The 56,687-nt window shown below is 70.8% G+C and carries 48 protein-coding genes and 2 tRNA genes (1 of these 50 running past the window's edge); 26 read left to right on the top strand and 24 right to left on the bottom strand.

Annotated elements, in window-relative coordinates; translation table 11 throughout:
* Positions 1-74 precede the first annotated feature (74 nt).
* On the top strand, positions 75-923 hold the full coding sequence (locus tag ACFQ6X_RS09010; protein ID WP_383178192.1) for a siderophore-interacting protein: 849 nt from the start codon (positions 75-77) through the stop codon (positions 921-923).
* 79 nt (positions 924-1,002) lie between these two features.
* On the opposite strand, the gene ACFQ6X_RS09015 is transcribed toward ACFQ6X_RS09010, so the two are convergent.
* Positions 1,003-2,598 (bottom strand): beta-N-acetylhexosaminidase, encoded by a 1,596-nt coding sequence (locus tag ACFQ6X_RS09015; protein ID WP_383178808.1) that lies wholly within the window; start codon positions 2,596-2,598, stop codon positions 1,003-1,005.
* A gap of 151 nt (positions 2,599-2,749) precedes the next feature.
* Between ACFQ6X_RS09015 and ACFQ6X_RS09020 the strand changes: the two genes are divergently transcribed.
* The 3 genes from ACFQ6X_RS09020 to glmS all read left to right on the top strand — a co-directional run bounded on the left by ACFQ6X_RS09020 (position 2,750) and on the right by glmS (position 5,867).
* Positions 2,750-3,616, top strand: coding sequence for a DUF4429 domain-containing protein (locus tag ACFQ6X_RS09020; protein WP_383178195.1), 867 nt, complete (start codon positions 2,750-2,752; stop codon positions 3,614-3,616).
* A gap of 87 nt (positions 3,617-3,703) precedes the next feature.
* Complete coding sequence (locus tag ACFQ6X_RS09025) at positions 3,704-3,979, top strand: hypothetical protein (RefSeq protein WP_329210835.1); 276 nt, start codon at positions 3,704-3,706, stop codon at positions 3,977-3,979.
* Between the two features lie 58 nt (positions 3,980-4,037).
* Positions 4,038-5,867, top strand: a complete 1,830-nt coding sequence (gene glmS, locus ACFQ6X_RS09030) for a glutamine--fructose-6-phosphate transaminase (isomerizing) (protein ID WP_383178198.1) — start codon at positions 4,038-4,040, stop codon at positions 5,865-5,867.
* Between the two features lie 133 nt (positions 5,868-6,000).
* Here glmS and ACFQ6X_RS09035 read toward each other — a convergent pair whose 3' ends face one another.
* Together ACFQ6X_RS09035 and ACFQ6X_RS09040 are read right to left on the bottom strand one after the other, a co-directional pair.
* Positions 6,001-6,573: an acetate uptake transporter gene (locus tag ACFQ6X_RS09035; RefSeq protein ID WP_383178201.1), complete on the bottom strand. Its 573-nt coding sequence runs from the start codon at positions 6,571-6,573 to the stop codon at positions 6,001-6,003.
* Positions 6,574-6,767: 194 nt separating this feature from the next.
* Positions 6,768-7,289: a universal stress protein gene (locus ACFQ6X_RS09040; RefSeq protein ID WP_329215334.1), complete on the bottom strand. Its 522-nt coding sequence runs from the start codon at positions 7,287-7,289 to the stop codon at positions 6,768-6,770.
* Between the two features lie 823 nt (positions 7,290-8,112).
* On the opposite strand from ACFQ6X_RS09040, the gene ACFQ6X_RS09045 reads away from it, so the two are divergent.
* The 4 genes from ACFQ6X_RS09045 to ACFQ6X_RS09060 all read left to right on the top strand — a co-directional run bounded on the left by ACFQ6X_RS09045 (position 8,113) and on the right by ACFQ6X_RS09060 (position 11,502).
* On the top strand, positions 8,113-9,345 hold the full coding sequence (locus ACFQ6X_RS09045) for a helix-turn-helix domain-containing protein (RefSeq protein WP_383178204.1): 1,233 nt from the start codon (positions 8,113-8,115) through the stop codon (positions 9,343-9,345).
* Between the two features lie 9 nt (positions 9,346-9,354).
* Positions 9,355-9,960, top strand: a complete 606-nt coding sequence (gene orn, locus ACFQ6X_RS09050; RefSeq protein WP_383178207.1) for an oligoribonuclease — start codon at positions 9,355-9,357, stop codon at positions 9,958-9,960.
* A gap of 123 nt (positions 9,961-10,083) precedes the next feature.
* Positions 10,084-10,156 (top strand) — tRNA-His (locus ACFQ6X_RS09055).
* 197 nt (positions 10,157-10,353) lie between these two features.
* Positions 10,354-11,502: a winged helix DNA-binding domain-containing protein gene (locus ACFQ6X_RS09060; protein WP_383178210.1), complete on the top strand. Its 1,149-nt coding sequence runs from the start codon at positions 10,354-10,356 to the stop codon at positions 11,500-11,502.
* Between the two features lie 135 nt (positions 11,503-11,637).
* Here ACFQ6X_RS09060 and ACFQ6X_RS09065 read toward each other — a convergent pair whose 3' ends face one another.
* Positions 11,638-12,906: a sugar efflux transporter gene (locus ACFQ6X_RS09065; protein WP_383178213.1), complete on the bottom strand. Its 1,269-nt coding sequence runs from the start codon at positions 12,904-12,906 to the stop codon at positions 11,638-11,640.
* Between the two features lie 566 nt (positions 12,907-13,472).
* Between ACFQ6X_RS09065 and ACFQ6X_RS09070 the strand changes: the two genes are divergently transcribed.
* Positions 13,473-14,009: an ArsR/SmtB family transcription factor gene (locus ACFQ6X_RS09070; RefSeq protein WP_383178216.1), complete on the top strand. Its 537-nt coding sequence runs from the start codon at positions 13,473-13,475 to the stop codon at positions 14,007-14,009.
* Positions 14,006-15,301 carry an MFS transporter gene (locus ACFQ6X_RS09075; RefSeq protein WP_383178219.1) on the top strand — a complete coding sequence of 432 codons (1,296 nt, stop codon included), beginning with the start codon at positions 14,006-14,008 and terminating at the stop codon, positions 15,299-15,301. Before ACFQ6X_RS09070 ends, ACFQ6X_RS09075 begins: the two co-directional genes overlap by 4 nt.
* Before the next feature lie 204 nt (positions 15,302-15,505).
* On the opposite strand, the gene ACFQ6X_RS09080 is transcribed toward ACFQ6X_RS09075, so the two are convergent.
* From ACFQ6X_RS09080 to ACFQ6X_RS09115, 8 genes are all read right to left on the bottom strand, one after another.
* Complete coding sequence (locus tag ACFQ6X_RS09080; RefSeq protein ID WP_383178222.1) at positions 15,506-16,549, bottom strand: LacI family DNA-binding transcriptional regulator; 1,044 nt, start codon at positions 16,547-16,549, stop codon at positions 15,506-15,508.
* 216 nt (positions 16,550-16,765) lie between these two features.
* Positions 16,766-18,229: a GH1 family beta-glucosidase gene (locus ACFQ6X_RS09085; protein ID WP_383178225.1), complete on the bottom strand. Its 1,464-nt coding sequence runs from the start codon at positions 18,227-18,229 to the stop codon at positions 16,766-16,768.
* Positions 18,230-18,350: 121 nt separating this feature from the next.
* Complete coding sequence (locus ACFQ6X_RS09090; RefSeq protein ID WP_383178228.1) at positions 18,351-19,274, bottom strand: carbohydrate ABC transporter permease; 924 nt, start codon at positions 19,272-19,274, stop codon at positions 18,351-18,353.
* A 15-nt stretch (positions 19,275-19,289) separates the two neighbouring features.
* Positions 19,290-20,288 carry a carbohydrate ABC transporter permease gene (locus ACFQ6X_RS09095; RefSeq protein WP_383178231.1) on the bottom strand — a complete coding sequence of 333 codons (999 nt, stop codon included), beginning with the start codon at positions 20,286-20,288 and terminating at the stop codon, positions 19,290-19,292.
* Positions 20,289-20,456: 168 nt separating this feature from the next.
* Positions 20,457-21,779, bottom strand: coding sequence for an ABC transporter substrate-binding protein (locus ACFQ6X_RS09100; protein ID WP_383178234.1), 1,323 nt, complete (start codon positions 21,777-21,779; stop codon positions 20,457-20,459).
* Positions 21,780-22,532: 753 nt separating this feature from the next.
* The gene (locus ACFQ6X_RS09105; protein WP_383178237.1) at positions 22,533-24,017 is read right to left on the bottom strand and encodes a cellulose binding domain-containing protein; all 1,485 of its coding nucleotides are present in this window, start codon (positions 24,015-24,017) and stop codon (positions 22,533-22,535) included.
* A gap of 132 nt (positions 24,018-24,149) precedes the next feature.
* Positions 24,150-25,628 (bottom strand): ATP-binding protein, encoded by a 1,479-nt coding sequence (locus ACFQ6X_RS09110; protein ID WP_383178240.1) that lies wholly within the window; start codon positions 25,626-25,628, stop codon positions 24,150-24,152.
* The gene (locus ACFQ6X_RS09115; protein ID WP_329210800.1) at positions 25,625-26,347 is read right to left on the bottom strand and encodes a response regulator transcription factor; all 723 of its coding nucleotides are present in this window, start codon (positions 26,345-26,347) and stop codon (positions 25,625-25,627) included. Before ACFQ6X_RS09115 ends, ACFQ6X_RS09110 begins: the two co-directional genes overlap by 4 nt.
* 78 nt (positions 26,348-26,425) lie before the next feature.
* Here ACFQ6X_RS09115 and ACFQ6X_RS09120 point away from each other — a divergent pair, with 78 nt between their 5' ends.
* Positions 26,426-26,974 carry a hypothetical protein gene (locus tag ACFQ6X_RS09120; RefSeq protein ID WP_383178245.1) on the top strand — a complete coding sequence of 183 codons (549 nt, stop codon included), beginning with the start codon at positions 26,426-26,428 and terminating at the stop codon, positions 26,972-26,974.
* A gap of 7 nt (positions 26,975-26,981) precedes the next feature.
* On the opposite strand, the gene ACFQ6X_RS09125 is transcribed toward ACFQ6X_RS09120, so the two are convergent.
* Together ACFQ6X_RS09125 and ACFQ6X_RS09130 are read right to left on the bottom strand one after the other, a co-directional pair.
* Entirely contained in the window at positions 26,982-27,878 is an 897-nt protein-coding gene (locus ACFQ6X_RS09125) for a spermidine synthase (protein ID WP_383178248.1), read from the bottom strand.
* Between the two features lie 88 nt (positions 27,879-27,966).
* Positions 27,967-28,338 carry a hypothetical protein gene (locus tag ACFQ6X_RS09130; protein WP_383178250.1) on the bottom strand — a complete coding sequence of 124 codons (372 nt, stop codon included), beginning with the start codon at positions 28,336-28,338 and terminating at the stop codon, positions 27,967-27,969.
* Between the two features lie 242 nt (positions 28,339-28,580).
* Here ACFQ6X_RS09130 and ACFQ6X_RS09135 point away from each other — a divergent pair, with 242 nt between their 5' ends.
* Positions 28,581-29,957, top strand: a complete 1,377-nt coding sequence (locus ACFQ6X_RS09135) for a tetratricopeptide repeat protein (RefSeq protein WP_383178253.1) — start codon at positions 28,581-28,583, stop codon at positions 29,955-29,957.
* 140 nt (positions 29,958-30,097) lie between these two features.
* Here the strand turns inward: ACFQ6X_RS09135 and ACFQ6X_RS09140 are convergent, their stop codons facing one another.
* A complete protein-coding gene (locus ACFQ6X_RS09140; RefSeq protein WP_383178256.1) occupies positions 30,098-30,694 on the bottom strand; it encodes a histidine phosphatase family protein in 597 nt (198 codons plus the stop codon).
* Positions 30,695-30,998: 304 nt separating this feature from the next.
* On the opposite strand from ACFQ6X_RS09140, the gene ACFQ6X_RS09145 reads away from it, so the two are divergent.
* The 7 genes from ACFQ6X_RS09145 to ACFQ6X_RS09175 all read left to right on the top strand — a co-directional run bounded on the left by ACFQ6X_RS09145 (position 30,999) and on the right by ACFQ6X_RS09175 (position 37,384).
* The gene (locus ACFQ6X_RS09145; RefSeq protein ID WP_383178259.1) at positions 30,999-31,949 is read left to right on the top strand and encodes a phosphatase PAP2 family protein; all 951 of its coding nucleotides are present in this window, start codon (positions 30,999-31,001) and stop codon (positions 31,947-31,949) included.
* Positions 31,843-33,030, top strand: coding sequence for a hypothetical protein (locus tag ACFQ6X_RS09150; protein WP_383178262.1), 1,188 nt, complete (start codon positions 31,843-31,845; stop codon positions 33,028-33,030). Before ACFQ6X_RS09145 ends, ACFQ6X_RS09150 begins: the two co-directional genes overlap by 107 nt.
* Positions 33,021-34,691: a hypothetical protein gene (locus tag ACFQ6X_RS09155; RefSeq protein WP_383178265.1), complete on the top strand. Its 1,671-nt coding sequence runs from the start codon at positions 33,021-33,023 to the stop codon at positions 34,689-34,691. Before ACFQ6X_RS09150 ends, ACFQ6X_RS09155 begins: the two co-directional genes overlap by 10 nt.
* Complete coding sequence (locus ACFQ6X_RS09160; protein WP_383178268.1) at positions 34,688-36,022, top strand: AAA domain-containing protein; 1,335 nt, start codon at positions 34,688-34,690, stop codon at positions 36,020-36,022. The genes ACFQ6X_RS09155 and ACFQ6X_RS09160 overlap by 4 nt, the downstream gene beginning before the upstream one ends.
* Before the next feature lie 107 nt (positions 36,023-36,129).
* Entirely contained in the window at positions 36,130-36,471 is a 342-nt protein-coding gene (locus tag ACFQ6X_RS09165) for a hypothetical protein (protein WP_383178271.1), read from the top strand.
* A gap of 138 nt (positions 36,472-36,609) precedes the next feature.
* Entirely contained in the window at positions 36,610-37,320 is a 711-nt protein-coding gene (locus ACFQ6X_RS09170) for a hypothetical protein (RefSeq protein ID WP_383178274.1), read from the top strand.
* Positions 37,311-37,384: transfer RNA gene (locus tag ACFQ6X_RS09175), tRNA-Lys, on the top strand. Before ACFQ6X_RS09170 ends, ACFQ6X_RS09175 begins: the two co-directional genes overlap by 10 nt.
* Before the next feature lie 91 nt (positions 37,385-37,475).
* Here ACFQ6X_RS09175 and ACFQ6X_RS09180 read toward each other — a convergent pair.
* Positions 37,476-38,747 (bottom strand): M6 family metalloprotease domain-containing protein, encoded by a 1,272-nt coding sequence (locus ACFQ6X_RS09180; protein WP_383178277.1) that lies wholly within the window; start codon positions 38,745-38,747, stop codon positions 37,476-37,478.
* Between the two features lie 372 nt (positions 38,748-39,119).
* On the opposite strand from ACFQ6X_RS09180, the gene ACFQ6X_RS09185 reads away from it, so the two are divergent.
* Positions 39,120-40,967 carry a putative bifunctional diguanylate cyclase/phosphodiesterase gene (locus tag ACFQ6X_RS09185; RefSeq protein WP_383178280.1) on the top strand — a complete coding sequence of 616 codons (1,848 nt, stop codon included), beginning with the start codon at positions 39,120-39,122 and terminating at the stop codon, positions 40,965-40,967.
* Positions 40,968-40,992: 25 nt separating this feature from the next.
* Here the strand turns inward: ACFQ6X_RS09185 and ACFQ6X_RS09190 are convergent, their stop codons facing one another.
* Together ACFQ6X_RS09190 and ACFQ6X_RS09195 are read right to left on the bottom strand one after the other, a co-directional pair.
* Positions 40,993-42,093, bottom strand: a complete 1,101-nt coding sequence (locus ACFQ6X_RS09190; RefSeq protein WP_383178283.1) for an LLM class flavin-dependent oxidoreductase — start codon at positions 42,091-42,093, stop codon at positions 40,993-40,995.
* Positions 42,094-42,209: 116 nt separating this feature from the next.
* Complete coding sequence (locus ACFQ6X_RS09195) at positions 42,210-42,974, bottom strand: decarboxylase (RefSeq protein ID WP_383178286.1); 765 nt, start codon at positions 42,972-42,974, stop codon at positions 42,210-42,212.
* Positions 42,975-43,159: 185 nt separating this feature from the next.
* Here ACFQ6X_RS09195 and ACFQ6X_RS09200 point away from each other — a divergent pair, with 185 nt between their 5' ends.
* From ACFQ6X_RS09200 to ACFQ6X_RS09225, 6 genes are all read left to right on the top strand, one after another.
* Positions 43,160-44,119, top strand: coding sequence for a D-2-hydroxyacid dehydrogenase (locus ACFQ6X_RS09200; RefSeq protein ID WP_383178289.1), 960 nt, complete (start codon positions 43,160-43,162; stop codon positions 44,117-44,119).
* Positions 44,120-44,316: 197 nt separating this feature from the next.
* Positions 44,317-45,219 (top strand): ectoine/hydroxyectoine ABC transporter substrate-binding protein EhuB, encoded by a 903-nt coding sequence (gene ehuB, locus ACFQ6X_RS09205; RefSeq protein ID WP_383178292.1) that lies wholly within the window; start codon positions 44,317-44,319, stop codon positions 45,217-45,219.
* A gap of 18 nt (positions 45,220-45,237) precedes the next feature.
* The gene (gene ehuC / locus ACFQ6X_RS09210; RefSeq protein WP_383178295.1) at positions 45,238-45,972 is read left to right on the top strand and encodes an ectoine/hydroxyectoine ABC transporter permease subunit EhuC; all 735 of its coding nucleotides are present in this window, start codon (positions 45,238-45,240) and stop codon (positions 45,970-45,972) included.
* The gene (gene ehuD, locus ACFQ6X_RS09215) at positions 45,969-46,610 is read left to right on the top strand and encodes an ectoine/hydroxyectoine ABC transporter permease subunit EhuD (RefSeq protein ID WP_383178298.1); all 642 of its coding nucleotides are present in this window, start codon (positions 45,969-45,971) and stop codon (positions 46,608-46,610) included. Before ehuC ends, ehuD begins: the two co-directional genes overlap by 4 nt.
* Complete coding sequence (gene ehuA / locus ACFQ6X_RS09220) at positions 46,600-47,433, top strand: ectoine/hydroxyectoine ABC transporter ATP-binding protein EhuA (protein ID WP_383178301.1); 834 nt, start codon at positions 46,600-46,602, stop codon at positions 47,431-47,433. The genes ehuD and ehuA overlap by 11 nt, the downstream gene beginning before the upstream one ends.
* A gap of 167 nt (positions 47,434-47,600) precedes the next feature.
* The gene (locus tag ACFQ6X_RS09225) at positions 47,601-48,362 is read left to right on the top strand and encodes an IclR family transcriptional regulator (RefSeq protein WP_383178304.1); all 762 of its coding nucleotides are present in this window, start codon (positions 47,601-47,603) and stop codon (positions 48,360-48,362) included.
* 117 nt (positions 48,363-48,479) lie between these two features.
* Here ACFQ6X_RS09225 and ACFQ6X_RS09230 read toward each other — a convergent pair whose 3' ends face one another.
* The 6 genes from ACFQ6X_RS09230 to ACFQ6X_RS09255 form a co-directional block, all read right to left on the bottom strand.
* Positions 48,480-50,096, bottom strand: a complete 1,617-nt coding sequence (locus ACFQ6X_RS09230) for a glycoside hydrolase family 13 protein (RefSeq protein WP_383178307.1) — start codon at positions 50,094-50,096, stop codon at positions 48,480-48,482.
* 71 nt (positions 50,097-50,167) lie between these two features.
* Entirely contained in the window at positions 50,168-52,687 is a 2,520-nt protein-coding gene (locus ACFQ6X_RS09235; RefSeq protein WP_383178310.1) for a CBM35 domain-containing protein, read from the bottom strand.
* A gap of 35 nt (positions 52,688-52,722) precedes the next feature.
* On the bottom strand, positions 52,723-53,610 hold the full coding sequence (locus tag ACFQ6X_RS09240) for a carbohydrate ABC transporter permease (protein WP_383178313.1): 888 nt from the start codon (positions 53,608-53,610) through the stop codon (positions 52,723-52,725).
* A 13-nt stretch (positions 53,611-53,623) separates the two neighbouring features.
* Positions 53,624-54,607, bottom strand: coding sequence for a carbohydrate ABC transporter permease (locus tag ACFQ6X_RS09245; protein ID WP_383178316.1), 984 nt, complete (start codon positions 54,605-54,607; stop codon positions 53,624-53,626).
* Between the two features lie 2 nt (positions 54,608-54,609).
* Entirely contained in the window at positions 54,610-55,983 is a 1,374-nt protein-coding gene (locus tag ACFQ6X_RS09250) for an extracellular solute-binding protein (RefSeq protein WP_383178319.1), read from the bottom strand.
* A gap of 170 nt (positions 55,984-56,153) precedes the next feature.
* Positions 56,154-56,687, bottom strand: the 3' portion of a protein-coding gene (locus ACFQ6X_RS09255; protein WP_383178322.1) for a LacI family DNA-binding transcriptional regulator. It continues 477 nt past the right edge of the window; the window shows 534 of its 1,011 coding nt (coding positions 478-1,011); the start codon falls outside the window, past its right edge; the stop codon is at positions 56,154-56,156.

The following is a 56,687-nucleotide window of genomic DNA, read 5'->3' on the forward strand; positions in this document are numbered from 1 at the left end:
GGCCCGGAGCGAGTCGCTCCGGGCCGGGCCGTCGCCGTTGCCGCCCGGTTCCCGGTTCCTTGGAGGAGCCTCGTATGACGACTGCCGCCGCACCCGTAGAACCCTTCCGGTTCTTCGGCCTGACGGTCCTGCGGACCCGTCGGCTGAGCCCCTCCATGTGCCGGGTCACCTTCGGCGGTCCGGGGCTCGACGGCTTCGCCGCCGGGGGCCGGGACCAGAGCCTCTCGCTGTTCCTGCCGCACCCGGGCCAGAGCGAGCCCCTGGTGCCCGTCGACGGGCACGGCGAGTGGTTCACCGCGTGGCGTGCCCTCCCCGAGGACGTACGGGCGGTGATGCGCTCGTACACGGTGCGGGCACAGCGCCGTACCGATGACGGTTCGACCGAGGTCGACATCGACTTCGCGCTGCACGAGGACGGCGGGCCCGCCTGCCGCTGGGCGGCCGCGGCCGCACCGGGGCAGCTCCTCAAGGCGCTCGGTCCGGCCGTCGAGGACAACACAGCGGTCCGCTTCCGGCCGCCGCAGGACACCGACTGGGTGCTGATCTGGGCCGACGAGACGGCCCTGCCCGCCGCGTCGGCCGCCCTGGAGTGGCTGCCGGCCGGGACGAAGGCCAGGGTCTGGCTGGAGATCCCGCACGCCCAGGACCGCCAGGCCCTCCGCACGGCGGCCGATGCCCGCATCAGCTGGCTCGTACGGGCCGAGGGCGCGCCCTCGGCCGTGGAGGCCGTGCGTGCCGCCGAGCTGCCCGAGGGCACCCCGTACGTCTGGATCGCGGGCGAGTCCTCCGGCGTCCGGGCCCTGCGCCGCCATCTCGTGCAGGACCGGAAGTTCGACCGCAAGCGGGTGACGTTCGTCGGTTACTGGCGGCGCGGACTCAGCGAGGAAGAGCTGAGGGCGGAAGCGGCTTCCCAGGACGCGTAGCCCCGGTCGGTTTCCGCCGCACGGGTTCCTGACCCGCGTCCTGGGCGGGCGGTCGGACCGCCCGCCCAGGACCGCTAGCTCACTCCGTGCGCCAGGGGACCTGCGGCGACCGGTAGAAGTCGATCCCCAGCGCCGACAGCCGCGGACCCTGCGCCGCGAGGCGCACCTTGTAGGTGTCCCAGTCGTGCGTGGCCGCGGGTGACCACCCCAGTTCGGCGACCCCCGGAAGCCGCGGGAACGCCATCTGCTCGATGTCCGCGCTGTCGGTCAGGGTCTCGGTCCAGATCGGCGCCTCCACCCCGAGCACGGCCTCCTCGGGGACGCCCTCCAGATAGGCCGCCGGGTTCCAGTCGTAGGACCGCTGGACCTCGACGTAGCCGGCCCAGGCCAGACCGAGCTTCGTGTCCTTGGTGTACTTCATGTCCAGGTACGTACGGTCCGCCGGGGACAGCACCAGCTTCGTGCCGTTCTTCGCGGCGTCCGCCACCTGCTGCCGTTCGGCCGCGCCCGTCCGGTCGTAGCCCCAGTACTGGGCGACGGCGCCCTTCACCGGGACGGCTCCGGTCAGCTGGTGCCAGCCGACGACGGTCTTGCCGTACTTGGCGACGACGGCCTGCGCCTTCCCCATGAACGCCACATAGTCCTCATGGCTCGTGGAGTGCGCCTCGTCGCCGCCGATGTGGAGGTACCTGCCGGGCGTGAGAGCGGCCAGCTCGCGGATCACGTCGTCCACGAAGTCGTACGTCACCGCCTTGGGCACGCACAGCGAGCTGAAGCCGACCGAGGTGCCCGTGTAGAGCGGCGGGGCGACGCCGTCGCAGTTCAGCTCGGCGTAGGAGGCGAGTGCCGCGTTCGTGTGGCCGGGCATGTCGATCTCGGGGACGACCTCCAGGTAGCGGGAGGCCGCGTACCGGAGGATCTCCCTGTAGTCGCTCTTCGTGTAGTGGCCGCCGGGGCCGCCCCCGACCTCGGTGGAGCCGCCGTACTCGGCGAGCCGGGGCCAGGAGTCGATGGCGATGCGCCAGCCCTGGTCGTCGGAGAGGTGCAGGTGCAGCTTGTTGATCTTGTAGAGGGCGAGCTGGTCGATGTACCGCTTCACCTCGGCTACCGAGAAGAAGTGCCGTGACACGTCGAGCATCGCGCTGCGGTACGCATAGCGCGGGGAGTCCGTGAGCGTGCCGCCCGCGATCTCCCAGGGCCCCTTCTGCCGGCTGTCCTCCTCCACGGCGGCCGGGAGCAGCTGCCGCAGGGTCTGGACGCCGTGGAAGAGCCCTGCGGGGGCGCGTGCGGTGATGGTGACGGAGCCGCGGGAGGACTTCAGGCGGTAGCCCTCGGCGCCCAGGCCGCTGTCCCGGGAGCCGAGTTCGAGGCGTATGCCGTCGTGCCCGGCCCGTTCGGTGACCGGCAGCGCGTACCCGGTGGAGGGCCGCAGCGCGGCCGCCAGGTACTCACCGATGTGCCGGGCCTCGCGGGAGCGGCCGTCGACCCGTATGCGTGTGCCCGCCGTGATGGCGTACGCGGGTCCGCCCGGCTTCACCGATGCGGGGGCGGGCACGATCTCGCCGAGCGGCCGGGGTGACGCGGCCGGCGCCGGGCCGGCGCCGCCCGGGGCCGCTGCGACGCTGGAGATGCCGGCCGCCACGACGAGCAGCAGCGAGCCGAACAAGCGGGAAATCGTTCCGTGTTGTCTCACAAGCCGGTCCCTTTCGACGGGTTCACACCTGTGGATCTCCTGAGCAACCGAACGGTCACCATGCGTACCGCGCGCCACACGGACCGTCAAGGACTAGACCACTTCTCGTCGTCCGGCTGGCAGAATCTGCGGCATGGCGGAAATCATCCAGCGCGACGGCACCTGGACGTTCGACGGGGACACGGTGCGCATAGTGCCGGGCAGCAAGGCGCATCCGGTCCGGCAGGACCTGGGCGAACTCGCCATCCCCGTACAGGCGTTGGCAGGAGTCTCGTTCGAGCCCGACCGGAAGGGCGGCCGGCTGCGGCTGCGCCTGCGCACCGGCGCGTGCCCGGTGCTGCGGGCCGCGGACGGCAGGCTCAAGGACGCTTCCGACCCCTATCAGCTCACGGTGGAGAAGGACCGCACGGGCGTCGCGGAGTACTTCGTCGACGAGGTGCGCAACGCCCTGGTCATCGAGCAGGTGCCCGATACGCCCGCGGAGGGCTTCCTGCTGCCGGGCCCCTCACTGCCGGTCTCCGGCGGCGGCGGGGACGGCACGGCCTCCTTCGACGGGGAGACGGTGCGGCTCACCTGGAACTGGAAGGCCGCGGAGTCGAAGACCGCGGGCGGCCCGGTCACGTTCCCGGTGTCGGAGGTGACGGGCGTGCGCTGGCTGCCGGCGATCGGGCTGGAGAACGGCTGCCTGCGCTTCGAGAGGGGCCCGGGCAGCTCCTCGGCGCCGCCCAAGTTCGACCCGTACTCGCTGGAGCTGTGGGGGCTCTCCAGGAAGGAGTACTCGGCCGTCCTGGTCGCGGCGGCCGTCCTGACGCGGCTGCCCGGCCCCAGGACTGCGCCGGAGCTGCCGGCGGCGGACCTCACGAAGGCCGCCGCCCCACCCGCCGACGATCACGACGTACTCCTGCGCAGACTGCGCGAGCTCGGCGAGCTGCATCAGGCCGGGATCCTCACCGATGACGAGTTCAGCACCGCAAAACAAGCGGTTCTGAAGCGCCTCTGACCCGGCCGCCGACGTATTCCTGTGTGACGCTGCCCGATATCGGGCAGATTTCTTGCACATTGCGGCCGGGGCAAGCAATATCGACGGGTGCTCGAACGCCGCCCGTCGCATGACGACCTCATCGACCACCTCGTACGCTCCACCGCGCTCCAGCGCGGCGAGGCCGCCAGGGTGATCCTCGACGTGCTGGCGTACTTCGACGAGACGACCGAGGACTACGTCCGCCGCCGCCACCGCGAACTGCAGTCCGGCGGCCTGGTGAACACGGACATCTTCGAACGGATCGCGGCCGAGCTGCCTCACCGGGCGGTGGCGCCGCAGGAGCTCTCGCTCCGCCAGCTGCGCCGCATCGTCTACGGCTGAGCCGGACCGGCAGGGCCGGGCACACACCTTTGTACGTCGATGGAGGGGCAGAGACTCTATGTGCGGGATCGTCGGTTATATCGGAAAGCGTGACGTGGCTCCGCTGCTGCTGGAGGGCCTGCAGCGGCTGGAGTACCGGGGGTACGACTCCGCGGGCATCGTCATCACGGGCAAGGCCGCCGCGGGCAAGCCCGGCACCCTGAAGATGGTCAAGGCCAAGGGCCGGGTCCGCGAGCTGGAGGCCCGCGTACCCAAGCGGTTCGCCGGCACCACCGGTATCGCCCACACCCGCTGGGCCACCCACGGCGCCCCGAGCGACGAGAACGCGCACCCGCACCTGGACGCGGAGAACAAGGTCGCCGTCGTCCACAACGGCATCATCGACAACGCCTCCGAGATCCGCGCGAAGCTCGTCGCGGACGGCGTCGTCTTCCTCTCCGAGACCGACACCGAGGTCCTGGTCCACCTGATCGCCCGGGCACAGGCCTCCACCCTCGAGGAGAAGGTCCGCGAGGCGCTGAAGTCCGTCGAGGGCACGTACGGCATCGCCGTCCTGCACGCCGACTTCAACGACCGCATCGTCGTCGCCCGCAACGGCTCCCCCGTCGTGCTCGGCATCGGCGAGAAGGAGATGTTCGTCGCCTCGGACGTCGCCGCGCTCGTCGCCCACACCCGCCAGATCGTCACCCTGGACGACGGCGAGATGGCCACCCTCAAGGCCGACGACTTCCGTACGTACACGACGGAGGGCTCGACCACGACGGCCACGCCCACCACCGTGGAGTGGGAGGCCGAGTCGTACGACATGGGCGGCCACGACACGTACATGCACAAGGAGATCTCCGAGCAGGCCGACGCCGTGGACCGCGTGCTGCGCGGCCGGATCGACGACCGCTTCTCCACCGTGCACCTGGGCGGCCTGAACCTGGACGCCCGCGAGGCCCGCGGGGTCCGCCGGATCAAGATCCTCGGCTGCGGCACCTCGTACCACGCGGGCATGATCGGCGCCGGCCTCATCGAGGAGCTGGCCCGCATCCCCGCGGACGCCGAGCCCGCCTCCGAGTTCCGCTACCGCAACCCCGTCGTGGACCCCGACACGCTGTACGTCGCCGTCTCGCAGTCCGGTGAGACCTACGACGTGCTGGCCGCGGTCCAGGAGCTCAAGCGCAAGGGCGCACGCGTCCTCGGAGTGGTGAACGTCGTCGGCTCGGCGATCGCCCGTGAGGCCGACGGCGGCATGTACGTCCACGCGGGCCCGGAGGTCTGCGTCGTCTCCACCAAGTGCTTCACCAACACCGTCGTCGCCTTCGCGCTGCTCGCCCTGCACCTGGGCCGCATCCGCGACCTGTCGGTCTCCGACGGCAAGCGGATCATCGAGGGCCTGCGCAAGCTGCCCGAGCAGATCGGTCAGATCCTCGAGTCCGAGGAGGAGATCAAGAAGCTGGCCGAGGAGTACGCGGGCGCCCAGTCGATGATGTTCATCGGCCGTGTGCGGGGCTACCCCGTCGCGCTGGAGGCCTCCCTGAAGCTCAAGGAGATCTCGTACATCCACGCCGAGGCCTACCCCGCCTCGGAGCTGAAGCACGGCCCCCTCGCCCTCATCGAGCCGGCCCTCCCCACCGTCGCGATCGTCCCGGACGACGACCTGCTGGAGAAGAACCGCGCCGCGCTGGAGGAGATCAAGGCCCGCAGCGGCCGGATCCTCGCCGTCGCCCACCGCGAGCAGGAGAAGGCCGACCACACGATCATCGTCCCGAAGAACGAGAACGAGCTGGACCCGATCCTGATGGGCATCCCGCTGCAGCTGCTCGCGTACCACACGGCGCTGGCCATGGGCCGTGACATCGACAAGCCGCGCAACCTGGCGAAGTCCGTCACCGTCGAGTAGGACACCGTCGGGTCCGGCTCCCTCCGGGAGGGCCGCCCGTACGCACAGAGCGGCCCCCGCACCGCGCCACCAAGGGTGCGGGGGCCGCTCTCTCCCGTTGGACGGGGGCCGCCCGAGGCGCCCCGCCCGGCTGCTAGCCGGTGGCCGTCACGCCCCGGCCGGCAGCGCGCTTGGGTACCGCGGTCGGCCACTTGGCCAGCGCCGCCGTCGCCCCGTACCAGGCGGCGAGCCCGGCGACGGCGGCCACCCAGCCGCCGACCTTGCCGAGCCCGTCACTGCCGGCGAACTGCCCGACGCCCAGGAGCAGCAGCCCCAGGCAGAGCAGCCCGTAGGTTCCCTGGGTGAGCAGGCCTCCACCGGCCGCCCCCAGGGTCAGACTCAGCGCGAAGAGGGCCCAGAGCAGCAGGAAGAGTCCTGCCGCATGGTCCGAGACGGACGAACCGGCACCGGTGCCCCAGGTGAACCAGAAGGCGCCGAGGCCGGCGAAGGCCGTACCGGCGAAGGCGTTGCCCGCGCGGAACTCCAGGAGTCCCGCGACGAACAGCGCGATGCCGCCGACATAGAGCGCGAGCGACACGGCGTCGGCCGCGGTGACACCGTCGATGACCCCGGTGTGACCGATGCCGAACGCCAACAGAGTGAGACCCAGGGCGAGATGGCCGAGAGTGGTGGTACTGGCACTTCCCGCAGAGACGTCGTTGTCCACGGCGGGCTCCCTTCAACTGCCGTGCTGCTGCTACCTGATGAAGTACAGATACCCTTCACAAGCGCACAATCCACCTCTGCGCACGGGCGAATTCACCGCGCGCCGAATAAGATTGACGCTCAGTCAGGGGAAGCATCGGGAGCGGAGGAGCACTTCAGCCGCCCAGGGAGCGGAGCTGCGTTCCGGGAAGCGCCTCAGGGGATGACGATGACCGGGCGCTGGGCGCGCCGCGCGAGACGGCCGGCCACCGAGCCGAAGATCCGTCCCACGATGCCGTGCGTGGAGCCGACGACGATCGCGTCGGCCGAGTACTCCCGGCCGACCTCCTCCAGCTCGTGGCAGATGTCACCACCGCGCTCCACGAGCACCCACGGCACCTCGGCGAGGTAGTCCGCGCAGGCCAGCTCGAGCCCCAGGACCTCCGTGCGGTGGTCGGGCACGTCGACGAAGACGGGCGGCTCGCAGCCTGCCCAGACGGTGGTCGGCAGCCGATTGGCGACGTGGACGATGATCAGCCCGGATCCGAGCCTGTTCGCCATGCCGATGGCGTACGCGAGGGCTCGTTCGCTGGACGTGGAGCCGTCGAAACCGACCACGACTCCATGCCGGAAGGCCGGATCGCAGGAGGGGCGCGACTCGGGGACCGTCTGCGGTTCCGACCGTGGGTCGGCTACCTGCTTGCGGTCTGCGGGTTCAGGGATTTCGTGACCGGCCATCGGTGTCTCGGCGAAGAGAGTCCTCGTGAGGAGAGAGCGGTTCGGAGGTTCGTTTATGGATGAAGCTGTGTCCGGGAATCATCTTCCCAACCCCCTACCCCCAAGGGTACGGCGCCACTCCTTCACCGCCCAGAACCTCGCAAAGCGCTTGCGGCGATGGAGGGAGCATGCCCGAGCCGGCCCCGTATGGCAATGCCGGTTGTGTCGTACATCCAGCTCGCGCGGCGCGGAGGAGTTCCGACCCCCTGTTCCTTCCGGCCGCGACGGCCGGAACGACCGCAGACGGCCGGATGCGACGCACACCGCGCCGACCGGGCCGTCACGCCGTGCCACCGGGCGGCTCCGCCTCGTCCCCGTTCGGGGGGCAGAACGGCCCACGGGGGCCTCCGGGGCGCACGGAAGCTGGTGATGCATGAGGGGGTGCGCCGGTCGCATGACTTGAATCCGCGCACGCAACCACTACTTTTCAGCCAACTTCACATTGCCCTCACTTCCTTGGCGTTTTGGCCGACCAACCCACGTGCCAGCAGGCAGGAATAGACCGCGCGGTACGCTTTGACCCAACGGGGACGGGCCATGATCGCTATGCGCACTTCCCTGAGGGGCTCGTGAGTGAAACGCTTCGTGATCGAATGCTTCGGGCCAAGTTGCCTTGTCGACATAGTGCCGGTGGGGAAACGTGTCACGTCGGCACCGCGGAACGCAGTAGATTCGATCATGAGTGTCGAGGACTGGGGACGCGTGCGAGACCGAGGGGAAACGTGCAGGAGCGACAGGCCCGTAGGGACCAGGGAGACGCGAACACCGAGGGGGGCTTAGCGTCATGAGCCAGGACTCCGCCGCCGCAACGGAGGCCGCACGGAAGCTGACCGGGCGGCGACGCCGGGAAGTTGTAGCCGTACTGCTTTTCAGTGGTGGCCCTATCTTCGAGAGCTCGATCCCGCTCTCCGTCTTCGGAATCGACCGGCAGGACGCGGGCGTTCCGCGCTACCGCCTGCTGGTCTGCGGGGGCGAGGAGGGACCGCTGCGCACCACGGGCGGGCTCGAACTCAGCGCGCCGTACGGCCTGGAGGCGATCAGCAGGGCAGGCACCGTCGTGGTGCCCGCCTGGCGGTCCATCACATCGCCGCCGCCCGCCGAGGCGTTGGACGCGCTGCGGCGCGCCCACGAGGAGGGCGCACGCATCGTCGGACTGTGCACGGGGGCCTTCGTCCTCGCCGCAGCCGGCCTGCTGGACGGCCGCCCGGCCACCACACACTGGATGTACGCACCGACGCTGGCCAAGCGCTATCCGTCGGTGCACGTCGATCCGCGTGAGCTGTTCGTCGACGACGGAGATGTGCTCACCTCCGCCGGAACGGCGGCCGGAATCGATCTATGCCTTCACATAGTCCGTACCGACCATGGCACAGAAGCAGCCGGGGCCCTGGCCCGTCGGCTCGTCGTACCGCCGCGGCGCAGTGGCGGTCAGGAGCGCTATCTCGACAGGTCTTTACCTGAAGAGATCGGCTCCGACCCGCTCGCCGAGGTCGTGGCCTGGGCGCTGGAGCATCTCCACGAGCAGTTCGACGTGGAGACGCTGGCCGCGCGTGCCTACATGAGCAGGCGGACCTTCGACCGCAGGTTCCGTTCGCTCACGGGCAGCGCACCGCTCCAGTGGCTCATCACCCAGCGCGTGCTGCAGGCGCAGCGGCTGCTCGAGACCTCCGACTACTCGGTCGACGAGGTTGCGGGCCGCTGCGGCTTCCGCTCGCCGGTTGCGCTGCGCGGGCACTTCCGCCGCCAGCTGGGCTCCTCCCCCGCCGCGTACCGGGCCGCCTACCGGGCCCGTCGTCCGCAGGGCGGGGCGCTGGAGAGCGTCGCCACGGTGCTGGAGACGTCCGTGCCCGCCCAGGGCTCGGCACCGGGCCGGCGGACCGCTGCGGCGGCCTCCCCCGGCCCGTCTCCCGTCACCGCGGCTGCGACCTCCGGCGGTCCCGCGGAGCAGCTGAAACCGGGACCCGAGTCCTACGTTCCGGGGCGCCCGACCCTGCCGGGGCAGCGGAGTGCCCCGTAGGGTGGGTCCATGAACGATCGCATGGTGTGGATCGACTGCGAGATGACCGGGCTCTCGCTGACGGACGACGCACTCATCGAGGTGGCCGCACTGGTCACCGACTCGGAACTGAACGTGCTCGGCGAAGGGGTCGACATCGTGATCCGCCCGCCGGACGCGGCCCTGGAGACCATGCCCGAGGTGGTGCGGCAGATGCACACCACCTCGGGCCTCCTCGACGAGCTCGCCGGGGGCACGACCCTGGCGGACGCCGAGGAGCGTGTCCTCGCCTACGTACGCGAACATGTGAAGGAGCCCGGCAAGGCCCCGCTGTGCGGGAATTCGGTCGGCACCGACCGCGGCTTCCTGTCGCGGGACATGCCGTCACTGGAGGGATACCTCCACTACCGGATCGTCGATGTGTCCTCGGTCAAGGAACTGGCACGCCGCTGGTACCCGAGGGCGTACTTCAACAGTCCGGACAAGAACGGCAACCACCGGGCACTTGCGGACATCCGTGATTCGATCACGGAGCTCCGCTACTACCGGGACGCGGTCTTCGTCCCGCAGCCCGGCCCGGACTCGGCGCACGCCAAGGAGATCGCGGCGCGCCACGCACTGCCCGCCGGGCAGTAGGAAAACGCCCCTGGTCACGGGCCCTGCGGGGCCCGTGATCCGGTCCGGAAGAACTCGGGCGCGAGCACCCTCCCGGACCCTGTACACTTTTTCTCGGCCGGTCGGAAACGACCGGACGACATGGTGGGTATAGCTCAGCTGGCAGAGCACCTGGTTGTGGTCCAGGATGTCGCGGGTTCAAGTCCCGTTACTCACCCTGATTGATCAAGGGCCGGTCTGTGAAAACAGACCGGCCCTTCTTCATGCCCGCGCGGCCTCCGGCCCGCCGGGCCTCCTCCCGACCGGGAGTGACCGTCCGCACAGGACCGGTCACGCCCGACCCCGGGCGTACGGAGTCACAGCCACCGGTCGGTCCGGGTTCCGTACGGCGCGGCCGGACGAGAGAATCCCGGCATGGCGATCACTGCTCGTGCCCTCAACCGCTCCACGCTCGCCCGGCAGTTGCTGCTCGGCCGCGAGTCGCTCGACGTCGTCGACGCGGTGCGCAGGGTCGTCGCCCTGCAGGCACAGCACCCCGCCTCGCCGTACCTCGCGCTGTGGAACCGGATCGACGGCTTCGACCCGGCCGGACTGGACGCCGCCGTGGACGGCTTCCGGGCGGTGAAGTCGACGTTGATGCGGATCACTCTGCACATGGTCCCGGCGGAGGACTACCGGGCCTTCCGCGAGGCCATGGAGCCGACGCTGCGCGCCTCCAGGCTCGGCTCCCGCTTCACGGCGTCCGGGCTCACCCTCGACGACGCCGACGCCCTGGTCCCGGATCTGCTGAAGTACGCCGACCGGCCCCGGACCTCCGCCGAGATCCGGGGGTGGCTCGATGAGCGGGTGGGCGCGCCGAGGGAGCCGGTGACCTGGCGGCTGCTGCGGCAGTACGCGCCGCTGTGGCACGCGCCCGTCGGAGGGCCCTGGGCGTTCGGTACCCAGCAGTCGTTCGTCGCGGCAGCAGGCACGCAGCCGGTGCTGAGCGGTCCTGACGCTGCCGCCCAGGGTCTGCAGACCCTGATCCGCCGCTACCTGGAGGGCTTCGGGCCGGCGTCGGTGGCGGACATGGCGCAGTTCGCGCTGGTCCAGCGGGCCCGGGTCAGGGCGGCGGTGCTGGCGCTCGCCGACGAGCTCGAACAGCTGGAGGGCCCCGACGGCACGGTGATGTACGACATCCCCGGTGCTCCACGGCCGGCCGAGGACACTCCGGCCCCACCCCGGCTGATGGCGATGTGGGACAGCATCCTGCTGGCGTACGCCGACCGCGGCCGCGTCGTCCCGCCCGCATACCGCAAGCATGTGACGCGCGTGAACGGAGACGTGCTGCCCACCCTGCTGGTCGACGGCTACGTCGCCGGAGTCTGGCGTCCCGTGGACGGAGGGATCGAGGCCGGCGCCTTCCATCCCCTCCCCCGCCATGTCTGGCAGGGGCTCGCGGCGGAGGCCGAGTCGCTCACGACGCTCCTCGCCGATCGCGACCCCAGGGTCTACAGCCGATACGGCCACTGGTGGACCAAGGGCCTGCCGGCCGCCGAAACCCGCCTGCTCCCCGGCCCCTGAGCCGATCTGCTCCGCTCCGACCGATGCGCCGGACGCCGCGTTTCCGACCGCAGGACCGGAATGGGGAGTACTCATGCGCAGAAGCTCGGGCTTCGGGTCGGGTATGACCTGCCAATGACGACTCCCGAAATCGGGCTACATGGGGCGGTGCTGGGGGTCGGGCGGGGTGCGGGTGGCCAGTCGGGAGAGGAGAAGCACGAGGGCGAGCGCGACGAGACCGGCGCAGAACCAGAACACGTTTCGGAATCCCGCCTGTGCGGCGACCACTCCGGTGATGGCCCCGGCCAGCAGTTGGGCCACCGGAAACGTGGACGAGTGGAGCGCGGATGCGGTGCCGGCTCCCCCGGGCACCTCTTGCTGCACCACCACCATCGGGATGCTCATCAGCACCGCGATCCACACGGCGTTCGGCAACTGCAGGGCGATCAGGACCGGCGTCGAGCCGGCCACCGGCAGCACGCAGAAGAACATGACGGCGACGACCAGGGCGGCGGCCACGAGGCGCATCTTCCCGATGCGGTCGGCCAGGCGGCCCACCGCGATCATCAGAGGAATCTCGAAGGCCGCGCAGGTCCCGGCCATCAGCCCGACCAGAGCCGCTGACAGGTGCAGCTCCCTGGTGACGTACAGGGCAATGTTGATCAGGTAAATCTGATTCGCCACGTTGACCGCCGTGACCGATCCGAGCAGCAGCCAGGTGCGGCGCGGCACGGTGGCACAGACGCGGCGCAGCCCGGACGAGCTGCCATCCGCGTGGTCCTTGTACTTCGGCCCGGGCGGCGAAGGCAGGGCGGGGAGGAACCAGCGGCCGAGCAGCGCGGTCAGCAGGAGCATGACCGCGGCGCCCGCGTAGATGAGCCCGAATCCGATCTGTGTCAGCAGAAAGAATCCGACCGGCGGCCCGATGACCCACCCGGCGGAGAAGACCGACCGCACTGCGGAACTGAACGGAGTCACTTCCCTGCCGGTGGAATCGGCGAACTCCTTGACGTACGCGAACAGCTGGGAAATATACGCGTCATTCAGACTGAGGAGCACGGCCCCCGTAGCGAATACCACCGCATAGTTCCGGACCTCGACGAAAATCAACGCACCGGCGACCCCGGCCAATGCGGTCGCGGCGAGTGCGACCCTTCTGTCGGCCAGTCGGTCGGACAACCATCCTGCGGCCAGGTTGATGGCGATTGCAGCCACGGCGCAGCCTGTGAAGTACAAGCCGATGAGTTCCGGCCCCACACGAACAGCATCGGCGAGGAACAAGCTGGTCGTCGTGCCCAGCACCGCCATGGTGACGGCGTAGCAACCAGCGGCGATGCCCAGCGACATCGCCGTCCGGCCGGACAGGGGCGACGCGGGTGAACCATCCGTCACGCGAGGGCGAGCGAAATGCGCGAACTTCATCATGCTCCCTGGGTACGTGCGACTCACCAGGGGCATGCGTTCTGCCGCGGGTACTTCTGAAGGGGTGTGACGAAACCTCTCGCATTCGCCACGGCCGCAAACGTAAATCGTTCCGACACGGGATGGGCAGCGCCTTTCACGCCGTATCACGCGGAGCCTGTATCTGCCCATTTGCGCCCTTACCGAAATCTGTCGGCCGACGCCTCGTGAGGGAGTCAACGCAGTTCAGGGCATCGCACCTGAAGTCATCTTTCACGTATGAAGAAGGATGGCCTCGCGCGTGAGTGGCCGGTTGTCGCCGTTACTGACGGGATCTCCTTCGCCGGGTCGCGTGCACCGGGTCGCGTGCACCGGGTCGTGGAAACCACGGGAGGCCGGCCACTGCCGCGACTGCCGCACCGACTCGGCCCGGGCCGCCTGACTCACGCACCACGTGCGAGCCCTCCGTACTGCCGCTACTCGAGAGGGAGTTCGACGACACCGCGCTGCGGGCGTTCCCGCTCGCAGATTCAGGAAGTCCTCGCGAAACCCCCTTGCTCAATGGTCAAGAATCGTTGACCATTGCTCGCATGCCTACCGATGACCTCCCCGAGACGTTTCACGTCACCACTGACGAGCAGCTGCGTGCCGTCTCCAACCTCACGCGCCACCGGATCATGGCCGCGCTCCGCTTCGAGCCCGCGACGATCACGCAGATCGCCGAGCGCGTGGGCCTTGCGAAGGGGAGTTCCAGCTATCACATCCGGCTGCTGGAGCGGGCCGGCCTGGTGAAGGTGGTACGGACGCGGAAGGTGCGGGGGGTCACCGAGCGGTACTACGCGATGGCCGCGCGGTCGATCGCGCTGCCGGATCCGGGCGAGGGAGGGCCGGACATGCTGATGCGCCATGCGGTGGCGGACCTGGAGGCGTCGCAGGCGGATGAGCGGCACGTTCGGATGGCCCATCTGCGGCTCACCGAGGAGCAGTTCGCGCAGCTGGGGGCGCGGCTGGATGCGTTGGCGGACGAGTACCAGAAGCTGTCCGATCCGTCGCTGCCTGACGCGTCACTCGTCTTCGCGCTCTTCCACCCGGCACCGCGCAATCAGGAAGAGGGGGGCGCCAAGTGACGTCAGACGTGCGGAAGTTGCCGACCGGGTTCGGACGGCTGTGGACTGCGCAGACGGTTTCCTCGCTCGGTGACGGGGTGTCGCACGCGGCGCTGCCGCTGCTCGCGTTGACGTTGACGCGGGATCCGATGGCGCTCGCCGTCGTCACGGCCGCCGGGACGCTGCCGTGGCTGCTCTTCGGGGTGCTCGGCGGTGCGCTGGTGGACCGCTGGGACCGCCGGCGCACGATGTGGGTCGTGGACGCGGCGCGTGCGGCGCTGCTCGTGATACCGGCGGCAGCGGCCGCCCTCGACGTGCTGAGCATCCCGCTGCTCGCGGCCGTCGCCTTCGTGCTCGGCCTCGGCGGACTCTTCTTCGACACGGCCGCCACGGCCTACCTGCCGGATCTGCTCGGCCGCGACCCCGAACTCCTCGAGCGCGCCAACTCTCGCTTGCGCGGGGCCCAGACCGCCATGTCGGGCTTCGCGGGGCCGCCTGCGGGCAGTGCGCTGCTCGCGCTCGGGCGGGCCGTTCCGCTGCTCGCCGACGCGGTGTCGTTCCTGCTCTCCGCACTGCTCGTACGTACGCTGCCCGCCATGCCCCGGCCCGTGCCGGAGGTCCGCGAGTCGCTGCTCCGGCAGGCGCGGGCCGGGGCCTCGTACATCTTCCGGGACCGGTTGCTGCTCGGGCTCGCGCTCCGCCCGGCGGTCGGGAACGTCGCGTTCCTCGCCGTGGAGACCGTCCTGGCCCTCTTCGCGCACGAACGCCTCGGCATCGACACCTACGGCTTCGGCCTGCTCCTCACGGCGGAGGCCACCGGCGGCCTCCTCGGTGCGGGCATCGCCTCCTACCTCGGCCGACGGCTCGGCACCGGTACCGCGCTGACCTCCACGGCCGCAGTCGAAGGGCTTGCCGCCCTGGGCCTTGCCGCTGCCCCGAACCCGTACGTGGCCGGGCTGGCGCTCGCCGTCTGCGGGGCCGGTATGGGTGCCACGATGGTGCTCGCGCCCTCCCTCCGGCAGTCGATCGTCCCGGCCCACCTCATGGGCCGGGTCGCCTCCACCTCCCGCATGCTGGCCATGTGCGCCGCCCCCATCGGGGCCTTCCTCGGCGGCTGGCTGGCCACCACGTACGACATCCGCACCCCGCTCTACGCCGCCGCCGGCCTCCTTCTGGCGATGACGGCCGTCACGGCATCCATGACCAGCAACCGCCGGGTCGAAGCGGCGCTGCGTGCCGCGGCCCCGGCCGACGCCCCGGATCACCCGGCATCCAAGGAACCCGCCCAGGAGAGCGCACGGGACTTCACGTGACGCCTGCCGCGAAGGCGTCACGACACCTCGGGGCGCAACGAGTGCCCAGGCCACGGGCCGATCGCGCGCCTGCCCACGCGTGAGACAGGCCACAGCGCACTCCGCACCGCATGGAAGTGCGACTCCCGGGCATTCGACACAACGGTCCTGCCGCGCTCTCCCCCGACGCGGCAGGGCCGCCCCCGCAAGCGGGGACCCGGCGGGTCAGGACGACTCCCGCACCACCAGTTCCGTGGGCAGCACGATCCTCGGCCGTTCCTCCGTGCGTTCCTCCGTGCGGTTCGCGATCTCCTGGAGCAGGACCCGGGTCATCGTGCGGCCCATTTCCTCTATCGGCTGGCGGACGCTCGTCAGCGGGGGGTCCATGTGGCGGGCCACGGCGGAGTCGTCGAAGCCGATCAGGGCCACGTCGTCCGGGATGCGGCGACCGGACTCGCGCAGGACCTGGCGGGCGCCTGCCGCCATCACGTCGGAGGCGGCGAAGACCGCGTCCACGTCCGGGCGGCGGGCCAGGAGTTCCCGCATGGCGCGGGCGCCGCCCTCCTCGGTGAAGTCCGCGGGGGCGATGAGCCGCTCGTCGGGGTCGAGGCCCGCGGCGGCGATGGCCTTGCGGTAGCCGTCGAGGCGGCGCTGCGCGCCGTACACGTCGAGGCGTCCGGTGATGGTGGCGATGGCGGTGCGGCCTCGCGATATGAAGTGGTCGACCGCCGCGCGTGCGCCTTCGAAGTTGTCGGAGTCGACCGAGGGCAGCGGCTCCGCGGCGTGCCTGCGGCCGCTGATCACGGAGGGCATGCCGAGCTGTTCGAGGAGCTCCGGCAGCGGGTCGTCGGCGTGGACGGCGATCAGCAGGACGCCGTCGACCCGGTGGGCGGTCAGGTACTGGGCCAGCCGGCGGCGCTCGCGGTCGTTGCCCGCCAGGGTCAGCAGCAGCTGCATCTCCGTGTCGGCGAGGGCCTCACCCACCCCTCGTACGATGTCGGAGAAGTACGGCTCGGCGAAGAACCGGGTCTCGGACTCGGGTACGACGAGGGCGATGGCGTCCGTCCGGTTCCCGGCGAGCGCTCTGGCCGCCCGGTTCGGTACGTAGCCCAGCTCGGCGACGGCCGCCTCGACCGCCTCCCTGGTCTGCGCACTGACCCGTGGCGAGCCGTTGATGACGCGTGAGGCCGTGCCCCGCCCCACTCCGGCCCGTGCCGCTACTTCTTCGAGCGTGGGCCGCCCGCCACTCCGTACTCGCGCTGCCGCCATGGCTGCCTCCCGTTCGCGGTCAATTTCTCACAGCCGGATAGCCAAACCAAGTCCTGCTGTCCGATCCCTTGACACTCGTCCGGACCGACAGGCCCATCGGGAGCGCCACACCTTCTGGGAGCGCTCCCAAGCCTACGGGGTCCCTGTGACGAACATGTAAGGCGGGCACAAAAAAGCGAGACCCGGCGCTCGGCCGGGTCTCGCTGTTCGCGCAGGTCAGACGGTGCTGTCGGCCGGGGGCAGGCCGTGGCGGCGGATCACGTCCCCGTACCAGTGGGCACTCGCCTTGGGAATGCGGTCCTGAGACGCGTAGTCGACGTACACCGCGCCGAATCGCTTCGAATAGCCGTACGCCCACTCGAAGTTGTCCATCAGCGACCACAGGAAGTAGCCGCCGACGTCCGCTCCGTCGGCGATCGCCCGCTGTACGGCGTCGAGGTGGCCGTGCAGGTACGCGATCCGCTGGGGGTCCTCGACCGTGCCCTCTGGCGAGACCTGGTCGTCGAACGCGGCACCGTTCTCGGTGACCATCAGCGGGAGGCCGGGGTGCTCGCGGTGGGTGTCCATGAGGAGGTTGTAGAGCCCGTCGGGGTCGATCGACCAGTCCATCGCGGTGCGCTCCTTCCCCTCGGCGAGGTGGAAGGCGACGCCTTCGGAACCGGGCCACGGGGAGTGGTCGCTGGCGCCGTGGGCGTCGCTGCGCGCGTAGGCGGCACCGTCCACGGGAGTGGAGACCAGGGTCGGCGTGTAGTAGTTGATGCCGAGGGCGTCGACCGGGCGGGAAATGGTGGCGAGGTCGCCGTCGTGGACCAGCTTCGACCAGTCCACCAGGTGCGAGGTGTCGGCGATCAGGTCCTCGGGGTACTCGCCGCGCAGCATCGGGCCGGTGAAGACGCGGTTGCCGACGGCGTCGATCCGGCGGGCGGCGTCGGCGTCGGCCGCGCTGTCGGTCAGCGGGCGGACCTGGTGCAGATTGAGGGTGACCGAGGCCTGCGCAGCAGCGGGGAGTTGGGCGCGCAGGACCTCGATCGCCCGGCCATGGGCGAGGTTGAGGTGATGGGCCGCCTGCAGCGCGGCTGCGGGCTCGGTGCGGCCGGGGGCGTGCACTCCGGATCCGTAGCCGAGGAAGGCCGAGCACCACGGCTCGTTGAGGGTGGTCCACATGCCGACGCGGTCGCCGAGGGCGCCGGAGACGATGGCGGCGTAGTCGGCGAAGCGCTCGGCGGTGGCGCGCTCGGGCCAGCCGCCGGCGTCCTCGAGCTCCTGGGGGAGGTCCCAGTGGTACAGGGTGGCGACGGGCGCGATACCGGCGTCCAGCAGTTCGTCGACGAGCTTGCGGTAGAAGTCCAGACCGCGCTCGACGGCGGGGCCGCGGCCGGTGGGCTGGACCCGGGACCAGGAGACCGAGAAGCGGTACGCCTTCAGCCCGAGCCGCTTCATCAGCGCGACGTCGTCGCGGTAGCGGTGGTAGTGGTCGGCCGCGACGTCGCCGGTGTCACCGTTGTAGATCTTGCCGGGGGTGTGGCTGAAGGTGTCCCAGATGGACGGCGTGCGGCCGCCCTCGGCGGCGGCACCCTCGACCTGGTAGGACGCGGTGGCCGCGCCCCAGATGAAGCCCGTGGGGAAGTTCGTTGCCTCGGGCGCCTGCTTCGGGGTGATGTCGGGTCGTACTGCAGTCATGCGGGAGCGCTCCCAAGAGTGGACGAACAGGGACAGGGATGGGGGGCCGAGGGCCCGTACGGCCTGTGGTCAGGTACAGGCCGTACGGGACGACCGGGGTGGAGCGGAGCGGGCCGGGAAGTCAGCCCTTGACGGCGCCGGACATGATTCCCCCGACGATCTGCTTGCCGAAGATCACGAAGACGACGAGCAGAGGCAGGGTGCTGATCAGCGCACCCGCCATGACGATGCTCTGATCGGGGACGTAGGACGCGCTCAGCAGACCGAGTGCGACCTGGAGCGTGGGGGTCTGATCGTTCAGTGCCAGGTAGGGCCAGAAGAAGTCGTTCCAGGCCTGTACGAAGGTGAGCATGCCGAGAACCATCATGGCCGGTCGGGCGACCGGGAGCACGATGCTCCACACGACGCGGAGGTTGTTCGCCCCGTCCACCTTGCCCGCTTCGATGAGCTCGTACGGCAGCGCCTCGATCAGGTACTGACGCATGAAGAACACGCCGAACGCGCTCACCAGGGTCGGGAAGATGACCGATTCCAGCTGTCCGCCCCAGCCGATGTCGGACATCAACATGAACAGGGGGACGACGCTGAGCTGCGGGGGGATCGTCAGCGTGACGATGACCATCGTCATCAGCATGTTGCGGCCCTTGAAGCGCATCTTGGCGAAGGCGTACCCGGCCAGGGTGCAGAAGAACAGCGTCGCGAGGGTGATGCTGCTGGACACGATGAACGTGTTCAGGATGGCCTTGCCGAGGCTGGCCTGCTCCCAGGCCGCTTCGAGGTTGTTGAACAGGTTGCCGCCCGGGAGGAGCGGCGGGGTGGTGTCGAGCACCTCCTGCTGGGTACGGGACGCGGCGACCAGCGTCCAGTACAGCGGGAACAGCGAGCCGAGCCCGACGACGACGAGGGCGAAGTAGGCGAAGGGGCCCGCGTGGTGCTGGCGACCCGCTCCGGGCTTGAACCGGCGGCGGCGCGGAGGCTCGTGACGGACCGCGGCCTTCGAGACGCGGCGGTGGTCCGGAGCGGTGATGGGGCTGGTGGTGGTCATGGGTATCGCTCCCCGTCAGGCCGCGGTCTTGCGCACGAAGCGCCCGATGAGCCAGTTGATCGCGGCAATGAGCAGCAGCAGGACGAGCATCGCCCAGGCGACCGCGGCGGCCGGACCGAGGTGTCCGAGGTTCCAGCCGTAGTTGTAGAGGTAGATGCTGAGCGTCTCGTACTGGTTCTCGGTGCCACCCTGTGCGCCGTTGGCGCCTCCTTCGAGCAGGAGGGGCTCACCGAACAGCTGCATGGACCCGATGGTCGAGATGACGATGGTGAAGAGGATCGTCGGCCGGAGCGCGGGAATCGTCACGTTGCGGAACTGCTGCCAGCGCGAGGCCCCGTCGAGCGAGGCCGCCTCGTACAGGTCGGACGGCACCGCCTGCATCGCGGCCAGGTAGATCAGCGTGTTGTAGCCGGTCCAGCGCCAGATCACGATGACGGCGATGGCGATGTTGGACGTCCAGTGGCCGTTGACCCAGTTCGTCTCGCCGGCTCCGAAGAAGCCGAGGACCCAGTTCAGCAGTCCGCCGTCGGCCCGGAACACCAGGGCGAACACGAGGGCGGCGGAGGCCACCGAGGTGGCGTAGGGCGTGAGGATCACGGTGCGCCAGAAGGTGCTGGCGCGCAGTTTGTAGTTCAGCAGGTGGGCGAGGCCCAGCGCGACCATCAACTGCGGGACGGTGGAGATGACACCGATGACGAAGGTGTTGCTGACCGCGGTCCAGAACTCGTCTTCCTGGAGGATCTTGCTGAAGTTCCCGAAGCCGACCCATTCCATCTGGTCGAGGCCGGTCATCTCCACCCGGTGGAGGGCGATCCAGCCGGTGTAGATGAGCGGGTAGAGCCCGAAGGCGCCGAAGACGAGGAAGAAGGGCGCGATGTAGGCGTACGGCGATGCTTTGTCGTCGAAGCGCCACAGCCGGCTGCGCCAGGCCTGGCGGCCGGGAGACATGGGCTTCGGGGCGCGGCGGCTGGGCCGGGAGCCGTGTACGCCCCTGGTGGGGGTGGTGGTTGCCACAGGTGGGAGTCCTTCCCTGGGGTGTGCCGACACCGCAGGGGCAGGCCGGACCTGGTCGGGTCCGGCAGAGGTGTCGGAAAAGGTGCGCGGTGCCGTCGGGGGAACCGGCACCGGTGCGGGCGGGCCGGGACGGGTGGAAACCGTCCCGGCCGCCCGCACCGGTGAGGATCAGCCGATCACCTTGTCGATCGCCTCGGTGGCCGCGTCCCACGCGTCCTCGGGGCTGGTGCCCCGCTGCTCCATGTTGTTGATCTGGGTGGAGATGGTGTCCTTGATGACGCCGTCCTTCGGGCCGAGCACGGCGGCCGGGATGACCTGAGCCTCTTCGGCGTAGATCTCACCGATGGGCGCGTTGTTGAAGTACTCCAGCTTGGCGGTCTTCACCTCGGGGAGCAGGTAGGCACCCTTGTTCGACGGGAAGAGACCGGCGGCCGCGAACACGGCGGCCTGCTGCTCGGGCGCGGTCAGCCACTTGACGAGCTCACCGGCCTCCTTGACGTGCTTGCCCTTCGCGGGAACGGCGAGGAACGAACCGCCCCAGTTGGCCGCGGTCTGGCCCGGGGTGCGGGCGATGTCCCACTTGCCCTTGAACGCGTCACCGGCGTCCGTGGAGATCCGGGCGGCCATCCACGCGGGGCAGGCCACGGAGGCGATGGTGCCCTTGCGCAGGGCCGCACCCCACTCGTCGGTGAACTGGGCGAGACCCTGGGTCAGCTTCTTGTCGGCGGCCTCGGCGGCGAGGTTCCAGCCGGCCTTGACCCCGGCGCTGTCCTTGTAGATCGCCTTGCCGTCCTTGGCGTAGTACTGCTCCTCGTTCGAGCTGACGACGCCGTTGTACATGGCACTGGCGGAGTCCATGAAGTAAGTGCCCTTGGGGGCCTTCTTCTTGTACTCCTCACCGAGCTTGAGGTAGTCCTCCCAGCCGCCGGCGAACTTCGCGGCGACTTCGGTGCGGTCGGTCGGCAGACCGGCCTGCTCGAACAGGTCACGGCGGTAGCAGATCGACATCGGGCCGATGTCGGTACCGGCGCCGATGACCTTGCCCTCGTCGGTGGTGGCCTGCAGCGCCTTCCACGTCACCCACTCACTGGGGTCGACGACCTTGGACAGGTCCGCGAAGGCGTCCGCCTTGGTGTCGACGAGTTCCTTCGCGCGGCCGACCTCGATGCCGTGCACATCGGCGAGGCCGCTGCCCGTGTTGAGCTGCTGGAGGAACTTCGGGTAGTAGACCTTCTCGTCGGCCGAGACGTTTTCCTTGACCGTGATGTTCGGGTGGAGCTCGTGGTACTTCTCGAAGAGCCCCGCCTCCTTGTAGCCGAACTGGCCGAAGTCGGCGACGGTCAGAGTGATCTTCCCGTTGGCGTCGGACCCCTCGGAGTCCGAGTCGGAATCGCCGCAGCCGGTGAGCAGCAGGGCGGTGGCCGTGAGGCCCGTGGTGGCCATGACGAGGGTTCTGCGGCTTCGACCTGCGACAGTGCGGGTGATGCGCATTCCACTACTCCTTGTTCCAGGGTGGGACTGGCGTTCAATCTGCTCGGCATACGCACCGGTGGGTGCGGGTGCCGTCGGTACGGGGATGACATGGGCGGTGCCGTCCCCGTACGAGCGAAAACCTCGTTCGATATGGGAGCGCTCCCATGCGCTGATGCCGGAAGGTTGCTGCCTCAAGGGGGTGGGTGTCAAGAGTTGAAGACGCTTCCGTTGCCCGAGTGTGTCCTGCAAGTCACGCGACCGTGTCCGGTAGAGGTCTTGCGTTAACTCGCGCGTCCTGCATACGCGGCGCGATGGATCGCGAATTTCCGCAGGTCAGAGAGGTGTTGAGCCGGAAGGCCGGCCCGGGCCCCCGAAAAGGGCCACCCGGGGAGCGGATTTCGGAACGGGGCTCGCGGAGGCGCCCGCATCACCGCTCGGGCCGGGAACGCCCGCCGGAAGATGAACGGGGCGGCGCACGGTGGGGGCGTCCTGGGGGCTTGAGGCGGATTCCGCGTTCTTTCCCCGAACTCCGGGGACCGGACGGATGGTTCCGCTTAGCTGTGGGAGCGCGGTCGGTCCGGGGGAATTCGACGCCGGGCTCGATGGGCGTTGCGAATGCAAGCGCCGGACGGGCATATCAAGCCCGTCCGGCGATTACGGACATCTCGGAGTCCGCAGGCCACATGTGGGGGCGCACCCCGGCCGGGTGTGGGGGGATGTGGGGCCGGCCGGGATGCGCGCGGGGGGTGGCGGTCTGTGGGGAGCGGAGGGTTACTTGAAGGCGCCGAATGCCTTCGTGAACGCCAGCGGCTCCTGGAGGATCGAACTGCAGGACGCGTCCGCCGTCGGCTTCGTACCGCCGGCGCACTCCTTGTCGCGGGTGCCGGACCACATAGCGAGCCGGCCGATGCCCTTGTCCTGGGCGAACTTCACCAGCTGCGTGGCGTCGTCGACCTTGAAGATCTCGGTGGCGACATCGTTCACGCCGATCATCGGGGTGACCGCGACGGCCTCCCAGGCCGCCGCGTCGGACAGCCCGAGCACACCCTTGATCTGGGCCTGCGTGGCGGTGGCCGCCTGGGTCGCGTAGTCGCCCATGTCGCCGCTGTACGAGGCCCCGTAGTCCATCGCCATGATGTTGACCGCGTCGACCCGCACGCCGTTCTTCTTCGCGTCGGCGATCAGGTCCACGCCCGGCTGGGTCAGGCCTTCCGGCATCACCGGCAGGGTGTACGAGACGTCCAGGCCGGGGTGCGCCTTCTGGAGCTGGGCGATGGCCTGCGAGCGGCGGGAGTTGGCCGCGGTGTCGGGCAGCGCACCGCCCTCGATGTCGAAGTCGACCTTGGTGAGCTTGTACGTGTCGATGACCTTGCCGTACGCGGCGGCGAGATCGCCGGCCGAGGAGCAGTGCAGGGCCAGCTCGGCGCCCGCCGCACCGCCGAAGGAGACCCGGACGTCGCCGCCCTGGGCCCGCAGCGCGTCGATCTGGGCGGCCACCTTGTCGTCGCCGAGGCCGGTCACCCCGCCCCAGAGCGGGGCGCAGCTGCCGCCGGAGGTGATGAAGGCGAGGTTGAACTCCTTCACACCGGTCTTCCGGACGGTGTCCAGCAGGTCGTACGACGGGTAGAGCGACGTGTCGATGTACGGGGCGAACCCGGCACCCGCGGCCGTGCCGCCCTCGTCACCGCCGCCGGACGTCTCGGAGGGCGTCGGTGAGGCCGTTGCCGACTTCGTGGGGGTGGGGGTGGCCGTGGCGGTGGGCGTCGGTGCGGGGCTCGCGGTCTGCGTGGGGCGTCCGCTGGGCTGCGGGGTCGCACCGGTGTCGACGGAGCACGTGGCGTCGTTGATGAGGCAGTCGACCGGATCGGCAGCCGTGCCGGACGAGGCGGTGACGAAGCCGACCGTCACCGATGCACCCGGGGCGAGGTCCTTGTTCCAGCTCGCGGGCTTCACCGTGACGTGGTTCCCGCTGACGGTGTGCTCGCCGTTCCAGAGCGAGTCGATCTTCGTACCCGCGGGGAGGTCGAACTCGAGCGTCCATCCCGCCTGGGCCTTGTCGGTGTCGTTCGTGACGACGTACTGCCCGGTGTATCCGCCGGTCCACCCGCTCGTCCTGGTGTAGGTGGCACCGACCGCCGCGGCCTGCGCCGTGCCGGTGAGTGCGAAGACCGTGCCACCGATGACTGCGGCGGCGACGACGGCGCCGACGGCCTTGGTGCGGGTGCTCGTCGTACGGCGGTGCGTGCTGGTGCCCATCGCGTTCCTGCCTCTGTCCTGCGGGGGGTGGTGTTTGCGTCTGCACGCTAGCCGCCCCGAACCGGGCAAAAGTCGCTTCCTGGACCTGAGTTGATGTTCTTAGGGTTGGCTTAAGGAGCGCATCGGTGCTGGTTAAAGAATCGGCTCGGCGCCTGGTGACTTACGGAGCTCTGCGTTCCGCCCCGTCACTCCGTGTCGCTGCCGCTTCCCGATCCGCTTCCCCGTGCGCCTGCCCACCCGGTGCCCCCGGCGGCCGCGCTCGGACGGGCCGCCGTCGAGGCCTATCCAGATGCGCACCTCCGTACCGCCGAGCACCGAACGCCCGATCCGCAGATCGCCGCCGGTCGACTCGGCGACCCTGCGCACGATGTCCAGTCCGAGGCCGGTCGAGCCCACGGCGCCCGGTCCTTCACCGCGTCCGGTGGCTCCCCTGGCGAGGGCGGCCTTCGGGTCGGCTATGCCGGGCCCGGCGTCGGAGACCAGGACGAGTACCGCGTCGCCGCTGTGGTGCACATCGACGGCGAACGCGGTGCCCTCCGGGGTGTGCCGGAAGACGTTGCCGAGCAACGCGTCGACTGCGGCCGCCAGTTCGGGCCTGGCGACCGGGATACGTACCGTACGGTCCACCCCCGCGAGGCGGACCGTACGGCCCTCGTCCTCGGCCAGTGCCGACCAGAAGCCCATGCGCTCGCGGATCACCTCGGACGCGTCGCACCCGGCGCCCGCGCCCGGCTGCACGCCCTGGGTCTGGGGGCGCTGTTCCCGGGCGGTGCGGATGATCGTGTCGACCTCGCGCTCCAGTTGCTCCACCGCCGCCCGGGTCTGCTCGGCGGCGGGGCCCTCGCCCAGGGACGCGGCGTTGAGCCGGAGCACGGTCAGCGGGGTGCGCAGCCGGTGGGAGAGGTCGGCGGCCAGTTCGCGTTCGTTGGCGAGGAGTTGGACCACCTGGTCCGCCATCGAGTTGAACGCGACGGCGGCCGACCGCAGTTCGGTGGGCCCCTCCTCGGGGACCCGGGTGCCCAGCCTGCCCTCCCCCAGGTTCTGGGCGGCGCCGGCGAGCCGTTGCGCGGGCTCCACCATCCGTACGCCGAGCCGGTCGGCGACCGCCACCGAGCCGACGATCAGCGCTATGCCGACACCCGCCAGCATCAGCCAGGCCGTGCCGACCCCGTTGGAGACCTCGCCCTCGGGTACGAACACCTCGACGACGGCGATGTCTCCCGAGCTCAGTGCGGTGGGCTGTAGCAGCGCGGAGCCGCCCGGGACCTCGGAGATGGAGGCGCGCCCCGACGTCCGTACGGTCTCCAGGTCGTGGCGGGTGGCGCGCCGGGTGCCGATCTCCAGGCGCCGGCTGTCCGGCTCGTCGGCGGCGGGGACGTGGACGGCGAGCCGTCCCTGGCCGCCCGGTTCGGTGGACAGGACCGCGCGGGTCAGTTCCTCGCGGTCGGTGGTGATGGTGAGGGTCGGGCCGATGGTGGCGGCCTGGCGCTCGGCGTCGGAGAAGGCGCGGTCGCGGGCCATCTCCTTGATGACGAGCCCGAGGGGCACCGCGAACGCGATCACGACCATGGCGGTGACGGCCAGGCAGACCTTGACCAGGGCCCACCTCATGCGGGTGGTTCCGGTACGGTCCGCGGTGCCGCCGCGGGGGGTTCGAGTTTGACGCCGACTCCGCGCAACGTGTGCAGATAGCGCGGCCGTGCGGCCGTTTCGCCCAGTTTGCGGCGCAGCCAGGAGAGATGGACGTCGATGGTCTGGTCGTCCCCGTAGGACTGCTGCCAGACCTCGGCCAGCAGTTCCCGGCGCGCGACGACCACTCCGGGGCGCCCGGCGAGGAAGGCCAGCAGGTCGAATTCGCGGCGGGTCAGGTCGAGTGCCGTGCCGTCCAGTTCCGCCTGGCGGCGCAGCGGGTCGATGGAGAGCCCGCCGACCTGGATCACGCGCGGGGACGGCGTCCGGTCGCCGGCGCCGCGGGTGCGGCGCAGCACCGCGGCCATGCGCGCCGACAGGTGCTCGACCGAGAACGGTTTGGTCAGGTAGTCGTCGGCACCGTCGTTGAGCAGCCTGACTATCTCGGCCTCGTCGTCCCGCGCGGTCGCGATGATCACGGGTACGTCGGTAATGGACCGCAGCATCTTCAGCGCCTCGGCGCCGTCGAGGTCGGGCAGCCCGAGATCGAGGATGACCACGTCGAACCGGAAGTGCGCCACTTCGCGCAGCGCTTCCAGCGCCGTGCCGACACTCCGCACCGTGTGGGAGGCCTCGGTCAGGTGCCGGATGAGGGCGGAACGTACGAACTGGTCGTCCTCGACCACGAGCACACTAGGCATGGGCGGCACCGTAGCCCATGCGGACGGACCCGGTCCTCCCCGGGACAGCACCGGTGCGGGTGGGGCAGGATGTGCCCGATGCAACGAGGACTCGTACACGCGATCGCCTGGTCGCTGTCCACCGGGGCGGCGGTCACGCTGTCGTGGTGGGGTGTGCACACGGTGATGTCGGGGACGGCGTACGACCCTCCGCGCGCCGTGCCGATCTCTGTCGGCACCCGGACCGAACAGGCGGCGGACGCACCGGTGTCGTCGTCCACCCACCGCGCCCTTCCCTCGCCCACGCCGAGCGCGAGCGCCTCCCGGACCGCGCCCCCGCGGTCGCCGCGCCCGTCCTCCCGTACTCCGTCGAGCAGTCCGGCCGCCCCGCCGAAGACCTCCGCGCCCGCGGCGGCGTCGTCGGGGGACGTGAAGAGCTATCCGACCCGTGGCGGCCGGGTGGTCCTGGAGCTGGCGAGCGCGTCGGCGAAGCTGGTCTCGGCGACCCCGGAGCAGGGCTGGTCGATGCAGGTGTGGACGAACGCGGAGTGGATCCGGGTGGACTTCAGCGACGGGGGCGGGGCGACCGTCTCCGTCTTCTGCACCTGGAACGGCCATCCGCCGACGGTGCAGGTCGTCGACCAGTAGCCGGGGCTCAGGTGAAGGCGCCGGGCGGCGGGGCGGGGGACGGCTTGGCGCCCGCGTCGGTGACGACGGCGGCGCCGCCCGTGAAGTCGGCGAGTGCCCTGCCGTGTTCGACCCGGCCGGGGTGGGGGTCGCTCGCGACCCGTCGGGTCAGCTCGGCGACGGCGATCGGCAGGTCCGAGGCGACCAGGACCGCGTTCCCGAAGCGGCGGCCCCGCCAGACGGTCGGGTCGGCTGCCAGGGCCAGCTCGGGGAAGAGGGAGGCCGCCGTGGCGATCTGGCCGCGGAGGTGGGCGAGCGGCGGACCGTCGGCGAGGTTGGCGGCGTACCGACCGCCGGGCTTCAGTACCCGGCGTACCTCACCGAGGAATTCGGCGGAGGTGAGGTGGGCGGGGGTACGGGCCCCGCTGAAGACGTCGGCGATGACGAGATCGGCCCAGCCGTCCTGAATCTTGGCGAGTCCGGCGCGGGCGTCCGTGGAGCGCACCCGTATCCGGGCCTGCGGGTCCAACGGGAGCTCCCGGCGGACGAGTTGGACGAGGGCAGCGTCGATCTCGACGATCTGCTGGGTGGAGCGGGGGCGGGTCGCCGCGATGTAGCGGGCCAGCGTGAACGCGCCGCCGCCCAGGTGCACGACCTGGAGGGGCTGGTTCGGGGGCGCGGAGAGGTCGATGACGTGGCCGAGCCTGCGCTGGTACTCGAACGAGAGGTACGAGGGGTCGTCCAGGTCCACATGGGACTGCGGGGCACCGTCCAGCAGCAGGGTCCAGGCACGCGGGCGTTCGCGGTCGGGCACGAGCTCGGCGAGACCGCCGTCCACCGTCGCGGCGACGGGCTCCTGCCCGCGTTCGCGCTCGGACCGCTTCCGGGCGCTCGCACCCTTGGCCGGCGCTCCTCGACGTGCCACGCGCGCTCGTCCTCGCTCACCGGATCGGGGGCCGGCTGCTGGGTCGGCCGGCGACGGCGGGAGATCCGCCCACCAGGCCATTATGGCCTCAGCGGCAGTTGTCGGCCGCCTCGATGAGCCTGGCGGCCTGGTCGAGAGCGGCCCGCAGCACGGCCGGATCGGTGACCGGGGCGTCCTCGGCGGGCGGCAGGAGCCAGCCGCCGCCGATCACGGGCGGCTCGGCGGGGATGCGCAGTCCCCGGCCGTCCGTCCGCGTACAGGCACTGCCGGGTACGTCCCAGGCGTCGGCGGTACCGGGCGGCACCAGGAATCCGAGGGTGTGGCAGGCTCCGTCGTGCAGGACCGGGCCGACGGCCTCGTGGTCCGCGCCGCGGCGCAGGATGTCCACAGCTTCCAGTCCCTGACGTGCCGGGACGGTCACCAGGTCGCACGGCGCGGTTTCCGGACCGATGTGCAGCATGGGAACCCCTCCTCTCGTCGCGGGGCAGAGCCACGCTCCGCTTCCTCATGGACCAACGCACCGACGGCGTCAAGGGCTACGGCACTACGCCGCCGCAAAGGGTGGCAGTTCATGGCGGATCACGGGCGAGATGTCTTGTTTTATAGCGAAACGCTGCGTGTGTGACGTGTCACAGCAGGTACGTTCTTGCTCCGCCGGGACACCGGAAGCAGGCGCCCGGCTGCACCAGAGAGGGCCCCGCCATGGTGTCGACACGGGCAGTTCCCAACCTTGCGTTCCGGCGGCTGCGCGGTTCGCGGTCCGCCGGGGAGTTCGCGGCGGCGATCCGCAGGGCCGCACGCGAGATCGGGGAACACGTCGCGTGCGACGCCCGGTACATCGGGCGCGTGGAGTCCGGCGAGATCCGCTGTCCCAACTACGCGTACGAACGGGTGTTCCTCCACATGTTCCCGGGGGCGAGCCTGGCGGACCTGGGCTTCTCGGCCCGCGAGAGCGTGCGCGGCCGGGGGGCACGTACGGGGGCCGCCGCGGCTGTGCCCCTGCCCCCTGCGCTCCACAGCGATACCGACGAGGAGAGCGACGTGCTGCGTCGCGTGTTCATGACGAGCGGCACCACCACGGTGGCAGCCGCGTCCCTGGGCCTGGGCGGCCCGTCCGCCGCCGCAGGCCCGATGGCCGTGCCCGCACAGCGCCGGGTCGGCGAGGCCGAGGTGAGCGCCGTCGAGAAGGCGGTGCGGCAGATCCGGCTGCTGGACGACCGGCACGGCGCGGACGGGCTGTACCGGCGTGCTTCCCAGCCGCTGCGGGCCGCGTACGCGCTGCTGGACGCCGGCACCGCGAGCCGCCGCAGTACCGCGGACCGGCTGCACTCGGGCGCCGGTGAGCTGGCGATCTCGGTGGGCTGGCTGGCGCACGACTCGGGCCGCTTCGACGACGCGCGCTCGCACTACGCGGAGGCGCTCGCGACGGCGCGGCTGGCAGGGGACGCGGCTCTGGAGGCGCACGCGTTCTGCAACGCGTCGTTCCTGGCCCGGGACACGGGGCGGGCGCGTGAGGCGGTCCGGGCCGCGGAGGCCGGGCAGCGGGTGGCCGGCCCGCTCGGCTCACCGCGGCTGCTGGCCCTGCTCGCCCTGCGGGAGGCGGGCGGGCGGGCGTGGCTCGGGGACCGTACGGGGTGCGAGCGGGCCATCGGGCGGGCGCGCACGGCATTCGAGCGGGGGGAGTGCGCGGCGGACCCCGAGTGGATGACCTTCTTCCGCGAGGCGGAGCTGGAGATGCTGGAGGCGCAGTGCTGGTCGGCCCTGGGCGACTGGCCGAGGGCGGCGCGGCACGCGCGGCGGGCCACGCGGCTGCAGGACCCGCACTTCACGCGGAACCTGGCGCTGTACCGGGCGCAGCTGACCGGTGACCTGGCGCGGGCGGGCGCGGCCGACCAGGCGGCGACGGCCGGGCACCAGGTGCTGGACCTGCTGGACCGCGTCCAGTCCTCGCGGATCCGGGGGATGCTGGAGAGCGCGGTACGGGTGCTGCGACCGCGGGGCGGGGCGGAGGTCGTGGCGTTCCTGGAGCGGTACGAGGAGTTGCCGCCGGGGCCGGAGCGGGTGCCTTCGGCCGGGTGAGTTCCCTGCGCCGGGGACGTTCTGTCCTCAATCGCCGGACGGGCTCGAACGGGACCCCGGCCCCCGGTCCCCGGTCCCCGGGCTCCGTCCTCGAACGCCGGACGGGCCGGGTAGGCCGGGTGGGCCGGGGGCTTTCCGGGCTATCGGTCCAGGTGGCCCGTGTCGTTCCAGCGTTCCAGGGCGGGCATTCCGTACGCCCAGCCCAGCACCGACAGTGAGGTCGGCTCCAGCCGGAGGTGCGCGGCGAAGGAGACGTCCTCGCCCAGCCACCGCGCCCCCAGCGCCCGCAGAATGTGCCCGTGGGCGAAGACCAGCACGTCCCGGTCCGCCGAGCGCGCCCAGTCCACGATCTCGTCCGCCCGGCGCGCCAGTCCCGACAGGGTCTCGCCCCCGGGGACACCGTCCCGCCAGATGAGCCAGTCCGGCCGGTCCGCCTTGATCTGCGCCGGGGTCAGGCCCTCGTACTCCCCGTAGTCCCACTCCATCAGCGCGTCCCACGGCTCGGCACGGTCACCGAATCCGGCGATCGCGCACGTCTCGGCGGCCCTGACGAGCGGGCTGGTCCGCACCTCCACCCCGGGCAGGCCGTCCCAGGGCTCGCGGTGCAGGCGTTCCCCGAGCAGCTTGGCGCCCTCGCGGCCCGTGTCGAGGAGGGGAATGTCGGTCCTGCCGGTGTGATTGCCCTGTACGGACCACTGGGTCTGGCCGTGCCGGGCGAGCAGGATTCGCGGTGCCATGACGGCTCTCCCTGAAAAATACTGAGATCTGAAGATCCGAGGACCCTAGGATCTGTTGGGTCCTGGACAGCGGTGTCCGGGACGACGACGGGGACGGCAGCCGGCCGGGGGACGGTGCCGGTGAGGTCCCGCTCCATCATCCCGCACCTGCCACGCAGGCAACCTGCGGGGCCGTATCGGCGTCCCTCTCTGCGCACGACCAGGGACGTCCGCGGGGGACGCCCCCCGGGGGAATTCAAGGCCGACGACCGCCGTACGGTTGAACGTCCGCCGTCGACCGCATGAACATGGGGAGAGCTACCGGATGCCGCACGCCACCGCCGCGACACGCTCCTCCGGTCATCGGCCACGCTGGTGGACGGAGCTGCCACTGATCGCGGTGGTGTACGGGCTGTACTCGGCGGGGCGGCTGCTGGTCCGGGGCGACGTGTCGACGGCCGTGGACCACGGGCTCGCCATACTCGACCTGGAGAAGGCCCTCCACCTCAACGCCGAGCACCCGCTCAACCGGCTGCTGACCGCCAACCCGGCCCTGGGGATACCCGCCGACTTCGCCTACGCCTCGCTGCACTACCTGGTCACTCCGGCCGTCCTCATATGGATGTTCCGGCGCCGGTCCGCCGCCTACCGGGCGGCCCGCACCTGGCTGATGACCTCCACGCTCCTCGGGCTGATCGGTTTCACGCTGATGCCCACCTGCCCGCCCCGGCTGCTCGACGCCCGGTACGGATTCGTCGACACGATGGCCCAGTACAGCGCGCACGGCTGGTGGGGCGCCGGCGCGAGCGCCCCGCGCGGACTCAGCGGGATGACCAACCAGTACGCGGCGATGCCGAGCCTGCACGTCGGCTGGGCGCTGTGGTGCGGGGTCCTCCTGTGGCGCCACGGGCGCCACCCGCTCATACGTGCCGCGGGCATCGCGTATCCGCTGATCACGGTGCTCGTGGTGATGGGCACCGCGAACCACTACTTCCTCGACGCGGTCGCCGGCGCCGCCGTGATGGCCGCCGGAGCCCTGCTGACCAGGCCGGTCATCCGGGTGGCCGACCGGGTCAAGAACCGCCTGAGGGCCGCTTTCGCACCGGTCCCCGTTCCTGTGACGGCCAAGAAGTCCACGATTGTCAGTGCCGGATGCAAGACTTCCGCGGGTGAGCGAATCCCCGGCCAGCGGACCTCCTCCGCAGATTCCAGCGGCGCGGCCACCGGCTCCGCAGCCGAAGCCGCCAGCGACGACGCTCCGGCAGCGGCTCGCTGAGCTGCGCGGCCCGTCCGTCGCGCCGCACCCGCTCGACGCACGCGCGCTCGCCGCTCTCGCCGCCAACCCCGGCTGCAAGCGGCGCGCCCTGCTCGACGGCGCCGGGGTCGACAAGGCCGTGCTGGCGACCGCGCTCGGTTCCCCGGCCGCGTTCGGCCAGTCGCAGTTCGCGTTCATCCGGGGCAACGCGTTCGAGGCGAAGGTCAAGGCCGACGGCGGTACGGAGCTGCTGCGCCTGCTGTTCGAGCGTCTCGGCAGCGGAGCGGACGCACCGGGCCGGGCCGCGGTGCCCGATCTGACGGCGGCCGGTCCCGAGGGCCGCGCCGCGCGTACGGCGCTGGCGCTGCGCGAGGCCACCGAGGCGGGCGGCTGGGCGCTGCTCGACCATCCGATGCTGGCCCTGGAGGTGGCGGGCTCGCCGGCCTACCTGGAGCCGGACGCCGTGGTGGTGCACCCGGACGGCACCTGGACGGTCGTCGAGATCAAGTCCTTCCCCATGATCGACAGTTCGGCGGACGCCGCGAAGGTCGGTGCGGCGGCACGTCAGTCCGCCGTCTACGTCCTGGCGCTGGAGCGGATCGCCGCCATGACCGAGGGCGCCCGGGTCGGGCACCGGGTCCTGCTGGTGTGTCCGAGGGACTTCTCCAACCTGCCGACCGCCTCGGTCCTCGACGTACGCAAGCAGCGCGCCGTCACGCGCCGCCAGCTGGCCAGGCTGACCCGTATCGAGGACATCGCGGCGGCCCTTCCCGAGGGCACGACGTTCGACCCGGGGTGCTCGGCCGAGGAGCTGGGCACCGCCGTCGAGTCGGTGCCCGCGGCCTACGCCCCCGAGTGCCTGGCCGCGTGCGAGCTGGCCTTCCACTGCCGGGCGAAGGCCCGGACGGACGGGGCCGTGGAGGCGCTGGGCCGGAGCGTGCGGGGCGAGCTCGGCGGGCTGACGACGGTCGCCGGGGTGCTGGCCGCGGCGGCCGGCAAGGAGGGCGACCCGGCGGATCCGACGGTGGCGGCCCTGCGCCGGGCCGCGGCTCTGCGCGCGGAGGCCCTGGAACACGCGAGCGGCGGCGTCCCATGTCGTTGATCAACACCCTGGCCCGGCTGGAGGCCGTGGACAGCGGGCGGGCCCAGCCGCTCACCACCGTGCGGCACCGCCATCTGACCGGCGGCCCGCTCGTACTGGTGCCGCTGACGACGGCCGGTGAGGCGGGCGCGCCCCTCGGGGCCCTCGTGGGGACGGACCGTGAGGCGCCCAGGCTGCTGGCGGTGGCGCAGCCGCGCGACCGCGACCTGCGGTTCGCGTTCCTCGCCGAGCTGGCGGAAGCGGTTCTTCCGCACATCGAGTCGTACGCGGACGTCATCGAACCGGCCGAGCGCAACGAGACCGATCCGGAGACCGGCAAGAAGGTCAAGGTCGAGGTCGAGCTGTGCACGGACGCGGCCCAGCTGATCGTGCCGAGCCGGGCCGGCATCGACTTCGTCCGGCTGCTCGGGCGGTCCATGCGGTTCCGGCGCACCGCCGAGGACGATCCGGACACCCCGTATCCGGCGCCCGCCCGTGTCCCGCTGCTCGGCCGCTGGCTGACGCACTACGGGGAGCGGGCCAGGGTGCCGGGCTCCTCGCTGCTGCTCGCCACGACCGATCTGCTGAACCGGCACTGGGCGACGGGGCAGAGCAGCCTGGAGGACCAGCATCTCGGTGCGCTGCTGGCCTGGATCGACCCACCGGAGGGCGAGTCGGGGGCGTCGGCCGCGCTCCGTGCGGAGCTGCTGCGGGACCGGGCCGGCCAGCTGGTCGTCCCCCCGGCGGGACCGGCCACGGACCCGGCGTTCGACAACAGGCTGCTCGCGCCCGCGATCGAGAAGTACGACCGGGCACGCACGGCGCTGGCCGCCGCGGAGGACGGTCTCGCCGCCGATGCCCGGCTGGGTGAGCTGAGCGGTGCCGAGCGGGAGATCCGATCGCTGCTCGCCGGGGTGCTGCTGCCGACGTGGGACGCGGTGTGGCGCGGGCTCGACCTGCTGCGGGAGCTGCCGGAGGGGGCCAGGGCCGAGGACCGGTGGACCCGGGACCGCTGGTCGTTCACCGCGCACCGGGACCGGGTGCGGGCGGGCGAGCCGCCGCAGCCGCGGCGGGACGACGCGGTGACGGCGGCGCAGAAGCTTGCCTCGCGGGAGACGGCGCAGGCGCAGCTGGAGGCGCAGGAGGCGTTGGACGATCCGCTGGTCCTCGCGGGGCGGCGGCTGGCGGGCGAGGCGTTCGTCGGCGAGGTGACGGACGTGGAGATGACGTACAGCGAGTCGAAGCGGCCCTCGCCGCGCCCGCTGGTCACGGTCCGTACGGATGAGCGCCCGCATCTCGGTGAGCGGACGAAGGTGTACCGCTCGCTGGACGGGAAGCCGCAGACGGCGGAGTTCGTGGGGTACGGCTCGGACGAGTCCGCCGACGGGGAGTACACCGACCGGGAAACCGCGGACGCGCGGTCCGCAGACGGGCAGGACACCGACACGGTGCTCCTCGTCCTGCGGATCACGGACCGCATGGGGCGCGGCAAGGAGCCCGCCCCCGGTTCCGTGCCGGAGCCGGGCGACCGGATCGCGTGGACGCTCTTCGAGCACGATCAGCGAAGCGGCCCGAAGCTGCCGGACCCGGAGGACACCCCGTGGACCCACGGCGGTCCGCCGGGCACCGGTGACGGGCATGCCGAGAAGCCCGACCCCGTGACCGCGGAGGACCTTCTGTGACTGTCGTTTTCGATCCGGGTGCCGCAGCGGCGCAGGCGACCGACGCGATCCTGGGCGACACCCTGCGGGGTACGGCGCGCGGCATCGTGGTGGATTCGCCGCCGGGTGCCGGGAAGTCGACGCTGGTGGTGCGGGCGGCGCTCGAGCTGGCCGCGGCAGGGCGCCCGCTGATGGTGATCGCGCAGACGAACGCCCAGGTGGACGATCTGGTGGTCCGGCTGGCGGAGAAGGCCCCGGATCTGCCGGTGGGCCGTCTGCACAGCAGCGACTCCGATCCGTACGACAAGGTCCTGGACGGTTTCGCGCAGGTGCGGAAGTCGGCGAAGGCGGCGGATCTGGCCGGTCTCGACATCGTCATCTCCACGGCCGCCAAGTGGGCGCACGTGAAGAACGTCGAGCCGTGGGGGCACGCGATCGTCGACGAGGCGTACCAGATGCGCTCGGACGCGCTGCTGGCCGTGGCCGGGCTGTTCGAGCGGGCGCTGTTCGTCGGGGATCCGGGTCAGCTGGACCCGTTCTCGATCGTCGGTGCGGACCAGTGGGCGGGACTGTCGTACGACCCGTCGGCGAGCGCGGTGGCCACGCTGCTCGCGCACAATCCGGATCTGCCTCAGCACCGGCTGCCGGTGTCGTGGCGGCTGCCCGCGTCGGCGGCGCCGTTGGTGTCGGACGCGTTCTACCCGTACACGCCGTTCCGCAGCGGTACGGATCACGGCGACCGCCGGCTGTCCTTCGGTGTCCCCTCGGACGGTTCGGGGCCCGACCGGGTGCTGGACGTGGCGGCGGATTCGGGCTGGGGGCTGCTGGAGCTCCCGGCCCGCCACACTCCGCGTACCGATCCGGAGGCGGTACGGGCGGTGGCCCTGGTGGTCCGCCGACTGCTGGACCGGGGCGGCGCCGCGACGAGTGAGCGTGCGCCTGATCCGGTCCCGGTGACGGCGGACCGGGTCGCGGTCGGCACGGCGCACCGCGACCAGGCGGCGGCCGTGCGGGCGGCACTCGCCGAGCTGGGTGTGACGGGCGTGGCGGTGGACACGGCGAACCGGCTCCAGGGGCGCGAGTTCGACGTGACGGTGGTCCTGCACCCGCTGTCGGGCCGCCCGGACGCCACGGCGTTCCATCTGGAGACGGGCCGCCTGTGCGTGCTGGCCTCCCGGCACCGTCACGCCTGCATCGTGGTGTGCCGTGCGGGGGTGGCGGATCTGCTGGACGAGCACCCGTCGACGGAGCCGGTCCAGCTGGGTGTGACGGTGAAGTTCCCCGACGGGTGGGAGGCGATGCAGTCCACGTGGGAGCTCTGGTCGAACCACCGCGTTCCGTGGCGGCCGTGAGTCCGTGGGGCTCCGCACGCATCGCGGGCCCCGATCGTGGGAAGCGCTCTTGCGCCGGGCTGGACAATGGAAGGTGGCCGTCCGGCCGTACGAGGAAGGAACATCACATGGCTCAACCCGAGCGGAACGAGCGGCAGAGGCTGCGTCCTGCACCGCTGCTCTTCGAGCCGTCGGAGGCGGCGGCGGACCCGGAGCACTTCTTCGACCTGGAGTCGATGGACGACCCGAAGGAGCTGCTGGCCCGCGCGACGGAGCTGACGCTCGCGTTCCGGGCCGCGACCGACCGGGCCGTTGAGTTCCAGGCCGTGGCCGCCGCCCAGCTCGCCGATCCGCGCAGGTTCGACCGGCTCACCGCGGCGGACATAGCGGCCCGTGCGGAGTGGACCGAGGACTATGCCAAGAAGATGATCGAGTTCGGCCGGTCCCTGCTGGACGACCCCAGGCCCTGACGCCCCAAGGGCTCTCCGTCACTCCGGGTACAGCCCCTGGCATATGCCGTCGGGCAAGATACTCCTTGGGGGCCCACCCTGTCCGGCTTTTCGGCAACTCTCGGAAACAGTACCGTCACTGCCGGTAGACCTGACGTCATGAGCGCATGGCTGAAAGACGAAACGACCCTGCACACCGGTGCCACCCCGCGCCACGGCGTCGACATCTTCGCCCTGCTGCGGGACCGGACGGGCGACCGGGCAGCCGATGACAGGGCGGCCCAGGTCACCGCATCGGGAGCCGCCTGGCTCGCGGGCGCCTCGGCCTACCCGCGCAGCACGCTCTCCCAGTGGGAGGCCCGTCCCGGCTCCCCCGGCGTCCTGCCGTGCGGCTCCGCCTTCGACGTGGTGAACGTGCCCGCGCTGTTCGGCCGGCGCATGCTGGAGCAGCTCTGGGCCGAGGGCCCGGGCTCCGGCCCCGTGGCCACGCACCGCGGGCGGATGCTGCTGTTCGCCGCTCCCGGCACCGCCCAGCGGCTGCCGTCCCTGCTGGCCTGGGAGGAGTGGGGCACCGGCAGCACGTCCGGCAGCGCCGGAGGCTCACAGAGGCACCACGGATCCATGCCCCCGCTGCTCTGTCACGGCGCCGGTGACGCGGTCACGGTCCCGCCTCTGGTCGGCGGTTCCGGCGGCGGCCCCCGCTGGCTGGTCGCCCCGGATACGCGCAACCCATGGCTTCCGGGCCCGGACGTTCTGCTCTGGGCCTGCGTACGGGTGGGCAGGTCGGCGGCCCCGTCGACCACCGGGAATTCGATTTTTCCTCCGGCCGATCCGGGTGCTAATGTCTACGACGTCAGCAGGCGCCGTTAGCTCAGTTGGTTAGAGCAGCTGACTCTTAATCAGCGGGTCCGGGGTTCGAGTCCCTGACGGCGCACAGACAGAAGAAGCCCCCTCGTGCACACGAGGGGGCTTCTTTGTGCGTGCTCCCGGCTCATGGCTCCCGGCGGCCCCGGGCCCGGAGCCTCTCAGGTGCCGGTGGTGATCCGTACCGTCCAGGCGCCGGACCGCGTCCGGTCGGCGACCTCGATCCGGGTGCGCTCGCCCGGCACGCTGTAGCGCTCGCCCTCGCGCAGCGGGGCGTCCGCGAGCGGCGGGTAGACCGAGCGCTCCCAGCAGGCGTCGGAGTCCGGATGGGTGTCCAGCACCTCGATGGGGCCGCCGCCGGAGGGTGTGTGGTTGTGGATGCGGTAGATCAGCACGCCTTCGGTGCAGGTCCCCCGGTCGTTCCCCGTGGCGCTGCGGGCCTCGACGGCCAGCGCGCTGTCCGGGCCGGTCCTGATGACGGCGAGCCGGGTCCCGATGGATCCGCCGGGCACGGGTACCGCGGCCATGGGTTCGAGGGTCAGGTCGGCGCTGCCCTGCACACAGACGACCTGGCCGCGGCCGAACCAGCCGAGCTTCCACTTGTGCCAGCCGAACAGGTCCGGGGAGAGTCCGAACTGGCTGCCCATCACGTCCCAGTCGCCGACATAGGTGTCCCAGTCGCCCTTGCCGTCCTTGGGCCGGTGGTAGAGGTCCGCCAGGTCGAAGACGTGTCCGGTCTCGTGGGCGAGGACGTTGCGGTCCGGCGGGTGCTCCTCGAAGACGGTGACCACACGCTTGATGTCCGCGCCGTCGGCGCGCAGCGGCCGGTCGAAGTTGACCACCTTCGTGGCGTCGGAGTCGACGCCGGGCGCGTCCGGGTCGGCGACGAGATAGACGATGTCGTACGCGGAGAAGTCGACCTGGTCGTCGACGGCGTCGATCGCGTCGCGCAGGTAGGCGGTGCGCTGCTCGGATCCCCAGTCGCGCTGTATGCCGTACCAGCTGGAGGGGTGCGGCATCCGCGTCCACTGCTGCTGGGGATGGGCGCGGAGGGTGAACTTCCCGTACGAGGCCCGCTTGAAGAAGCGGGTGGTCGAGGGGAAGTAGTCGGCGGCGAGCACGGCGGGGGTGACGGCGGGCTCGGAGTCCGGGAACGAGAGGAAGACCATGACCGCGTCGAGGCTGCGGTCGGGGCGCGGGTACGCGTCGTTCCAGGTGTCCAGGCCCAGCGAGTGGTGCGCCCCGGTCCTGGGCAGGGCGCACGGGCTCGCGTCGCGCGAGGCCGCCACGGCGGGTCCGGCGACGAGCCCGGTGGCGGCGAGCGCCAGGAGAGAGGTGAGTGCGGCCGCCGCACTGCGCAGACTCGGCCTCTCCACTCCCCCGGGTCTGTGCTGACGCGGCACATCTACCTCCGGGTGGCGAATGCGGGACATCCCCCTCACCCTGTGCCGATTCGGTGCCGTACGCCCTGTTGTGCTGCCCCACACGGGTAAGCGTGGAAACGACGACCTCACCCGCCTCACTCACAGACAGTCACAATCAATCACCTCGGCTGCACACAAGAACAGATCCGCACAGAAACAATCAGTAGCGGGCAAAGTGGGTTGCTGTGTGCCGCGTGGGCCATACGCGTACGGCGGGCCCGAAACCGCGGACGCGCTGGAACGCCCGACGCGCCACCATCTATGCTTCACCTCGCTTTCCTGCGTGGTTTCCGCCTCTGGCACGGGCGCTCCACCCGATGACCCCTGTCCGACCCTCCGACCGATATCTGTTCACGACAATCTGCACAGCGGGAGCGAGCGGTGAGCGGAACCTCCGAAGGGCCGAGGCCCCCGGCGGGCACGGCACCCGACACCGGGCAACCCATGGTCACGGAGTGTGACAGTTCCGAGGTGGATCACGCCGAACTGCGCGACTACCGTGCCGCCTTCCAGGTGGCCGCGCTCCCCATGGCCGTCGTCGACCGTCACGGCCAGGTCGTCCGGGCGAACGAGGCGCTGGGCGGGCTGCTCGGCACCGAGCCCGGGGTCCTGGCCCAGCAGTCGGCGGCCGATCTCGTCGACCTCGCATCCGACCGCCGCACCTGGCAGGCGTACCGCGAGGTCCTGGGCGGGAGCCGCTCGCGGCTGCGCTGCACCCGGCGGCTGAAGCATCCCGACGGCCGGTCCCTGTGGGCCGAGATCACCGTCGTGCCGATGGCCGGTCCGCCGGCCGGTGCGGGCGGCGGCGGTGTGCTGCTGTCCGTCGCCGACATCAGCGACCGCCGAGAACTGCAGAACCGGCTGCGCCACCTCCAGATGCACGATCCGGTGACCCGGCTGCCCAACAGGACGCTGTTCTTCGAACGGCTCTCCACCGCCCTGGCAGGCCCGCCGTTCCAGGACGACTCGCTGCCGCGGCACGGCCGGATCGGGCTCTGCTACCTGGACCTCGACGGCTTCAAGGCGGTCAACGACACCCTGGGGCACCGGGCCGGCGACCGGCTGCTGGCCGCCGTCGCCACCCGGCTCACCGACTGCGCGGAGGCCGACGGCTTCGACCGCAGCGGCAGCCATCTGGTGGCGCGCCTGGGTGGTGACGAGTTCGCGATCCTGGTCGAGGACTCGGCGGGTACGCATCAGCTCACCGAGCTCGCGCGCTCGGTGCTCAACGCCCTCCAGCAGCCCTTCGACCTGGCCGGACAGCGGCTTTCCGTCTCCGCGTCGATCGGGGTGGTGGAGCGGGCCTCGGCAGGCACCTCGCCCACCGGTCTGATGCAGGCCGCCGACACCACGCTCTACTGGGCCAAGGCGGACGGCAAGGCACGCTGGACGCTCTTCGACCCCGAGCGCAACGCCCACCGGATGACCCGTCAGGCACTGTCCTCCACGCTCCGGCCCGCCGTCGAGCGCGGCGAGTTCACCCTGGAGTACCAGCCGCTCGTCTGCATGGCCGACGAGGTCGTACGGGGTGTGGAAGCCCTGGTCCGGTGGAATCACCCGCAGTTCGGGATGCTGGCGCCGAACAGGTTCGTCTCGATCGCCGAGGAGGACGGCACGATCGTCCAGCTCGGCCGCTGGGTGCTGCGCACGGCGTGCCGCCAGGCCCGCCGCTGGCAGGTGGAACACCCCGGGGAACCACCGCTGTTCATCAGCGTCAACGTCGCGGTGCGCCAGCTGCGGGACTCCGATCTGGTCGCCGATGTGGCGGAGATCCTCGCCGAGACCGGTCTCGCACCGGGACTGCTGCAACTGGAGCTGACCGAGTCCGCCGTGATGGGGTCCTCGGGCCGGCCGCTGCGGGTCCTCCAGGCGCTCAGCGACATGGGCGTCCGCATCGCGATCGACGACTTCGGCACCGGCTACTCCAACCTCGCCTACCTGAGCCGGCTTCCCGTCTCGGTACTGAAGCTGGACGGCTCCTTCGTACGCGGCTTCCGCTACGAGGACGGCGCGCACCCCAGCCCCGCCGACGAGACCATCGTCGAGGCCATGGTGCAGCTGGCGCACCGCCTGGGCCTGACGGTCACGGCGGAGTGCGTGGAGACGTCGGGCCAGGCGGAGCGGCTGCGGCGGATCGGCTGCGACACCGGACAGGGCTGGCTCTACTCACGTGCGGTCGCCCCGGAGCGCATCGCCGAACTGATCGGCACCCGGGCGCTGGAGGTCTGAGCCGGGCCAGCCGGGCCGGACCTCGTCAGCCGAGGACGGGCAGGCCGTACGCGTCCGCGATCAGCTCGTAGGACCGCAGCCTCGCCTCGCCGCTGTGGGCGTTGGCGGTGATCATCAGTTCGTCGGCGCCGGTGCGCTTGGCCAGGTCGTCGAGGCCCGTACGGACCTCGTCCGCGGTGCCGTGGACGATGTTGACGAGCCAGCTGTCGACGAATTCGCGCTCCATCGGGCTGAAGGCGTACGCCTCCGCCTCCTCGGGCGTCGGGACGAGGCCGGGGCGGCCGGAGCGCAGGCGCAGCATCGACAGGGCGCCGGTCAGGACCTGGCGGCGGGCCTCGCGCTCCTCGTCGGCGGCCAGGGCGGCGACGCCGATCAGGGCGTACGGGGCGTCGAGCACCGCGGACGGCTTGAACGACTCCCGGTACAGGTCGAGGGCCGGCACGGTGTTCTGGGCCGAGAAGTGGTGGGCGAACGCGAAGGGCAGGCCGAGGACGCCGGCCAGCCGGGCGCTGAAGCCGGAGGAGCCCAGCAGCCAGATGGGCGGGCGGGCCGCGGACTGGACGCCGCCGTCCGAGGTGGCCTGCACGGGTCCGGGGACCGCGTGGATACGGGCGTAGGGGTGCCCGTCAGGGAAGTCGTCGTCCAGGAACCGGGTCAGCTCGGCGAGCTGCTGCGGGAAGTCGTCGGCCCCCTCGTTGAGGCGCTCGGTGCGGCGCAGTGCCGCTGCCGTGGCGCCGTCGGTGCCGGGGGCACGGCCGAGGCCGAGGTCGACGCGGCCGGGGGCCATCGCCTCCAGGGTGCCGAACTGCTCGGCGATCACCAGGGGTGCGTGGTTGGGCAGCATCACGCCGCCGGAGCCGAGCCTGATGCGCTCGGTGTGGGCGGCCAGGTGCGCGAGAATGACGGCCGGGGACGACGAGGCCACACCCGGCATGGAGTGGTGCTCCGCCACCCAGTAGCGGTGGAAGCCGCGGCTCTCGGCGAGCCTCGCGATGTCGACGCCGGTGCGCAGGGCCTGGGTCGCTGTCCGGCCCTGGCCCACGGTCACCAGGTCGAGCACGGAGAGGGGCACGGGGGCCGTTCCGCCTGCGGTGCCGCGAATCTCGTCGCCTCGGTTCTCATCCACGTGTTCGGCCTCTCCCGGTGCTGCGTGTGCGTATCGGGAGATACGAACAGGAGGATGGCTCCGCTTATTCCCGTGCCGCTTCCGCGTGCCTCATCCCCGTGCCGCTTCCGCGTGCCTCATTCCCGTACCTCGATGCCCCGGTGCTCGGCGGCTCCCAGCGGGGGCTCGCGGGTGGCGAAGAGTGTGCCGAGCGTGGGTGCCCAGACCCGGCGGTCGGCCAGCCGGAGCCCTTCCCAGACCGCCACCTGGTTCGCGGTGAGGACCGGCTTGCCGAGGAGTTCCTCCAGCTCGGGGATGTGGGCCGTGGTGTGCAGGGCGTTGTCCGGGAGCAGCACCACCTCGGCGTCGGGATGGTCCCCGGCCACGGCCAGTTCCTTCACCCGCTCCAGGTCCACGGTGGCGGCCTCGGCGGCGCTGATGATGCCGTTGCCCCGGGTCGCGGCCACTTCGATGCCCGCGGCGCCGAGGAAGTCCGCGAAGAGTGCGGCGACGTCCTCGGGGTACGTCGCGGCGACCGCGACCTTGGTGGCACCCAGCTCCCCCACGGCGTGAGTGAAGGCGAGGGACGTACTGGACGCGGGCAGTCCCGCCGTCCTGGCGAGGGTCGCCATCTGTTCGTGGGCCCCGTCCCACCCGTAGGCGAAGCTGCCGCCGGTGCAGGCCCAGATGAGCGATTCGGCTCCCGCCATCCGCAGTTCCTCGACCCCGGCGGCCAGGCGCTCGGGCGTGCCCGCCCCGCGCAGGGAGTCGGAGCTGCGGGAGTCCTCGTCGATGTCGGTGTGGAACAGCGGCACTCTGATGTCGCTGTCGAGCATGATCTCGGTCCGCGGGAAGTCGTCCTCCGCGGCGTAGCCCGGGTAGAGAAGTCCTACGGTCGTCATGTCCATCCTTCCGGTGCGTCCGGATGTCCTGCTGCCGCCTCTCGGGCGCGCCCTGAAACCGCTGCCCCTGCCTGGGACAAGTATTCCTCCAATGACCGCACAACGCCGCCCGCAACAGGTCTGACCTGCGGTTCTCATGGTCCTGTTGACGGCGGGGCGGCCGGGTGCGAGCGTGGTTGATCCTGATGCCTCAGCCTCTGATCCTCGTCCTTGACGCCGCCCCGGCGCCTCGCCTGGGCCGGCTCACCGGGCAGGCCCGCATCCGTCGCACCGACGCGCACGGCCTCGCCCGCCAGCTGCCGGACGCGGATGTGCTGCTCGTCTGGGACTTCACCTCCGACGCCGTCCGCGAGGCCTGGCCGGGCGCGGGGCCGCGACCCCGCTGGGTGCACACGGCGAGCGCGGGCGTCGACCGGCTGCTCTGCCCCGAGCTGGCCGCGTCCCCCACCGTCGTCACCAATGCGCGGGGCGTCTTCGAGCTTCCGATCGCGGAGTACGTGGCGGGTCTCGTGCTCGCGTTCGCCAAGGACCTCCCCGGCACGCTGGAGCTCCAGCGTGCGCGGCAGTGGCGCCACCGGGAGACCCGCAGGCTCGCCGGCAGCCGTGCGGTCGTCGTCGGTGCCGGCCCGGTCGGCCGCGAGATCATGCGGCTGCTGCACGGGCTCGGTGTCCAGGTGGCGCTCGTGGGGCGTACGGCGCGGCGCACGATCCACGGCGTCGAGGACCTGGACCGGCTCGCGGCCGGTGCCGACTGGGTGATCTGCGCGGCTCCGCTGACGGCGTCGACGCACGGCATGTTCGACGCGCGGTTCTTCGGACTCCTCCAGCCCTCCGCCCGGTTCATCAACGTGGGACGCGGGCCGCTGGTCGTCGAGGAGGACCTGGCCGAGGCGCTGCGCAGGCGCTGGATCGCGGGTGCGGCGCTCGACGTGTTCCAGGAGGAGCCGCTGGACCGGGAAAGCCCGCTGTGGGACGTACCGGATCTGATCGTCTCCCCGCACATGAGCGGGGACACGGCCGGCTGGCGGGACCGGCTGGCCGAGCAGTTCGTGTCGATGTACGAACGGTGGGCGGCCGGGGAGCCCTTGCCGAACATCGTGGACATACAGCGTGGTTACGTCCCTTCCGAGGACATCCCCGCATAACGGACAGTCATGAAGCAAGCCTCCCCGGGGAATACGCCACGCACTCCTCCCGTCGCGCTCCGCCCACGACGAGACACGGGAAGGTCACCCTCCGGCCACTTTTCGGTTACATGGCAGCGCTTCCTGCATAGACGTACCGGATCGGGCAGGCGCTCACCCTGTCCGGACTGTGCGACCCCTCCAGGAGATTGCGAACCATGGCTGACTTCCCGAACCTGTCCCGCCGGGGTTTCCTCAACCGATCGGCAGCCGTGGGCGGACTGCTCGTCGTTCCCGGACTGCTCTCCGCGTGCAGCAAGACCGACGCCGGCTCCGTGGAGGGCGAGGGCGCGCTCGACAAGCTCCGCAAGCAGGGCTTCGTCCGGGTCGCGTACGCCAATGAGGCCCCGTACGGCTACCTGGAGGGCAAGGAACTCAAGGGCGAGGCCCCCACCTTGCACCGGGAGATATTCAAGGCGCTCGGCGTCGACGAACTGAAGCCCACCCTCTCGGAGTGGGACGGCCTGATCCCCGGTCTGCAGGCCGGGAAGTACGACGTGGTCAGCGCGGGCATGGCCATCACCCCCGAGCGCTGCGCCAACGCCATCTTCTCCGAGCCGGAGTTCATCTCCCCGACCGCGCTGATGGTGAAGAAGGGCAACCCGAGGAAGCTCACCGACCTGGCGTCCGCGAAGGCCGCCGGCGTCACCGTCGGCGTGATGTCCGGTGCGGTCGAGGGCTCGTACGCCGAGGGCGCGGGCATCCCCGAGTCGAAGATCAAGACGCTGCAGAAGCCGCAGGACGGCGCCGACGCCGTCAAGGGCGGCCGGATCGACGCGTTCCTGCTCACCGGCATCTCCCTGCGCTGGCTCGCGAAGACCAACCCGGACACCGAGGTCACCGAGGCCTTCGTGCCGGAGCTGGACGGGAAGCAGCAGTTCTCCCCGGGCGGCGCGGTCTTCCGTCAGGGCAACGAGGACCTGCGGGACTCCTTCAACCGTGAGCTCAAGAAGATCGTCTCGGACAGGTCGCGTTATGTGGGCCTGCTGCAGGAGTACGGCTTCGGGGCCACGGAGATCCCGCCGGCCACCCTGAAGACCGCCGATCTGTGCAAGGGCTGACGGGGCGGACCACACCGTATGAGTGACTTCTTCTCCACATTCCTCGACGAGCTGCCCCAGATCAGAGCGGGCCTGTGGGTGACGCTCGAGGCCACGGTCCTGGGCTCGCTGCTGGCCCTGCTCCTGTCGTTCGTGCTCGGACTGGCGGCGGGCAGCAAGCTGCTCCCAGTGCGCGGCGTCTCCCGGATCGTCGTGGAGTTCTTCCGCGGCACCTCGCTCTACATCCAGCTGTTCTGGCTCTACTACGCGATGCCGCAGCTCACCGGGTACGAACTGACGCCGCTGCTCTGCGGGATCGTCGCCTTCGGGCTGAACTACGGCGCGTACGGCTCCGAGATCGTGCGCGGCGCGATCAACTCCGTGCCGCGCGCCCAGTACGAGGCGGCCGTGGCACTGAACATGAGCCCCTCGCACCGGATGCGGAAGGTGATCCTGCCGCAGGCCTGGGTGCAGATGATCCCCTCCTTCACCAACCTGCTGATCCAGCTGCTGAAGTGCACGCCCCTGCTGTGGCTGATCTCCGCGGCCGACCTGATGACCGTGATCCAGCAGATCCGCGACCGCACCGGTGAGACCCTGAGCGCGTACCTCACGCTGCTGGCCGTCTACTTCGTGCTCGCCTACGCGCTGACTCTGCTGATGAACCTGCTGGAGCGGAGCGCCAAGCGGCGGCTCGGTCTGCACACCGGTGCGGGAAGCCTGCTCAGGACGCGCAGCGCGGAATCCGCCACGACCGTCGGAGGTACCCGGTGAACGCGTTCGACTGGGATGCCGTCGGGGACGCCCTTCCCCTGCTGCTCGAAGGGTTCAGGGTCACCCTCCTCGCGACCGTGCTCGGCACACTCGTGGCCGCGGTGCTCGGTCTGCTGATCGCGATGGCCGGGCGGGCCCCGTCCCGCCTCGTGACCGTGCCGGTGAAGGCGGTGATGGAGTTCATCCGCTCCACCCCGCTGCTGGTCCAACTCGTGGGCGCCGCTGCCCTCTTCACCACGGTGGAGCCGCTTACCGTCGGCATCGCGGTACTGGGCGTCCACTACGCCACGTACACCTCGGAGGTGTACCGGGCAGGGATCGACGGGGTGCCCAAGGGGCAGTGGGAGGCCTGCCGGGCACTCTCCCTGACTCCCCGGCGGACCTGGCAGGCCGTGATCCTGCCGCAGGCGGTGCGCAACGTGCTGCCCGCCCTCGGCAACTACGCGATCTCGATGTTCAAGGAGACCCCCTTCCTCGCCGTGATCACGGTGCAGGAAATGGTCTTCGAGGCCCGCAAGTACGGGGCCGACCACTTCGCGTACACCGAGGCATTCACACTCGCGGGACTGGTCTTCCTGGTCGCGAGCTACCCCACCTCGCTGCTGATGAGAAAGCTGGAGAAGCGCCTTGGCCACTGACTCTGCTCCCCTGAAGGAACCCGCGGACGCCACTCCGGACTCCAGGACGACCGGCGTCGAGCCGCTGGTCCGCTTCGACAAGGTCGTCAAGCGGTACGGCGACCATGTGGTCCTGGACGAACTGGACTTCACCGTGCGGCGCGGCGAGCACGTCACGCTGATCGGACCGAGCGGCTCCGGCAAGACCACCATCCTGCGGCTGCTGATGACGCTGGAGAAGGTCAGCGACGGCGTGATCTGGGTGGACGGCTCACCCCTGTCGCACGTACGGACGCCGGACGGCTCGTTGAAGCCGGCGGGCGAGAAGCAGCTGCGCGCGTCCCGGAAGAAGATCGGGATGGTCTTCCAGCAGTTCAATCTCTTCCCGAACATGAAGGTGCTCCAGAACATCACCGAGGCACCCGTCAACGTGCTGGGCATGGACCGGGACGCGGCGGAGGCCAGGGCCCGTGAGCTGCTCGACCTGGTCGGCCTGTCCGGTAAGACCGACGCGCACCCCTCCCAGCTCTCCGGCGGCCAGCAGCAGCGGGTCGCCATCGCCCGGGCGCTGGCGATGCGGCCGGAGATCCTGCTGCTCGACGAGGTGACGTCGGCGCTCGACCCGGAGCTGGTGGCGGGTGTGCTGGACCTCCTCGGCGACATCGCGAGGAACACCGACATCACGATGCTCTGCGTGACCCACGAGATGAACTTCGCCCGGGACGTCTCGGAGAAGGTCCTGATGTTCGACGCGGGCCGAGTGGTGGAGTCCGGAACGCCGGAGAAAATCTTCTCCGATCCGGAGCACGAACGTACGCGCGAGTTCCTCAACGCGGTGCTGTGACCTTGCCGTTGATGCCCAGACAATGACTCCGGCATATGCCGGACGGGTGCGCCCCAGCTGACAGGGCCGGGGCGCACTCATCAAGTCATCAACAGCCCCTCCGAATGGGGCTCTTGGCGGCTATCGTGGGGCAAAAGCTTGCGGTCACAACCTGGTAGGGGGAAACCGTGGCGTTGAAGCCCGAGCCGAAGGCGCCGTTCCACTCGGTGCAGTACGCCCTGCGTGTGCTCGAATCCGTGTCCACACACGGCAACGGTGTGACCGACGCACAGATCTCCCGCGAGACGGGGCTGCCCGTCGGCCACCTCTCCTCCCTGCTCCTGATGCTGCGCCGCGAGGGGTACGTCGAGCAGGTCACCGACGGCGCGTACATCATCGGCGCCTCACTCATCGAGCTCGGCTCCGGTGCCGCCACCCGCAGGCAGGCCCTGGAGGCCAAGCTCCAGCAGACGCTCGTGCAGCTGCGGGACTCGGTGGGCGCGGCGGTCTACCTCAGCCGGTACGTCGACGGGGAGATCCGGGTCACGCAGATGGCCGACGGGCCGCGCACGCCCGCCGTCCACGAGTGGGTGGACTTCCGGTCGGCGGCGCACGCCAGCGCGATCGGCAAGTGCCTGCTGACGCAGCTCGACCAGAACGGCCGGCGCGACCATCTGTCGCGGCACCGGATCGCACGGCTCACCTCGCGGACCATCACGAGCGAGAAGGTGCTCTTCTCGAAGCTGGACAGCCAGCCGGCGACGGTACCGGTGCTCGACCTGCAGGAGTACGCGGTGGGCACGGTGTGCGCGGCGGTCCCCCTGACGGCGGGATCGTCGGCGGGGTGCCTGGCGCTGTCTCTGCCGATCGAGGACGCGCACCGGCTGCGGTCCGCGGCGGCCACGCTGAACCGGCGGGCGGCGCCCGTCCTCCTGTCGATGGCGCTCTGAATCTCCGGTCCGGTGCGGGGTCCAGGGGCGCCCCGGGGTCGTTCTTGTCCTCAATCTCCGGACGGGCTTGAAGTGTGCCCGTCCGGCCTTGAAAGTGTTCCCGTCCGGCCTCGGGAGCTAGACGACCAGCCACGCCGCCGTGTCCGGGGGCAGGGTGCCGTCCGGGAGCGGGCCGCTGGCGAGCAGGACTTCCGCGCCCCGCGGCAGGGGAACCGGCGCCGCCGAGACGTTCAGCAGGAAGCGGAATCCGCCCGGGCCCCGGTCGAAGCACACCGTCCCCGGGCCCGCCTCCACCCAGGTCAGTGACTCCGGCAGAGGCACCAGGCACTCGCGGCGCAGCGCCAGCGCGGCACGGTAGAGGGTGAGGAAGGACTCCGGGTCCGTGTGCTGCGCCGCCACACTCAGGGCGGTCCAGGACTCCGGCTGCGGCAGCCAGGGTGCCGCGGACCCCTCCGGCGAGAAGCCGAGCGAGGGGCCCGGTCCCCACGGCAGCGGGATCCGGCACCCGTCGCGCCCCCGGTCCGCGCCGTCCGAGCGGACGAACGTGGGGTCCTGGATCAGCGCGTCCGGCAGGTCCTGGACCTCCGGCAGGCCCAGCTCGTCGCCCTGGTACACGTACACCCCGCCGGGCAGCGCCAGCGTCAGCAGTGCCGCCGCCCGCGCCCGGCGACGACCGAGGGCCGGATCGCTCGGGTCGAGCAGCCTCTTGTCCCCCATGTCGAAGGAGGTGTCCGCCCGTCCGTACCGCGTGACGTGCCGGATCGTGTCGTGGTTGGAGAGCACCCAGGTGGGCGGCGCCGCCACGGGTGCGTGCCCGGCGAGGGTCTCCTCGACGACGCGGCGCAGCGCGTCCGCGTCCCACGCACAGCACAGGAAGTCGAAGTTGAACGCCGAGTGGAGCTCGTCCGGGCGCAGATAGCGCGCCGCCTGCTCCGGCGTCGGCAGCCAGACCTCGCCGACGAACGTGCGCTCGCCGTCGTACTCGTCGAGGATCTTGCGCCAGGACCGGTAGATGTCGTGCACCGCGTCGCAGTCCTGGTAGGGCAGGTCCGTGACGTCCGGGTCGGGGCCGACGTCCGGCAGGCCCGGCTTCTTCTCCAGGCCGTGGGCCACGTCGATCCGGAACCCGTCGACGCCCCGGTCCAGCCAGAACCGCAGGATGTCCTCGAACTCGGCCCGAATCTCGGGGTGTTCCCAGTTCAGGTCCGGCTGTTCGGGCGCGAACATGTGCAGGTACCAGGGCCCGGCGCCGCCGTCCGCCTCCGTCACCCGCGTCCAGGCGCTGCCGCCGAAGTAGGAGGTCCAGTCGTTGGGCGGGAGTTCGCCGTTCTCGCCACGGCCCGGGACGAACCAGAAGCGTTCCCGCTCGGGCGATCCCGGGCCCGCCGCGAGCGCGTCGCGGAACCAGACGTGCTGGTCGGAGCAGTGGTTGGGCACCAGGTCGATCAGGACGCGCAGCCCGTGCTCATGGGCTGCGACGACGAGCTGTTCGGCCTCGGCGAGGGTGCCGAAGAGCGGGTCGATGTCGCGGTAGTCCGCCACGTCGTAGCCGCCGTCGGCCATGGGCGAGGTGTACCAGGGGGTGAACCACAGGGCGTCGACGCCGAGTTCGCGCAGGTACGGCAGGCGGCTGCGGACTCCGGCGAGGTCGCCGGTGCCGTCTCCGTTGCCGTCGGCGAAGCTGCGTACGTAGATCTGGTAGATCGCGGCGTGCCGCCACCAGTGGGTGGTCACTGAGACTCCTTGCTCGGTATGGGAAAGGCGGTGCGGGCCCGCGTCAGGGCGGGCCCGCACCGGTCGTCGGGCTACCAGCCGGTGTTGCCGGCACCCCGGGTGATCGTGAAGCCGCCGGCGCTGGACAGGCCGCCGTCGGTGGCGCCGCCGACGGTGACGCGGGAGAAGGTCCCGGCGCCCGCGGAGTTGATCTCGATGCCGTACGAACCGGCCTTGTCGATCTTCAGACCGTCGACGGTGAGTGCGGCCACGTTCTTCTGCCAGGAGACGAGGAGGCCGCTGTAGGTGCTGTCGAGGATCTCGTTGTCCTTGACGAGGACGGGTGCGGTGATGTCGGAGGAGTCGGCGTAGATCCACAGGGCGCCGAGCTTGCTCTGCCAGTTGGGTTCGTAACCGCCCGTACGGGTCAGGGTGTTGCGCTGGACGGAGGTCGTTCCGCTGAACGGCACCGGGGCGAAGCGGCTGCTGATCGCGATGCCGGAGGAGCCGGTGACCGTGTCGGCGAGGACGTTGTCCTCGACCCGGTTGCCGTGACCGCCGTAGATGCCGACGGTGTTGGCGAGCATGGGGAGCTGCACGGTGTTGAAGCGGAACGCGCTGTCGGTGACGGCCTGGGCCTCGGAGAACATGGCGAGTCCGTCGTCTCCGGTGTTGCGGACGCTGCTGTGGGAGACCTCGCTCGCCCTCGTGCCCTTGTGGAGGTTGACGCCGTCCGCGAAGGTGTCGCGGATGCGGAGCCCGGAGGCGTACAGGCCGTCGGTCGGTGCGTCGATCCAGAGGCCGACCTTGGTGTGCTGCATCCAGATGTTCGCCAGCGTGGACCCCTTGCCGAAGTCGCCCTCGATCGCGGCGTCGAAGGTGGCGTCGTCGCGGTAGGAGACGTCACCGGCGATCATCAGGTCCTGGACGTTGCTGGTGCCGCCGCGTCCGAAGAGGCCGCCCTTGCCGTTGTTGCCGCGCAGGACGGTGTGCCACTGGCCGGCACCGCGCAGGTCGGCTCCGGTGAGGTTGATGTGCCCGGAGATGTTGTATGTGCCGGTGGGCAGCCAGAGCCCCTTGCCCTGCGAGGTGGCGTTGGTGAGCGCCGAGTTGAGGGCGTTGGTGTCGTCCGTGGAGTCGTCCGGGGTGACGCCGAGCGTGGTCGCGGAGACGAAGCCGGTGGACGGCATGGCGAGTGCGGCCGGCGCGGTCTCGGTCTCGACGAGGTCCAGGGTGTAGGAGGCGGCGGTGTCGCCGGCGTCCTTCTGGAACTTCAGCACGGTGCCGGCCGGGAGCCCGGCGGTCAGCACGGTGCGGGTCTCGTCGAAGAAGTGGTGGCCGGAGCCCTGGGAGGGGTCGTTGTTGTACGGGTAACCGCCGTATACCCAGCTGTACTTGGAGCTGAGGGGCAGGTCGCGGAGCTGGGTGCCGCCCGCGTAGACGCTGAGTGTGGCGTTGGTTCCGGTGCCGGCCGCGTTGTCCGGGACGGAGTAGCGCAGGGTCAGGGCGTTGGCGGGCTCGGCCAGGGTGAACTGCACGTATTCGCCGGTGGCGTCCAGGACGACGGCCCTGCGGCCGGACGCCTCGGACGGGACGGTGAGATAGGTGCGGTCGGGGCCGATGGTGGTGGCGTTGGTGCTGCCGTTCTCCGCCTCGTACGTGGTGTACGGGAGAGTCGCGCCCCGGGTGCTGTTGGGTGTGGAGCCGGTGACGCCTATGCCGTCGAGCTGGAGGGTGCCGTTGTCACCGGATGCGGTGCGCAGGGTGAGGTGGTTGAGCGCGGCGCGCAGGGGGACGTCGGTGGCGGCGTTCTGCCAGGCGCCGCCGGTGCCGGGCAGGGTCACCCGGCGGACGGTGGTGCCGTTGGCGAGCAGGGTGACGGTGGAGGCTGTGGTGTCGGGGGTCCGGTAGCGCAGGGTCAGCGGGTAGGTGGCGGCGCTCGGGGCGTCGACCGCGAAGACGGCGCGGGCTCCGGGAGTGGTGAAGCCGGAGAGGTAGGCGCTTCCTTCGTAGCCGGTGGCCGCGGTGGCCCGCGCCGGGCCGCCGGAGACGAAGGCGTCCTCGGCCTGGTGGGTCAGCGTGGTGGGGCCGGGATCCGTGGGGGTGGTGGGGGTGTCCGCGGTGGCGTTGTCGATGTTGACGTTGCCGCTGTCGGCGGTGGTGAACGTCCAGGCGACGGTGTTGGCGCCCTTCGCGTAGGTCACCGGCTCCTCGCGCGTGGCCCAGGTGCCCCAGTTCGCCGTGGCGGGGAGGGCGACCTGGCGGACCTTGGCTCCGTTGACGTACAGGCTCAGCGTCATCGTGGCGGTGGTGCCGTTGGCGTACCGGAGGGTGAGGGTGCCGCCGCCGGCCGCCTCGGCGGTGACGTCGAAGGCCACCGATGCGGAGCCCTTGTTGGTGTCGGTGAAGCCGCCGACGAAGCCTGATCCGGTGTAGCCGCCGTGTTCGGTGGAGACGGCGGCCCCGCCGGACAGCCGGGCCGACTCCGCTTCGAGCGTGGTGGGGGCCGCCTGCGCCGCCGCCGCCCCGTACAGCAGGGCGCCGAGCATCGACAGGAGCAGGGGGAGGATGAACCGTAGGGCGTGGGAGCGCTCTCTTGGTGCAGGAGACACGGCTGGGTGTCCTTCCTGTGGGGGGATGGGTCGGGTCAGCCCTTGAGGCTGCCCGCGGTGAGGCCCGCGATGATGTGGCGCTGGAAGATCAGGAAGAGGACGAGCAGGGGAATGCTCGCCATGACCATCCCGGCCAGCAGCTGATTGGCCGGCATGAACTCCGAGAGCCGGTTGAGCGCCACGGTGATGGGCTGCTTCGCCTCGTCGGGGAGGACGAGCATCGGCCAGAGGAAGTCCTTCCACACGCCGACGACCGCGAAGATCGACACGACGGCGAGCACCGGCCGGGACAGCGGGAGGACCACCGAGACCAGGACCCTGAGCGTGCCGGCCCCGTCGATCCGTGCGGAGTCGAGGAGTTCGGCGGGTATCTGGTCGAAGAACCGTTTGAGGATGAAGATGTTGAAGGCGTTGGCGGCGGCGGGGAGCCAGATCGCGAACGGCGTGTTGATCAGGTTGACGTGGAGGAGCGGCACGTCGACCACGGTCAGATACGTCGGTACGAGCAGCGCGGACACCGGCAGCATGAGCGTCGCCAGCATCATGCCGAGGACGACGTTGCCGAGCAGCGGACGGAGCTTGGACAGCGCGTACGCGGCGGACACGTCCACCAGGATCTGGGTCAGCCAGGCGCCGAGGGCCAGCACCAGGGTGTTGAGGAAGAACTGGCCGAGCCCGACGTTGGTCCAGGCATCGGTGTAGCTCTCCGGATGCCAGCTCTCCGGGAACAGCGTGGGGTTGGGGTCGGCGAGCTCGGAGGACGACTTCACCGCTCCCGTCGTCATCCAGTAGAGCGGGAAGACGAAGGCGATCGTGAAGCCGGTCAGGGTGGCGACGAGCACGAACCGGTAGAGGAACCTGCCGGTGCGCCGGTTCATCTCGGCGGGTGCGATCAGTGTGCGTACGGGGGTTTCGGCAGCCATGGCAGCAGTCCTCTCAGCCCTTGCTCCGGGTCAGGCGCAGATAGACGACGGAGAAGAGGCCGAGGACCACGAAGAGCAGGGTGCTCATGGCGCTGGCCAGGCCGAAGTCGTTGTAGACGAAGGCGTAGCGGTAGAGGAGCAGGAGCACCGTGACGGTGGCGTCGTCGGGCCCGCCGCCGGTGAGGACGAACGGTTCGACGAAGACCTGCATGGTGCCGATGACCTGGAGCAGCAGCGTGATCATCAGGATGAACCGCATCTGCGGGATCGTGACGTGCCACAGCCGCTGCCGGATCGATGCGCCGTCGAGCTCGGCCGCCTCGTACAGCTCACCGGGGATGCCGCCGAGCGCCGCCAGGTAGATCAGGGTGGTGGTGCCCATGTTGGCCCAGGTGGAGACGAGGACCAGGGAGACCATCGCGAGGTTCTCCGACTCCAGCCACTGCTGGGCCGGCAGGTGGAAGACCTCCAGCACGCTGTTGAACAGGCCGGGGCCCGGGTCGTAGAACCAGCGCCACAGGAGCATGGTGACGATCGGCGGCAGCATGACCGGCAGGTAGACGGTCATGCGCAGGTACGGGCGTCCGTGCCGCAGTTCGTTCAGGACGACGGCGGTGGCGAACGGGGCGGCGAAGCCGAACACGAGGGCGAGCAGGGTGAAGTAGCCGGTGTTCTGCCAGGCGGTCAGGAACAGCGGATCCTCGAACAGGCGCCGGAAGTTGTCCAGGCCCACCCACCGGGCGGGTTCGGCGAAGGTGACCTGCTGGAAGCCGAGCAGGACGCCGCGCACGATCGGGTACCAGGAGAAGAGCGCGAAGCAGAGGACACCGGCGGCGAGGAAGAGGTACGCGACCAGGTTCTCGCGCACCGCACGGCGGAGGAGGGAGTTCCTCGTCCCGGCCCCCGCCCGCGCCCCGGCCGGGGGCCTGGGCGCGGGCGGGGGCGCGTCCTCGTCGGTGCTCCTCGCCACGGTGGAGGAGAGCGGCTGGGGGGACACGGTCACTTCACCGGGGCGAGGATGACGTCGGCCTTCTTCGCCGCCTCCGCCAGGAGGGCGTCGATGTCCGCGTCCTCCTTGGTCAGCACGGACTGCATGACCCCGTCGAGGACGGTGTAGAGCTGCTGGGCGTTGGGCGGTTCGACCTTGGTCTCCACCTGCGCGTTGCGCTCGACGAACGGCCGGTAGTTCCCCACCGGGGTGTTGGCGTACTGCGCGCGGATCTCGTCGATCTTCGCCTGCGTCCCACCGGCGAACAGCCTCGGCTGCGGCAGCCCGATGGGTACGCCGTCGGCCTTGGCCCGCTTGCTGTCCACCGCCTCGCGCTCGGGGCTCCTCAGGTACTTCCACTGGACCCACTGGAGTCCGGCCCTGATCTTCTCCGGGGATGCCTTCGGGTTGAGCATGAAGCCGTCGCCGCCACCGAGGGTCGCGTTGCCCGGCAGTGCCGCCAGGCCGTACTCCTCGTACTCCCGCTCGAACTGCTTGACGATGGTCGGGATGTTGTCGGGACCTGCCATGTACATCCCGAGCTTCCCGGCGCCCATCATCTTCTGGACGTCGGCTATCTCCAGGAGCTGGCGGGTGCCCATGCTCCTGTCGGTCCAGCGCATGTCGTGCAGCGCCTGGAGCGCCTTGCGTCCCGCGTCGCTGTTGAACGCCGCCTTCCACGTGCCGTCCTGCTTGCTCGCGACATCGCCGCCCATGGAGTAGATCCACGAGGTGAGGTGCCAGCCGCCCTGGTTGTTCTTGCTGTAGTCGGCGTACCCGACGGTGCCGTCACCGAGCGCACTGATCTTCTTGGCGGCCGTGCGCACCTCTTCCCAGGTGGCCGGGGGCTTGTCGGGGTCGAGTCCGGCCTTCGTGAACAGGGCGCGGTTGTAGAGCAGGCCCAGCGAGTAGTTGCCGGTGGGCAGGCCGTACGTCTTGCCGTCGGCGTCCTTGAAGACCTTCATCAGCGCCGGGTCGATGTCCTTGAAGTACGGCACGTCCCCGACGTACTTGCTGATGTCGGCCGCCTGGCGGCGCTCGATCAGTCCGGCGGGGTCCGTGAAGTAGACGTAGTACACGTCCTCGAGCTGGCCGCCGGCGAGCTTGGCCGCGAAGGTCTTCGGATCCATCTGGCCCTCGCGGGCGTCGATCCTGATCTTCGGGTGGCTCTTCTCGAACGCCTTGACGTCCTCCTCGAAGTTCTTGCGGTCGACCGGCTGCGTCTTGGCCGGCATGCCGTTCACGACGACCGTGACCACACCGTTCTTGTCCACACCGGAGGACGAGGGAGCGGAGCCGCCGCAGGCCGTGAGTGCAAGGGCCAGAGCGACGGCCGTCGCCGAACCGAGAACCTGACGTCTGCTGATGCCGGGCATGCCATCCATGCGAATCGTGCCTTCCTCGAGGTCCACTGCGGGGCTGTCGGACCCCGAGCACTGAGCTGCGCTGAAGGTAGAAGCCGGTTACGCAAGAAGTCAATGCATCTACGCAAGAAATTAATGTCGGCGGCTTGCGCAAGAAACACGGAAGGGGGTCCCACCCGGCCCCCGCCGGCTCAGCGGGGCCGGGCGGCCGTGGAGCCCCGGACGATGAGCTCGGTGTCGAACATCATCAGGTCGTTTGCGCCCGCATGGCCGTCGATCTGCGTCATGAGCGAGGCGACCACCGCCGAGGCCATCGCCAGGATCGGCTGCCGCGCGGTGGTCAGCGGCGGGTCCGTGGCCACCATGAACGGGGAATCGTCGAAGCCCACCACGGAGAGGTCACGCGGCACGGACACCCCCTGGCGGCGGGCCCCCCGCACTGCCCCGAGCGCGAGTGCGTCGCTGGCGCAAACGATGCCGGTGACCCCTTCGGCCAGCAGCCGGGGCAGCGCGGTGGCACCGCCCTCCATCGTGAACAGCGCATGCGCCACCCGTCGCCGCCACTCGTCCGGGGCGACCCCCCGGCGGGCGCAGAAGGCCGCGAAACCGGCGAGCTTCCTGGCCGAGGGGACGTGCCCCACCGGGCCGAGGATCATGCCGATGCGCTCGTGACCCAGGGCCGCGAGGTGGGTCAGCGCCTGGTCCGCGGCGAGGGCGTCGTCCAC

The organism is Streptomyces sp. NPDC056452 (assembly GCF_042796085.1).
Lineage (GTDB): Bacteria > Actinomycetota > Actinomycetes > Streptomycetales > Streptomycetaceae > Streptomyces.

Excerpts from the sequence above, each read along its gene's own strand:
- ACFQ6X_RS09010 (WP_383178192.1), top strand. The coding sequence starts at position 75 with ATGACGACTGCCGCCGCACCCGTAGAACCCTTCCGGTTCTTCGGCCTG.
- ACFQ6X_RS09020 (WP_383178195.1), top strand. The coding sequence starts at position 2,750 with ATGGCGGAAATCATCCAGCGCGACGGCACCTGGACGTTCGACGGGGAC.
- glmS (WP_383178198.1), top strand. The coding sequence starts at position 4,038 with ATGTGCGGGATCGTCGGTTATATCGGAAAGCGTGACGTGGCTCCGCTG.
- ACFQ6X_RS09040 (WP_329215334.1), bottom strand. The coding sequence starts at position 7,289 with ATGGCCGGTCACGAAATCCCTGAACCCGCAGACCGCAAGCAGGTAGCC.
- ACFQ6X_RS09045 (WP_383178204.1), top strand. The coding sequence starts at position 8,113 with ATGAGCCAGGACTCCGCCGCCGCAACGGAGGCCGCACGGAAGCTGACC.
- orn (WP_383178207.1), top strand. The coding sequence starts at position 9,355 with ATGAACGATCGCATGGTGTGGATCGACTGCGAGATGACCGGGCTCTCG.
- ACFQ6X_RS09060 (WP_383178210.1), top strand. The coding sequence starts at position 10,354 with ATGGCGATCACTGCTCGTGCCCTCAACCGCTCCACGCTCGCCCGGCAG.
- ACFQ6X_RS09065 (WP_383178213.1), bottom strand. The coding sequence starts at position 12,906 with ATGATGAAGTTCGCGCATTTCGCTCGCCCTCGCGTGACGGATGGTTCA.
- ACFQ6X_RS09070 (WP_383178216.1), top strand. The coding sequence starts at position 13,473 with ATGCCTACCGATGACCTCCCCGAGACGTTTCACGTCACCACTGACGAG.
- ACFQ6X_RS09080 (WP_383178222.1), bottom strand. The coding sequence starts at position 16,549 with ATGGCGGCAGCGCGAGTACGGAGTGGCGGGCGGCCCACGCTCGAAGAA.
- ACFQ6X_RS09085 (WP_383178225.1), bottom strand. The coding sequence starts at position 18,229 with ATGACTGCAGTACGACCCGACATCACCCCGAAGCAGGCGCCCGAGGCA.
- ACFQ6X_RS09090 (WP_383178228.1), bottom strand. The coding sequence starts at position 19,274 with ATGACCACCACCAGCCCCATCACCGCTCCGGACCACCGCCGCGTCTCG.
- ACFQ6X_RS09100 (WP_383178234.1), bottom strand. The coding sequence starts at position 21,779 with ATGCGCATCACCCGCACTGTCGCAGGTCGAAGCCGCAGAACCCTCGTC.
- ACFQ6X_RS09105 (WP_383178237.1), bottom strand. The coding sequence starts at position 24,017 with ATGGGCACCAGCACGCACCGCCGTACGACGAGCACCCGCACCAAGGCC.
- ACFQ6X_RS09110 (WP_383178240.1), bottom strand. The coding sequence starts at position 25,628 with ATGAGGTGGGCCCTGGTCAAGGTCTGCCTGGCCGTCACCGCCATGGTC.
- ACFQ6X_RS09115 (WP_329210800.1), bottom strand. The coding sequence starts at position 26,347 with ATGCCTAGTGTGCTCGTGGTCGAGGACGACCAGTTCGTACGTTCCGCC.
- ACFQ6X_RS09120 (WP_383178245.1), top strand. The coding sequence starts at position 26,426 with ATGCAACGAGGACTCGTACACGCGATCGCCTGGTCGCTGTCCACCGGG.
- ACFQ6X_RS09130 (WP_383178250.1), bottom strand. The coding sequence starts at position 28,338 with ATGCTGCACATCGGTCCGGAAACCGCGCCGTGCGACCTGGTGACCGTC.
- ACFQ6X_RS09135 (WP_383178253.1), top strand. The coding sequence starts at position 28,581 with ATGGTGTCGACACGGGCAGTTCCCAACCTTGCGTTCCGGCGGCTGCGC.
- ACFQ6X_RS09140 (WP_383178256.1), bottom strand. The coding sequence starts at position 30,694 with ATGGCACCGCGAATCCTGCTCGCCCGGCACGGCCAGACCCAGTGGTCC.
- ACFQ6X_RS09145 (WP_383178259.1), top strand. The coding sequence starts at position 30,999 with ATGCCGCACGCCACCGCCGCGACACGCTCCTCCGGTCATCGGCCACGC.
- ACFQ6X_RS09155 (WP_383178265.1), top strand. The coding sequence starts at position 33,021 with ATGTCGTTGATCAACACCCTGGCCCGGCTGGAGGCCGTGGACAGCGGG.
- ACFQ6X_RS09165 (WP_383178271.1), top strand. The coding sequence starts at position 36,130 with ATGGCTCAACCCGAGCGGAACGAGCGGCAGAGGCTGCGTCCTGCACCG.
- ACFQ6X_RS09170 (WP_383178274.1), top strand. The coding sequence starts at position 36,610 with ATGAGCGCATGGCTGAAAGACGAAACGACCCTGCACACCGGTGCCACC.
- ACFQ6X_RS09180 (WP_383178277.1), bottom strand. The coding sequence starts at position 38,747 with ATGTCCCGCATTCGCCACCCGGAGGTAGATGTGCCGCGTCAGCACAGA.
- ACFQ6X_RS09195 (WP_383178286.1), bottom strand. The coding sequence starts at position 42,974 with ATGACGACCGTAGGACTTCTCTACCCGGGCTACGCCGCGGAGGACGAC.
- ACFQ6X_RS09200 (WP_383178289.1), top strand. The coding sequence starts at position 43,160 with ATGCCTCAGCCTCTGATCCTCGTCCTTGACGCCGCCCCGGCGCCTCGC.
- ehuB (WP_383178292.1), top strand. The coding sequence starts at position 44,317 with ATGGCTGACTTCCCGAACCTGTCCCGCCGGGGTTTCCTCAACCGATCG.
- ehuC (WP_383178295.1), top strand. The coding sequence starts at position 45,238 with ATGAGTGACTTCTTCTCCACATTCCTCGACGAGCTGCCCCAGATCAGA.
- ACFQ6X_RS09240 (WP_383178313.1), bottom strand. The coding sequence starts at position 53,610 with ATGGCTGCCGAAACCCCCGTACGCACACTGATCGCACCCGCCGAGATG.
- ACFQ6X_RS09250 (WP_383178319.1), bottom strand. The coding sequence starts at position 55,983 with ATGGATGGCATGCCCGGCATCAGCAGACGTCAGGTTCTCGGTTCGGCG.